Consider the following 56,355-nt stretch of genomic DNA (forward strand, 5'->3'; position numbering starts at 1 on the left):
GCCATCTTTATCTCTGCCGCGCTGATGTTCTTGCGGCCGGCAGGCGGCAGCTCCAGCGCGTCCAGCGTCTTGACCTCGTCGCCCCAGCGCAGCAGGTTCAGCACGAGCGCGGGTCCGGAAGGCACGAGCGCGGCCAGGTGCTGCTTGGTGGCGATGACCACCTTGGCCAGTGCGATCTTGCCGGTGTCGACCAGGGCCTCGCGCAGCAGGGCGTAGACCTTCTCGCTCTTGGCCAGGGGCGCCACGTAGTAGGGCCGCTCCAGGAAGATGAAGGGCATGGCGCCGGCGTCGATGAAGCGCTCGATCGAGATCGTCTGCGTGGTCTTGGGGAACACGGCGGCGATCTCCTCCGGGCTGACGATGACGTACTTGCCATCCTCGTACTGCACGCCCTTGACGATGTTCTCCTTCGCGATCTCCTTGCCGGTGCGCTTGTTGATGCGCTTGTAGCCCACCGGGTCCATGGAGCGCTTGTCCAGCCAATCGAAGTCCACCCCCTGCTCGGACGATGCCGTGTGCAGGCCCACCGGGATGTGGACCAGACCGAAGGTGATGGCACCTTTCCAGAGCGTACGCGACCCAGTTGCCATGTGCGGCCTTCCTTGTGTGAGCGGGCGGAAAGCTGCAGTGTGGGCGCCGATCGCCAACCCGGCGTAGGCCGACGCAGGCAACCGCCGTCAGGCAGGCGGCCGATCGTTGCGGCGGGCCAACCAGAGGCGATACGCTCGGCCCATGCCCGCCTTGCGCCACATCGCCGTTCACGTCGAGGAGCCCCGCAGCGGCCGCTTCGTCTGGGTGCTCACCGAGCGCCATGCCGACGACTGGCAGCCGCTGGAGCGGGCCGCCACGGCCCAGCGCAGCTACCGGCACGCCATGGCCGAGGGGCTGCTGGCGCTGCAGCAGAGGGTGGACGACCTGGACATCGGGCCCCGCGCCGACACCCGAACGCCCGCGGCCCCGCCTGACGAGGCGCGGGTTGCCGAGCCTGCGCGCGCGGCCGCCCCGGACAAGGGGGCCTACTTCGGTTTCGGGCCGGCGCGCTAGCGCCCAAGCGCCGAGATGTCCGCGCACTTTTTGAGCACGAAGACGTGCAGCCTGACCAGTTGGCCGTCGCACACGCGCCGGACACCGCAGTACCCCAAGGCACGACCGGCATCGAAAAATGCCCTCGGCGTACGCTGGTCCGCGCGTGGGCGGCGGCACGGGCGATCGCCGCCGACAGGCCTTGGCCGCACCTGCCTACAGCGGGTGCCACACGCCGGCCGCAAGCTGGCGCACAACCCGATCCGAGAGGAACACCCCATGCGCAAGATGATCCTGATGGCCGTGGCCGGCTTCCTGTGGAAACAGTTCAAGGCCCGCCAGGCCGTGCGGCCAGCGGCGGCCCGTCCCCGCCACTGACCGAAGCCTCGGGGCCTCAGAAGCTGTGAATGAACCGATCGCGTCCACGACGGGGTGCGCCGGGGCACAGGCGTAGGCGCAGTCCGCCGCCCGGGCTCGTGCCCGGGCAAGGACTGCAACGCCCGCATGTGGCTTGGCGCGCCCCGGCCCAAAGGGCGAGGCCCTGGGAGCAGCGGTCGCAACGTGAGAAGTTCGTCATTGGGGGCCTCGCGTGGGCGTGAGCGGTTCGTTCACAGCTTCTCAGAGGGTGTATCTGAATTAAAATACCCTGCGCGCCCTCTCGGTTCTGGGAGCGCAGGAGGTGACGAGTGGACACGGGGACGAGCAAGAAGCAACCCGGCAGGCCAGCACTGCTGCAAGCGCAGGACCTGCGCGCATTGGTGGAGCTGGCGCTGCGCATGCCGCAGTCGTCGATGGATGAGCTCACCCGCGAGTTCGTTCGCCACACGGGCATCGATGTCTGCTCGGCGACGATTCGCAAGGCGCTGAAGAAGGCGGGAGTCAAGCGCGTGCGCCCGCCTCGCGGCGCCAGCACGCGTGCGGCGGTCCAGGGCTCGGCTCCGCAGCGCTACGGCTACACGACAGCGCACCGCCGGCAAGCCAAGCCTGGCGGCATGAACACGGACCTGACCGATGCCGAGTGGGCTCTCGTGCATGACCTGTTTGAGCGCGAAGGTGGGCGCGGCAAGCCGATCACGCACGCGCGCCGCGACATTGCCAACGCCTGCATGTACATCGTGCGCACCGGCTGCGCGTGGCGCTTGCTGCCCGGCAACTTTCCGCCTTGGCGTGCGGTGTACTCGGCCTTTCGCGGCTGGGCACGCGCCGGCACCTTCGAGGCCATGCACGACCGGTTGCGCCAACAGTGGCGCGACCGCGTGGGCAAGGCACCCGAACCCACGGCGGCCATCATCGATTCGCAAAGCACGCGCAGCACCCCGCAGGGCGCAGACACCGGCTTCGATGCCGGCAAAAAGGTCAAGGGCCGCAAGCGCCACTTGGTGGTCGACACGCTGGGGCTGCTGCTGGCTGTGACCGTCACGGCTGCCAGCGTGCAGGATCGCGACGGGGCCGCATCCGTGGTGGCCCAAGCCTGCGCCAAGGTGACGGGCCTCAAGAGGCTGTACGCAGACTCGGCCTACGGCGGTCAGTGCGCCATGGACCTGGAGAAGACGCATGGCATCGCCGTAGAGATCGTCCGCAGACCTTCGAATCGCGTGACGGGCACGTTTGTTGTCGAGCAGCAGCAACTGTGGCCCGAGGCCCCAGCCAAGGGCTTCATCGTGCAAGCCAAGCGCTGGGTGGTCGAGCGCACCCACGCATGGAACGAGCGTGCGCGCAGGCTGATCGCTCACCATGACCGCTCCAACTGGGCGCCTGTGGCCTGGGTCTGGCTCGCAGAAGCGCGTATGCTCGCAACTAGGCTGGCCGGGTAAATCATTTTAGATACACCCTCTCAGCCTGGCCCGCGCACCGGCAGGCCTGGTGGTCACCAGGCGTGCAAGGCGTCGTCCGGAAAGCTGCCGTCCTTCACCGCGCGCACGTAGGCCGCGATGGCGTCCTGGATGCCGCCGCTGCCCTCCATGAAGTTGCGCACGAACCTGGGCGCCTTGGCCAGATGCATGCCCAGCATGTCGTGCAGCACCAGCACCTGGCCGGCGGTGCCGCGTCCCGCGCCGATGCCGATGGTGGCGCAGCGGGTCAGCTCGCGCGTGAGCGTGGCGGCCAGTGCGGCCGGCACCATCTCCAGCACGAGCAAGGCGGCGCCGGCATCCTGCAGCGCCAGGGCCTGTGCGCGCAGCAGCGCTGCGGCGGCGTCCCCCTTGCCCTGGACGCGGTAGCCACCCAGTGCGTGAACGGTTTGCGGCGTCAGGCCCAGGTGGGCGCAGACGGGGATGCCGCGTTCGACCAGGAAGCGCACGGTCTCCGTCGTCCAGCCGCCGCCTTCGAGCTTGACCATCTGTGCGCCGGCCTGCATCAGCACCGTGGCGCTGGCCAGTGCCTGTTCGCGCGATTGCTGGTAACTGCCGAACGGCAGGTCGGCGACCAGGAAGGCTGCGCCCTGCACACGCTGCAGGCCCCGTGCCACGCCCTCGGTGTGGTGGCGCATCGTCTCCAGGCTCACGCCCACCGTGTTGGGCAGGCCCTGGCAGACCATGCCCACGGAATCGCCGACGAGCAGGCAGTCCACACCGGCGGCGTCGGCCACGGCGGCGAAGGTCGCGTCGTAGGCCGTCAGCATCGCGATCTTCTCGCCGCGTGCCTGCATGTCGGCCAGTCGCGGCAGGTTCACGCTCTTGCGCGCGGCGGGGGAATGCGCGGCGGTGGCGCCGTAGGGAGCGGTGGTCTCGGCCATCAGGCAGCGGCCAGCCCGTCGATGGCGCACGAACCCTCGTCGTGCAGTGCGCAGTCGGTCACCGTGGCGCGGTGGGCCTGGGGCGTGGGCAAGGTGTGGAACATGGCGGGAATTCCTTGAAGTGGAGAAGGCGGAAATCGGCGATCTCGTCTGCGCCGAGGCCGGCCAGGCCGCGGCCTGCCGACTCAAAGCAAGATGATGTCGTACTGCTCCGGCCCCATCGCGCTTTCGGCCTGCAGCGAGATCGGCTTGCCGATGAAGTCCGACAGGCCGGCCAGGTGCTGGCTTTCCTCGTCCAGGAACAGCTCCACCACCTTGGGCGAGGCCACGACGCGGAACTCGCGCGGATTGAACTGGCGCGCCTCGCGCAGGATCTCGCGCAGGATGTCGTAGGTCACGCTGCGCGCGGTCTTCACGGCGCCGGTGCCGCGGCAGATCGCGCAGGGCTCGCACAGCATGTGGGCCAGCGACTCGCGCGTGCGCTTGCGCGTCATCTCCACCAGGCCCAGCGGCGAGAAGCCGCTGGCCGTGGTCTTCACGCGGTCGCGGCCCAGCTGCTTGCGCAGTTCCGCCAGCACGGCCGCGCGGTGCTCCTCGCGCACCATGTCGATGAAGTCGGCGATGACGATGCCGCCCAGGTTGCGCAGCCGCAGCTGGCGCGCGATGGCGCCGGCCGCCTCCAGGTTGGTCTTGAAGATGGTGTCGTCGAAATTGCGCGCGCCGACATAGCCACCGGTGTTCACGTCCACCGTGGTCAGGGCCTCGGTCTGGTCGACGATCAGGTAGCCGCCGGACTTGAGGTCCACGCGCCGGCCCAGCGCCTTGGCGACCTCGTCGTCGATGGAGAACAGGTCGAAGATCGGCCGCTCGCCCTTGTAGTGCTGCAGCTTTTGCGTGGCCGCCGGCATGAACTCGCGGCCGAAGGCCTGCAGCTTGTCGAACTGCTCGCGCGAATCGAGCCGGATGCTTTGCGTCTCCTCGGTCACGAGGTCGCGCAGCACGCGCTGCAGCAGGTCCAGGTCCTGGTGCAGCAGCGAGGCCGGCGGCAGCTTCAGCGCGGCGGCCTTGGTGCGCGCCCAGGCCTTGCGCAGGTAGGCGATGTCCTCGGCGAGTTCGGTGTCGCTGGCGTCCTCGGCATTGGTGCGCAGGATGAAGCCGCCACCACCACCGCCGGCGGCGTCGCCGACGAGGGCCTGCAGGCGACGGCGCAGGTCTTCGCGCTGCGCGGCCGGGATCTTTTGCGACACGCCCACGTGCTCGTCCTGCGGCAGGAACACCAGCAGCCGGCCGGCGATGCTGATCTGCGTGGACAGCCGCGCGCCCTTGGTGCCGATCGGGTCCTTGACGACCTGCACCATGAGCGCCTGGCCCTCGAACACCTGGCGCTCGATCGGCACCTGGCTGTTGCCGCCGGGCCTGGGCTGGCTGGGCTCGCCCTCGCCGCGCACGGCGGCGGCGCTGGGCAGCAGATCGGCCACGTGCAGGAAGGCGGCGCGGTCCAGGCCGATGTCGATGAAGGTGGACTGCATGCCGGGCAGCACGCGCACCACCTTGCCCATGTAGACGTTGCCGACCAGGCCGCGCTCCAGCGTGCGCTCCAGGTGCAGCTCCTGCACGGCCCCATGTTCGACGACGGCCACGCGCGTCTCCTGCGGCGACCAGTTGATCAGGATGTCCTGCTGCATGCGTTCCTTGCTGTGGAGCGCGCGCGCAGCAGCCGGGTGTCGGCGACGGTGCGCACAGCGGCTCCTCGTTGTTCGTGTTGTCCGGGTCTGGATCGTACGCGCTCAGCGGCGCGGCCAGGCCTGCGCCAATGCATCCTGATGCATGGGCGCCAGCACGGCCAGCCGCACATGGCCGGCCAGGCCGAAGGAAGCGCAGTCGCGCAGCTGCACGCCCTGCGCGCGCAGTCGGGCCAGGTCCTCGGCCAGGCGCGCCGACTCGGGCGGCCGCGCGCAGAAGAAGTTCGTGTCGCTGGCCAGCACCTGCCAGCCCAGGCCGGTGCACAGTGCCACCTGCAGTGTCTTCCAGGCGCGCAACTGCGCCAGGCTGGCGGCCAGCCAGTCCTGCGCGGCGCGGCCGGTCCAGGCCTGCAGCATGGCCACACCGTGCGATCCGACCGGCCAGGACGGCGCCAGCTGCGTCAGCCGCGCCAGCAGCTGCGGGTCGGCCTGCAACGGCGCGATGGCGTAGGCCGCGCGCACGCCGGTCAGCCCCAGGGCCTTGTTGGGCGACCACAGCTGCCAGACCTGCTGGTGCTGCGCGCTGTCGAGCGAGGCCTGGCCGGCCAGGCGCAGCGGTGCGTAGGCGCAGTCCAGCACCAGCGGCACCCGCGGCGGCAAGGCCTGCAGCTGCGCTGCCAGGTCGGCGTGGGCCTGGCCCAGCGGCGAGGACGGCTCGCAGGCCCAGACCAGCCGGGCCGGGCCATCGGTGCTGTGCACCGCCATCCGCTGCGCCTGCGCGGCCCAGGCGTAGTCGCCGTAGGCGTGGGCGGGCACCCGCACCGCGGCATCCGGCTGGGCCACGGCGGCGCTGATGCGCATGATGAATTCGCTGGCACTGGCCGCCACCTGCACGCGCGCCGGCGCGACGCCGTGGAAGGCAGCCAGCTGCTCGCGCAGCGCACCGTAGCCAGGGTCGGGGTAGCGCGTGGGGTCGGTGGCCTGCAGGGCCTGCAGCGCCGCGGGGCATGGCCCGCAGGCGTTGGCGTTGGTCGAGAAATCGTGCGCGGCCGGGCCCGTGGCATCCGGCCCGCCGTGCACGCGCGCGGCCTGCACCGCGTCAGCGCCGGCCACGGCGCGGCAAGGTCTGCGTCATGCGCCGTCGGGGATCTCGGCTTCGACCAGCTGCGCCAGCAGCGTCAGCGACTCCTGCCAGCCCAGCATGCAGGCGGCGGCCGGGATCACGGCAGGAATGCCCTGCTGCTCCACATGCATCTCGGTGCCGACCACGGTCTGGGTCAGGCGCACCGTGACCTGCATCTCGCCGGGCAGGTTGGGATCGTCGAAGCGGTCGGTGTAGCGCAGCAGTTCGCCGGGCACCAGCTCCAGGTAGGTGCCGCCGAAACTGTGGCTGCTGCCGGTCGTGAAGTTCGTGAACGACATGCGGTGGCTGCCGCCCACGCGCGCGTCCATGGCGTGCACCTTGGCCGTGAAGCCGTGCGGCGGGAGCCACTTGACCATGGCCTCGGGGTCGACGAAAGCGCGGTAGACACGTTCGGGCGGCGCGCGCAGCACGCGGTGCAGGCGAACGGTGTGGGAGGAAGCGAACATGCGGTACTCCTGATCAAGCCGAGGACGACCCTCTGCACCCACGACGCATGGCGTGAGCCGGAATCGACAGCGGGTGGATCAGGACTTGGACTTGGCGGCCTTGGCCTGCTTGGCCATGTCCTCGGCCAGCAGGCGGCGCACTTCCAGCGCATCCAGCGCGTAGGGCAGCAGCGAGATCGCGTGCTCGGGCCGGGCCTTCTCGCCGAACACGGCCTGCGTGGCCGACCACATGAATTCCAGCGTCTCGGTGACTTCGCCCAGCGCGTCGCGCGTCATGTTGGGCAGCAGGGCCTCGACCTGTGCGGGCTTGGCCGCGGCCTTGCGCGCAGGGGCGGCGGCTTTGGCCTTGGCGGTGGTGGACTTGCGGGCAGGCTTGGCGGTGGTCACGGCGGCTCCTTGTTCTGGGTCGGTCTGGTGTGGCGCGAGTGTAGTCGCGCCCACGGCCTCCAAACGCACAAGCCCGGCGTGCGCGGCAGCCTGGTCGAGATCGCGGGCACGAAGGGGAGATCGGCCACCTGATCGGGGAGCACGGCGAGGGCACGGTGGACACCATGCGCCACACCAAGCAGGCGCTGGACACACTCAACGCCCTGAATTTCGGCAAGGTGCTGCGTGCGAGAGCCTGATCTTCCACAGCGCGCCGGCTGCCCAAAAACCAGGCAATCCTGTGGCAGGCCGCATGGATGCTGGCGTTGGTACAGCCCCTCCCATGCCTGTCCCCAACGATATCCACAGGCGGCCGGGACAAGTCCGGCGCGCGGCGCTCAGCAGTCGATGCCGGCCTGGCGCAGCAGTTGCGCGGTCTCGAACAGCGGCAGGCCCATGATGCCCGTGTAGCTGCCGCGCAGCGTGCGGATGAAGGTCTGCGCCCTGCCCTGCACCGCATAGGCGCCAGCCTTGCCGAGCGGCTCGCCGCTGGCCACGTAGGCCGCGATCTGGGCCGGCGTGAGCGCATCGAAACAAACCTCGGACACGCTCAGGGCCAGTAGGCGTTGAGCGCCGTGTTGCACGGCCACGGCCGTCAGCACGCGGTGCGTGTGGCCCGAGAGCGCGGCCAGCATGCGGGCGGCATCGGCTGCGTCTTCAGGCTTGCCGAGGATGGTGGAGCCCAGCGCCACCGTGGTGTCGGCGCAGAGCACGGGCGCGTCAAGCAGGCCGCGCGCGCGATGACGCGCCACGGCGGCATCGAGCTTCAAGCCCGTCACGCGCTGCACGTAGCGCGCCGGTGCCTCGCGGCCGCGCACGGCTTCGAGCGCCTCGGCGTCCTCGCCGGGTTCGGCCAGCAGCAGTGCATGGCGCACGCCGATCTGGTCGAGCAACTGGCGCCGACGCGGGCTCTGCGAGGCGAGGTAGACGAAATCGGGCATGCCGGGAGAGCCTACTCGCGGTGGTAGGGATGGTTGGCGTTGATGGACCAGGCGCGGTAGAGCTGCTCGATCAGCAGCACGCGCGCCATGGCGTGCGGCAGCGTCATGTCCGACAGGCGGATGCGCTCGTGCGCGCCCTGGCGGAAGGCTGGTTCCAGGCCGTCGGGGCCGCCGATCACGAGGGCCACGCCGTCGCCTTCGCGCTGCCAGGTCGTCAGCCGCGTGGCCAGGGCCTGCGTGGTCAGCGTGCTGCCGCGTTCGTCGAGCGCGACCACGCGCGCATTGCGGCCCACGGCCGAGGCGATGGCGGTCTCAATGCGCTCGCGCTCGGCGGCCTGCATCTGGGCCACGGTGCGCGAGCCGCGCGGCTCGGTCTTGACGGCGCGCAGCTCGACGCGCAGTTCGGCAGGAAAACGCTTGGCGTAGTCGTCGTAGGCCGTCTGTGCCCAGTCGGGCACGCGCAGGCCCACGGCCACGATGACGAGCTTCACGCGCGGATCAGCGGCAAATCAGGTGCGACGTGCAGCGGCCTTCTTGGCGGGCGCCGCCTTCTTCGCCACCGGCTTGCCCACGACCACGGTCTTGACCGGGGTCTTCACGGGTGCCTTCTTGGCCGCGGCCTTCTTGGCGGGCGCGGCGGTCTTGGCGGCCGGCGCCGCCTTCTTCGCCGGCGCCTTCTTGCGGGCCGGCGCCTCGATCACGGGGCGTTCGGGTGCGTACTCGGGCTCGGGCTTGCGGGCCTTCTTGGCGGCGGCCTTCTTGCCCGCGGGCGTCTTGGCCGCGGTCTTCGCGGTGACCTTCTTGGCCGGCGCCTTCTCGACCGCCTTGACCGGCGCGGCGGGCTTGGGCGCACCGAGCTTCAGGCGCACGGGCTTGTCGCCCCACAGCTCTTCCAGGTGGTAGTACTGGCGGATGCTGGGCTGCATGATGTGCACCACGGCCGGGCCGCAGTCCACGATGATCCACTCGCCGTTGTCCTCGCCCTCGATGCGCGGTTTACCGAAGCCGGCTTCGCGCACCGCATCGCGCACGCTGGCGGCCAGCGCGCGGGTCTGGCGGTTGGAGGTGCCCGAGGCGACGATCACGCGCTCGAACAGCGGGGACAGGTGCTCTGTGTTGAAGACCTGGATGTCCTGCGCCTTGACGTCTTCGAGGCCATCGATGATGGACCTCTGCAGCTTCTGGGTGTCTTTCTTGGCGGCGGATTCCGTGGAGGGGCCAGTGGTCATCGAGCGGTACGGTAGAGGTGGTGTTGGTCAATATAGCCTGCAACGGCGGGCGGAACCAGATGGGCAATGCCCTGGCCCGCCGCGACGCGCTGGCGTATTTCGGTGGCGCTGGTCGCCACCGGATGGGTGTGGAGGAAGTCGATTGTCGCGCCCGGCAACGCCAGGTCGGGCACCTGGCCTTGCGGCGCGGCGTCGTCCACACGGGCGGCGACGCACAGATTTGCCAGCTTCACGATCTCCTGCCACGCGTGCCAACTGGTCAATGCACGCGCCTGATCGGAGCCGATCAAGAGGTGCAGCCGGGCGCGAGGATAGCCGATTTGCAGTTCCCGCAGGCTGTCCACGGTATAGCTGGGGCCAGTGCGCTCGATTTCGCGCGCGTCCACGACCACGCCGGGGATGCCCTCGAAAGCCAGTTCGGCCATGACGAGGCGGTGCACCGCGTCGGTGGGCTGCCGGGGGCGGTGCCAGGGCTGGCCCGTGGGCAGCACGTGCAACCGGTCGAGCTGCCACTGGGCCATGGCAGCGCGCACCAGGTCCACATGGGTGTTGTGCGGTGGGTCGAAGGCGCCGCCGTAGACGCCGACGCGCAGCAGCGAAGCGTCGCTCAGATCCACGCGCGCGGCACCAGGAAGTGCGCGGTCAGCTGCGCCTCGGCCGAGCCGGGCTCGGGCTGGTGGCGGTAGGACCAGGCCGCCTGCGGCGGCATCGACAGCAAGATGGACTCGGTGCGCCCGCCCGACTGCAGGCCGAAGTGCGTGCCGCGGTCCCACACCAGGTTGAACTCCACGTAGCGGCCGCGCCGATACAGCTGGAAGGCGCGCTCGCGCTCGCCATAGGCCATGCCCTTGCGGCGCTCCAGGATGGGCAGGTAGGCGCCCAGGAAGGCCGCGCCCACGGCCTGGGTCATGGCCTGGCTGCGCGCCATGCCGAGCTCGGAGAAGTCGTCGAAGAACACGCCGCCGATGCCGCGTGCTTCCTGCCGGTGCTTCAAGAAGAAGTATTCGTCGCACCACTGCTTGAAGCGCGGGTACTTGTCGTCGCCATAGGGCGCCAGCGCATCGCGGCAGACCTGGTGGAAATGGCGCGCATCGTCTTCGAAGCCGTAGACGGGCGTGAGGTCCATGCCGCCACCGAACCAGCACACCGGCATCTCGCCCGGATGGCCGGCCGCGATCATGCGCACGTTCATGTGCACGGTGGGGGCGTAGGGGTTGCGCGGGTGGAACACCAGCGAGACGCCCATGGCCTCGAACGGCGCACCCGCCAGTTGCGGGCGGTGTTGCGTGGCCGAGGGCGGCAGCTTCGGGCCGCGCACATGCGAGAAGCCGCAGCCCGCACGTTCGAACACGGCACCGTTCTCCAGGATGCGCGTGACGCCCTCGCCCTGCAGCACCTCGTCGGGGGCCTTGGTCCAGGGGTCGGTCACGAACCGGCCGCCATCCACCGCTGCGACGGCGCTGCAGATTTCCTCCTGCAGGCCGCGCAGCCAGGCTGCGAACTGCACAGCGGCGCCGGCCGTCATTTCGCGGCGCGGTGGCCGATGTCGCGGCGGTACTGCATGCCGTCGAACTGGATGCCACGCACGACCTCGTAGGCGCGCTGCTGGGCCAGCTTGACCTTGTCGGCCAGCACGGTCACGCACAGGACGCGGCCGCCAGTCACGCGCACGGTGCCGTCGGCGTCGCGCTGGGTGCCGGCGTGGAACACCACGGCGTCCGGCTCGGCGGCCGGCAGGCCCGTGATCGCATCGCCCTTGCGCGGCGTCAGCGGGTAGCCGTGGGCGGCCAGCACCACGCCCAGCGCGATGCGGCGGTCCCACTCGAGCTCGACCTGGTCGAGCTTGCCATGCGGGCCGGGTTCGGTTGCGGCCCAGAACACCTCGAACAGGTCGGACTTCAGGCGCATCAGCAACGGCTGGGTCTCGGGGTCGCCCAGGCGGCAGTTGAACTCCAGCGTCTTGGGACGGCCCTGGGCATCGATCATGAGGCCGGCATACAGGAAGCCGGTGTAGGCGATGCCGTCCTTCTCCATGCCGCGGATGGTCGGCAGGATGATCTCGCGCATGGCGCGGGCATGCACGTCGGCCGTGACCACGGGCGCGGGCGAATAGGCGCCCATGCCACCCGTGTTCGGGCCCTGGTCGCCGTCCTGCAGGCGCTTGTGGTCCTGGCTGGTGGCCATGGCGGTCACGTTCTTGCCATCGCACAGCACGATGAAGCTGGCTTCCTCGCCCGCGAGGAACTCCTCGATCACCACGCGTGCGCCGCCTGCGTTGTGCGCCACGCCCAGCGTGTTGTCGACCAGCATGAAGTCGATGGCCTCATGGGCCTCGGCCAGCGTGGTGGCCACGACCACGCCCTTGCCGGCCGCCAGGCCGTCGGCCTTGATGACGATGGGCGCGCCCTTGGCGTCCACATAGGCATGGGCCTCCTTCGGGTCGCTGAAGGTCTGGTACTCGGCCGTCGGAATGCCGTGGCGCTGCATGAAGGCCTTGGAGAAGGCCTTGGAGCTTTCCAGCTGGGCCGCGGCCTTGGTCGGGCCGAAGATGCGCTGGCCATGGGCGCGGAACTCGTCCACCACGCCGGCAGCCAGCGGCCCCTCGGGGCCGACCACGCTCAGTGCGATCTGCTCCTTCTGCGCCCATTCGCGCAGCGCCACCACGTCGGTGATGGGCACGTTGACGAGCCGCTCGTCCAGCGCCGTGCCGCCGTTGCCGGGCGCCACGTAGACACGCGTGACGCGGGACGACTGCGCCAGCTTCCAGGCCAGCGCGTGCTCGCGTCCGCCGCCGCCGATTACCAATACCTTCATCTCAGAGCGCCCCGTTGTGGTACACGTTCTGCACGTCGTCCAGGTCTTCCAGGACGTCCAGCAGCTTTTGCATGCGTTCGGCATCTTCGCCGGTCAGCTCGATGGTGTTCTCGGCCCGCATGGTCACTTCGGCCAGCTCGGGCTGGAAGCCAGCGGCCTCCAGCGCATTCTTGACCTTCTCGAATTCCGGGTACGGCGTCAGCACCTCGATGGCGCCATCGTCGTCGGTCAGCACGTCGTCGGCGCCGGCTTCCAGAGCCACTTCCATGACCTTGTCCTCGTCGGCGCCGGGCGCCAGCACGATCTGGCCGCAGTGCCTGAACTGGAAGGCCACCGAGCCGTTGGTGCCCATGTTGCCACCGTACTTGCTGAAGGCGTGGCGCACCTCGGCCACGGTGCGCACGTGGTTGTCGGTCATGGTGTCGACGATGATGGCCGCGCCCGCGATGCCATAGCCCTCGTAGCGGATCTCCTCGTAGTGCACGCCTTCGGCATTGCCGGTGGCCTTGTCGATGTTGTACTTGACACGGTCGGCCGGCATGTTGGCCGCCTTGGCCTTGTCCACGGCCAGCCGCAGCCGCGGGTTGGCCGACAGATCGCCGCCACCCTGGCGGGCCGCGACCGTGATCTCACGGATGATGCGCGTCCAGATCTTGCCCCGCTTTTCGTCCTGCCTGCCCTTGCGGTGCTGGATGTTCGCCCATTTGCTGTGTCCGGCCACGAAGAATCCTTCTATCGGTCTGATTTAATCTCGGGCGCGGATTTTACTTTTCGATTGAAGGATGGACGCCATGGCCGAGCCGCTCGTGATCGCCAAGAACAGCAATACCCAGTGCGAACTGCTGCCGGGCCTGGCCAACCGGCACGGCCTGATCACCGGCGCCACCGGCACCGGCAAGACGGTTTCGCTGCAGACGCTGGCCGAGAATTTCTCGAAGATCGGCGTGCCGGTGTTCATGGCCGACGTCAAGGGTGACCTGACCGGCATCAGCCAGCCCGGCACGCCCAACGCCAAGATGGCGGCCATCCTGTCCGAGCGCGGCATCGCGGCGCCGACGCCCATGGCCTGCCCCGTGCAACTGTGGGACGTGTTCGGCGCGCAAGGCCACCCGGTGCGCGCCACCGTCTCCGACATGGGGCCGCTGTTGCTGGCGCGCATGCTCAACCTCAACGACACCCAGGCCGGCGTGCTGAACCTGGTGTTCAAGATCGCCGACGACGCCGGCATGCTGCTGCTGGATCTGAAAGACCTGCGTGCCATGCTGCAGCACGTGGGCGAGAACGCCAAGACCTTCACCACCGAGTACGGCAACATCAGCGCCGCCAGCGTGGGCGCCATCCAGCGCGGCCTATTGCAGATCGAGGGCCAGGGCGGCGACCAGTTCTTCGGCGAGCCCATGCTGGACATCGCCGACTTCATGCAGACCGATGGCAACGGCCACGGCATGGTCAACGTGCTGGCGGCCGACAAGCTCATGAATTCGCCGCGGCTGTACGCCACCTTTTTGCTGTGGCTGCTGTCCGAGCTGTTCGAGCAACTGCCCGAGATCGGCGACCCCGACAAGCCCAAGCTGGTGTTCTTCTTCGACGAGGCCCACCTGCTGTTCAACGAGGCGCCCAAGGTGCTCATCGAGCGCATCGAGCTCGTGGTGCGGCTGGTGCGCTCCAAGGGCGTGGGCGTGTACTTCGTGACGCAGAACCCGCTGGACATTCCCGACACCGTGCTGGCGCAGCTGGGCAACCGCGTGCAGCACGCGCTGCGCGCCTTCACGCCGCGCGACCAGAAGGCCGTCAAGGCGACAGCCTCCACCATGCGGCAAAAGCCCGGACTGGACATCGAGGCCGCGATCACCGAACTGGCCGTGGGCGAGGCCCTGGTCAGCCTGCTCGACGCCAAGGGCCGCCCCGGCATCACCGAGCGCGCCTACATGCTGCCACCGGGCAGCCAGGTCGGGCCGATCACGCCGCAGCAGCGCCAGGCGCTGACCGCCGGCTCGCTGGTGGCCGGCGTCTACGAGAAGGTGGTCGACCGCGAGTCGGCCTACGAGAAGCTCAAGGGCCGAGCCGAGGATTCCGCAGCCGGTGCCGCGGACGCCAAGGCCACGGCCGGTGCGCGCCAGGACAGCGGCGGCAACAGCACCATGATGGACGGCTTGAACGACCTGCTGTTCGGCTCGACCGGCCCGCGCGGCGGCAAGCGCGACGGCCTGGTGCAGACCATGGCCAAGTCCACCATGCGCACCATGGGCACCAAGATCGGCAACGAGATCCTGCGCGGCGTGCTGGGCGGGATCTTCGGCGGCCGCAAGCGCTGAACGACGCCCTGCACCGCGCGCTTCGCGCCCCCCTTTTTCCATTCCCGATCAACACCCTATGGATTGCCCGATGCCCCGCCACGCCCCCGGTCTGGAGATGTCCGCATGACGCTCGCGATGTCCTGGGACGAATGGACCGCGCACGATGGCACGGCCCTGGCCGCGCGCGTGCGCGCCGGCGAACTGACGCCGGCCGAACTCGCGGCCCAGGCCGCGGCCGGCATCGCGTTGACCAATGGCCCGACCAGCGCCGTGGTCGAGGTCTTCGACGACGTCGTCGCCGATCCGCTCAAGGACGGCATGAACCCCGACGGCGTCTTCGCCGGCCTGCCCTACCTCATGAAGGACCTGGGGCCCACGCTCAAGGGCCGGCTGCAGGAGATGGGCTCGCAGCTCATGCAGGGCAACCGCGCCAGCGCCGACAGCTTCCTGGCCGGCAAGCTGCGCCAGGCCGGGCTCAACATCATCGGCCGCACGACCACGCCCGAGTTCGGCGTCTGCAGCTCGGTCGAGAACGCACTCTTCGTCACGCGCAACCCCTGGGACCTGGACTACACGACCTGCGGCTCCTCGGCCGGCTCGGCCGCCATGGTGGCGGCCGGTGTGGTGCCGATCGCCCATGCGACCGATGGCGGTGGCTCCATCCGCATCCCGGCCGGTGTCAACGGGGCGATTGGCCTGAAGTGCTCGCGCGGCGTGTTCTCGATCGCACCGAATCTCTCGGACCTGTCAGGCCTGGTCTCCACGCAAGGCGCCATCAGCCGCACGGTGCGCGACATGGCCAGCTTCGTGGACCACTGCCGCGGCGGCGCGCCGGGTGAGTTCATGCCCTACTGGAGCGCGCCCGAACCCTATGCCGATCTCATCCAGCGCGACCCGGGCCGGCTGCGCATCGCGCTCGTGCACCAGTGGGGCGACTTCGCGGCCACCCCGCACATCGCGGCCGAACTGGAGCGCATGGGCCGCTTCCTCGAAGGCCTGGGCCACGAGGTCGCATGGGCCCAACCGGCCGTGGACATCCGCGCCGCCTTCCAGGCCCAGACCTTCTGCTACATCAGCAACTTCGCACAGACCATCGAGACCCTGCTGCGCACGCTGAGTCTGGACCGCCCGCCGGCCGACAAGATCGAGCCCATCAACATCAAGATCTGGGAAGCCGGCCGCGACGCAAGCTTTGCCCAGCGCTTTGCGATGCAGGCCGCGTTCAACAGCACGGCGCGCGGCTTCGGCGCCTTCTTCGAGGACTGGGACATCCTGCTGTCGCCTGTCACCGCGCTGCCGACGCCGCGCGTGGGCACGACCGAGTACCTGACCACCAGCGACAACCCCTCGGTGCACGACTGGTTCGAGAACCTGTGGCGCAACTTCGCCTACACGCCGATCGCCAACCTGTGCGGCATCCCCGGCATCTCGCTGCCGCTGGCCTGGAACGAGCATGGCCTGCCGCTGGGCATGCACGCGCAGACGCGCCAAGCCGGCGACGGCCTGCTGCTGCAGCTGGCAGCGCAGATCGAGCGCGCGATCGGTGGGCGCTGGAACGATGGGCGCAGGCCGGGCGTGCACGTGACGGCCGGCTCGGCTTGAGTTATTGCCCGTTTGCGCCCAAGGCATGGGCTTTTCTCTGCACCCCTTCTCCGATGTGCCGACAGAGCACTGGATGACTCTGCTGAATCATCCAGACGTCGTCCGCCATATGCCCCTGGCAGACGGCAGTTGGAATGAGGAGGCCGTTGCAGCGTGGATTCGAGGGAAGGATTCTCAATGGATCGAAAATGGCTACGGGCCGCTGGCAATCCGGATCGATCACGACTTTGCAGGCTGGGGCGGCTTTCAACAGGAAGATGGAGAGGCCGATTTCGCCTTGGTCCTTTTTCCAGGGTATTGGGGACGAGGTGGCCAGATCTTCCACCACTTCATGGGTCACCGAATGGAGCTCGGCATCGAGACTGTCAGCATCTTGCTGCCGCCCAGTCGGCTGCGGACCAGGGGTCTGCGCAGGCTAGGATTTGAATACGTTGGAGATGTGGACCACGGAGGGCAGCGGTTTCTCAAGTTCCAGACCACTGGACAGAGGCTGAAGACCGTCTCCGCCGGGCTCTCGGGACCCATCCCACCCAGGGCCGGACAGTAGACCCTCACGCCGCCAGCAGCAGACCATCCCGATCGTCCTCAGATCCGTGGCAGGCCTCCCAGGCGGCCGAACTTGGTGAGCACCGGGCCAATCCCCAAGGCGCCGCCGGCTAGCAGGTTTTCAGCGCAGGCTTTGTTGCATCTGTCATCTGGCCGCGCGCGCGGGCTGTCCCTGCGCGCGCGGCCAGCCGCGTTGTGGTTCCAAGCCGGGCACCTGCCCAGCCCACTCGACCGACTCGGAGTTGCCACGAGTCTTGCCCACCGAAAGACCGCACCATGACCCGCACCCAGACCCTGATCGCCGCCGCCGCCCTGGCACTGGCCGCTTCGGCCAGCTTCGCCCAGGCCCCTGCCGCAGCGCCGGCCACGCCGGCCGCAGCCGCTGCGCCTGCCGATGCAGCACCTGCAGCCACCAAGGCCATGCCGGCCAAGAAGACCGTGGCCAAGAAGAAGAGCCACAAGACCAGCCACGCGGGCAAGAAGACCGCAGCCGCGCACAAGGCCTGATGTCGACCCCGCTGTGGCGCGGATGCACACCGCGCCACAGCATCACGTGCATCAACGTCCGGCGAGTCGCTATGCTTGGCAGACACCACCATCCGGTGGGCCAGCAGGCCGGCTGCGTTTCTCCGCGCAGCCGGTCCCTTTCGAGGATCGACCATGTCTGCAGAAGCCGGCGCTGCCACCCCCACACCCTCCCCTGCGGCCGGACCCAAGCCGGCTGCGGGCCACATCCGGCTGACCTCGCATAGCGGCGGCTTCGGCGCCCTGCCGATCCGCTGGGACGCCGCCACAGCGGCCGAGCGCGGCCCCGTGGTCGGCACCACCTCCAAGCGCGCCCACCGCAACGTGATCGGCACGCACAGCGGCTCCTACAGCGTCTACCGCGCGCTGGCCGTCGCGGCCGGTGCGCTGTCGCGCCAGCACAAGGCCGACCTCACCAACACCATGCCGACCGACCTGATCGGGCCCTATCCGCAGTGGAGCGAGCCCGGCAAGATCGTGAGCCTGGACCCCTGGGGAGCCTCGGTGGCCGACGTGTTCTCGACCGAGCTGGCGGCCGGCTACGACATCCGGCCGACCATCGCCGTGACCAAGGCCCATGTGATCCTTCCCGAGGTGCTGGAAGCCTTGCAGAAGGGCCGCCTGAAGGCCGACGGCAAGTTCCTGACCGCGGGCGGCGCGGCCATGGTGACCAAGGCCGCGGTCGAGCCGGTCTGGTACCTGCCCGGTGTCGCCCGGCGCTTCGGCTGCTCGGAGACCGACCTGCGCCGCGTGCTGTTCGAGGAGACCGGCGGCATGTACCCCGAGCTCGTGACGCGCTCGGACCTCGAGGTGTTCCTGCCCCCCATCGGCGGCCAGACCGTCTACATCTTCGGCGACCCGCGCGACCTGGCCGATCCCGCCGTGGAGCTGACCGCGCGCGTGCACGACGAGTGCAATGGTTCGGACGTGTTCGGCTCGGACATCTGCACCTGCCGACCCTACCTCACGCACGCCATCGAGGAATGCATCCAGGGCGCCCAGCGCGGCGGCGTGGGCCTGGTGTCGTACTCGCGCAAGGAGGGCCGGGCCCTCGGCGAGGTCACCAAGTTCCTGGTCTACAACGCGCGCAAGCGCCAGGTCGGCGGCGACACGGCCGACCAGTATTTCGCACGCACCGAGTGCGTGGCCGGCGTGCAGGACATGCGCTTCCAGGAGCTCATGCCCGACGTGCTGCACTGGCTGGGCATCCAAAAGATCCACCGCCTGGTCTCGATGAGCAACATGAAGTACGACGCGATCACGGGCTCGGGCATCGAGGTCGGCGTGCGCGTGAACATTCCGGACGAACTCATCCCGGCCGACGCGCGCGTGGAGATGGACGCCAAGATGGCGGCCGGCTACTTCACGCCGGGCGTGGTGCCCGATGCGGAAGAACTCAAGAAGGCCAAGGGCCGGGGGCTGGACGCATGAGCGCCGCGCCGGGCCGCCCCAAGCAAGCTCGCTCCCGCCTGGCGGGACAGGCCGAAGGCCGAAGGGTGCACAAATGACATTCGACGGCACCTCCCTGGAACTGGACACCGGCCGCCCCGAAGGTGCGGCCACGGCGCTGCGCACCACACTGGCGGTGCGCGCCCGCGCACGCCAGCTGCTCGAGCGTGCGCGCGTCGGCGCTTCGCGCTGGTTCGTGGTGCACGACGACGCACTGCAGACCACGGCGGCCGACGTGGCCGCGCTGACGCGCCAGCGCTACCCCGACCTCAAGATCCCGTTCCACAGCCGCTGGCGCCACTTCGAGGCCGGCGGTGTGGACCGCAAGGCCGAGCTCGACGCCCGGCTCGCGCCGCTGGACCCGCCGGCGCGTGCACGCGCCATGATCGACCTGGCGCTGGTCAGCGTGCTGCTGGACGCTGGCGCCGGCCCTGACTGGAGCTACCTGGAAACCGCCAGCGGCCAGCGATTCGCGCGCTCCGAAGGTCTGGGCGTGGCCAGCTGGCATGCCTTCCTGGGCGGGCTGTTCTCCAGCGACCCCGCGCATCCACTGCAGGTCGACGCGGCCGGCCTGCGCGGCCTCGTGCCTGAGCGGCTCGCGCAAGCCTTCCAGGTCAGCGCCTCCAATCCACTCGTGGGGTTGGAGGGCCGCGTGCTGCTGCTGCGCAAGCTGGGCGAGGCGCTCGCCGCCCAGCCCGAGGTGTTCGGCCCGCAGGGCCGGCCTGGCGGGCTGTTCGACATGCTGATCGCGCCGCTGGGCCCGACCGGCATCGCGCCCACCGCCACCGTGGCGGCGCACGACATCCTGTCGCAGCTGCTGATGTCGCTCTCGGGCATCTGGCCCGCGCAGAACACCATAGCCACCCAGCCGCTGGGCGACTGCTGGCGCCACGAGGCCGTGACCGGGCCCGGTCTCACCGCGGGCTGGATGCCGTTCCACAAGCTCTCGCAGTGGCTGACCTACTCGCTGCTCGAACCGTTCCAGTGGGCCGGCGTGCACGTGGACGGCATCGCCGCGCTGACCGGCCTGCCCGAGTACCGCAACGGCGGCCTGCTGCTCGATGCGGGGGTGCTGGCGTTGCGCGATCCGGCGCTGGCCCAGCGCAGCTGGCAGCCCGGCGACGAACCCGTGGTGGAATGGCGGGCCCTGACCGTCGCGCTGCTCGACGAGCTGGCGCCCATCGTGCGCGCCCAGCTCGGCGTGAGCGCCGCGCAGATGCCGCTGGCCTGCGTGCTGGAAGGAGGCACCTGGGCCATGGGCCGCGTGCTGGCCCAGCGCTTGCGTGGGGGCTTGCCGCCGCTGCAGATCGCCAGCGATGGCACCGTGTTCTAGTCCGACCTCAAACCAATAAAGAAGCCGCCATGTCCAATGTCCATTTGATCGACCACCCCCTGGTGCAGCACAAGCTCACGCTGATGCGCCGCAAGGACGCCAGCACCAACACCTTCCGCCGGCTGCTCAACGAGCTGTCCAGCCTGATGGCCTACGAGGTCACGCGCGACATGGCCATGCAGGAGATCGAGATCGAGACGCCGCTGGAGACCATGCGCTCCAACGTCATCGACGGCAAGAAGCTGGTGTTCGTGTCCATCCTGCGCGCCGGCAACGGCATCCTGGAAGGCATGCTCAACATCGTGCCGGGCGCGCGCGTGGGCCATGTGGGCCTGTACCGCGACCCCAAGACGCTGGTGGCCGTGGAGTACTACTTCAAGATGCCGCACGACATGCACGAGCGCGACATCATCGTCGTCGACCCCATGCTGGCCACCGGAAATTCGGCCAGCGCTGCGGTCGAGCGACTCAAGGAGCTCAACCCCAAGTCGATCAAGTTCGTCTGCCTGCTGACCTGCCCCGAGGGCATCGCCACCATGCAGAAGGAGCACCCCGACGTGCCGATCTACACCGCGGCCATCGACCGGCAGCTCAACGAGCACGGCTACATCCTGCCGGGGCTGGGCGATGCGGGCGACCGCATCTTCGGCACCAAGTAACCGGGGCACCGCGATGCGCGCCGCCTGCCTGCCCCTCGTCGCCGGGCTGGTCCTGTTGCAGGGCTGCGCCACGCCCCCTGCCCCCACGGCCTGTACCAGCGTGGCGCCCAACGCGAGCTACACCGGCCCTTACAAGGGCGAGGAGAACCGGCTTTCGGCGGCAGACATGGCGCACGACCTGCACTGCGCCCAAGCCTTCAAGGCTGGCAAGTACCCGCGCGGCTTCGTCGTGGTCTACGGCAGCTCGCGCCTGGGCGAAGACAAGGCCGGCGCGCCGTCGACCGACAGCGGGCGCCTGTACCAGGGCGTGCGCCGCTTCGCCGCCGACTGGACGCGCGCACACGGGGCCAGCTTCCCCATCCTGACCGGCGCCGGCCCCGGCATGATGGAGGCGGCCGCGCGCGGCGCCACCGAGGCCGGCGGACCCAGCATCGGCTACACCACCTACTACGGCCCGGCGCGCGAGAAAGCCGATGCGCGGCTCGCGTTCCAGACCTGGCAGGGCCAGCCCATCGTCAGCGACGGCCTGGTGTTCACCAGTGTGGCCATGCGCGAATCCATGATGGTGCTGCATGCCGCGGCCGTGGTCGTGACACCCGGCGGTACCGGCACCGAGTGGGAGATCTACCAGACCGTGGAATCGATCAAGAGCCGCCAGCTCGACCCGGTGCCGATCTACCTGGTCGGTCAGCGCGCGGTGTACTGGAAGGGCTTCGAGCAACGCGTGCAGGAGATGGCGCGGCTGGGCACCATCCGCGCGGGCGAAGTGACCGACCTGGTCCGCTTCGTCGAGGATCCGCAGACCCTGCCCGAAGCGCTCGCGCGCGACATGCGGCTCACGCGCTGATCAGCGCTGCGTCACTGGGAAGATGTCCAGCGGCGTGGCGCTGCTGATGGTCCAGCGCACCTGGTTGCGCCCACTGCGCTTGGCCACATAGAGCGCCCGATCGGCCAGCTCCAGCAACTCGTGCGCGCCCGGGTAGCCGTCGCGCGGGTCGTGGCAGGCCACGCCCAGGCTCACCGTCACGCAAGGCGCCACGCTGGAGGCCTGGTGCGGGATCGCCAGCGCCTCCACCGCAGCGCGGATCTTCTCGGCCACCATCTGCGCACCGATCTTGTCGGACGCCGGCAGCACGGCAGCGAACTCCTCGCCGCCGTAGCGGGCCAGCACGTCGGTGGCGCGGTTGATCTGCTCGCGCGCGGCGTGGGCGATGGCCACCAGCACGCGGTCGCCGGCCGGATGGCCGTAGGTGTCGTTGTAGGCCTTGAAGCTGTCCACGTCGAACATCACCAGCGCCACCGGGATCTGGCTGCGCTGCGCGCGCTCGAGCTCGGCACGCAGCTTGTCGTCCAGGTACTTGCGGTTGTAGATGCCGGTCAGACCGTCGACCACGGCCTCGCGCGAGAGCCGGTCCGAGCGCAGCTGCAGCACGCGCTCGCGCGTGGCCAGTGTGCTGGTGTCGGTGACCTGCAGCAGGCACAGGTGGCCGGCGCCGGGCTGCGCCACCGGTGTGATCGTCACCGACTGCGGCAGACGCTGGTCGCCGTGGCGGTGCTCGGGCCGCGCATAGAGCGGCAGCGGCGCGTGGTGCAGCACGTTGGACAGCACGATAGGCAGCCGATGCCGCAAGGCATTGCCCAGCGCCTTGCGGAACGGTGCCGACAAGGCCTCGGGAAACACCTCCTCCAGCGTGTGGCCCTGGGCGTCGGCCAGGGCGATGCCAGCGTGGCGGCTGATCCAGGCGTTCCAGTGCAGCACGCGGCCCTTGCCGTCGAGCAGCACCAGGCCCAGCGCCAATGCGTCGGACAGCATGGGCCAGTTGACCTTCAGGCGCGGGGCAGTCATCGGTGCGGTGGAAAGGCCGAAGCCGCGTACCCGTCGTTCAAATGCGGGCCAGGAACCTGTCGACGGCCGCGATCAGCTCGTGGAACGACGCCGAACTCAGCAGGAACACGAGTGCGCCATGCGTTTCGCGCTTCTCGATGGTGAGATCGATGTGCAGCACCAGCACCACGGGCTGCTGCATGTCCGAGGTGAGCTCGTGCAGCACCGTCTCGGTGCTGTTCACGAGGTACTGCGGCAGCGTGCTGGTCATCTCCACGCCCAGCATCTCCGAGATCGCGGCCATGCAGGCGTTCAGGATGATGTTGCCGAGCTCGCACATCGCTTCCTGCTCGAACTCGGGCAGGTCGTCGACGCTGACCTGCGAGCCGAGCATCTCGTGCACGATCTCCAGCGCCTTGTCCTCGGTGAACAGCAGCGAGGCATTGACCGAGAAAGCGCCGCTGAAATCCTGGCGCACCGCGCCCAGGCGCTCGCTGCGCAGCAAGGCGAGGCTGGAGCCAAGCTCGTCGCGGCGGCAGAACGCGATGCGCGGGATCGAGAGCAGCACTTCGTCGCCGACGATCTCCGACAGGCTGGCCGCTGCATGCCCTGCGCCGACATTGAACATCTCGGCCAGCGCGTCGGTCTGCAGCTCGCTGAGCGTGATCACGCGGCCTCGTCGAAGAAGGCCAGGGCCTGCTGCACGCTGCGCTCGCTGACCGGCTTGGGCACGAAGCAGGCGCCCATGGCGGCGGCCCTCGCCTGATGCGTTGCCTGCACGTTGGCGGAGAACACCACCATGCGCACCTGCGGATAGGCCTGCAGGATGCGTTCGGCTACATCTGTGCCGATGGTGCCGGGCATGTTGATGTCCATGGTCACATAGTCGGGCACGCCGTGCGCCAGCCGGGCCAGCGCCTCGTCGCCGCTCTCGCATTCCTGCAACGTCCAGTGCGGCTTGCGGGCTGCCACCAGGGTGCGAATCATCATGCGTGAAACACGGCTGTCGTCGACGATCAGAAGGGTCTTGGGAGGCGCGCTGGACATGGGGCCAATGGTGCGTGGGCGGTGGGGCCCACACAATAGTCGAATACGTGGAGCAAATTCTAGGCGCTGGCGCTGCACAATCCTGCGCCTGCAACCGTCTGCGCAATCCACACGGCCCGTGCCCTGGCACGGACACTGCACAGCCGCTCTCCCTTGCACTTGCCAGCCGCGCCGCGCGGCGCCGATCCACGCCATGCTCGACCTTCTCGTCACCCACGCCACGCTGCCGAACGGCGCATCCGACATGTCCATCGCCGTGCAGGACGGCCGCATCGTGGAGGTGGCGCCCGGCCTGCAGGCGCCCGCACACAAGACGCTGGACGCAGGCGGCCTGCTGGTCAGCCCGCCCTTCGTCGACCCGCACTTCCATCTGGACGCCACGCTGAGCCGCGGCCTGCCGCGCATCAACCAGAGCGGCACCCTGCTCGAGGGCATCGCGCTGTGGGGGGAGCTCAAGCCGCTGCTCGCGGCCGAGGCGCTGATCGAGCGCGCCCTGGCCTACTGCGACTGGGCCGTGGCGCGCGGCCTGCTGGCCATCCGCAGCCATGTGGACACCAGCGACGCGAGCCTGTTGCCGGTCCAGGCCATGCTGGAGGTGCGTCGGCGCGTGGCGCCCTACCTGGACCTGCAGCTGGTCGCCTTCCCGCAGGACGGCGTGCTGCGCAGCCCCGGCGGCCTGGCCAACCTGCGGCGCGCGCTCGACCTGGGCGTGGACGTGGTCGGCGGCATCCCCCACTTCGAGCGCACCATGGCCGAGGGCGCGGCCAGCGTGAAGCTGCTGTGCGAACTGGCGGCCGAGCGCGGCCTGCCGGTGGACATGCACTGCGACGAATCGGACGACCCGCTGTCACGCCACATCGAGACGCTGGCCTGCGAAACGCAGCGCCTGGGCCTGGCGGGCCGCGTCAACGGCTCGCACTGCACCTCCATGCACAGCATGGACAACTACTACGTCAGCAAGCTGCTGCCGCTGATCGCCGAGAGCGGTGTCAGCGTGGTGGCCAACCCGCTCATCAACATCACGCTGCAGGGCCGCCACGACAGCTACCCCAAGCGCCGCGGCATGACGCGCGTGCCCGAGCTGCTGGCGGCCGGCGTCACCGTGGCCTTCGGCCACGACTGCGTGATGGACCCCTGGTACGGCATGGGCTCGGGCGACATGCTGGAGGTCGCCCACATGGGCCTGCATGTGGCGCAGATGACCGGGGAGGCCGGCATGGCCCAGTGCTTCGAGGCCGTGACCGGCGCGGCGGCGCGCGTGATGGGCCTATCCGGCTACGGGCTGGCGCCGGGCTGCGACGCCAGCTTCGTGCTGCTGCAGGCGCGCGATCCGGTCGAGGCGATCCGGCTGCGCGCCACGCGGCTGCAGGTCGTGCGCAAGGGCCAGGTGCTGGCCCAGAGCCCCGCAGCCACGGCCACCCTGCACCTGCCGGGCCGCCCCGGTGCGACGACCTTCATGCCGGCCCGCCACGGCGGCGGTAACGTAACGAAATAATTCGCAGCGCACGTTTCGCGCGCGAGCCCGCTAGCCTCGTTCCCAGCACAACAGCCGCCGGGCGCGGCGGGAGGCTGGCTTGGACAACGAATTGCGCAAGCAGGTGCAGGCGCGCCGACAGGCCTGGGCGGACGCCGGCACCGATGACGAGCTGGGCAAGCCGCTGGAAGAAGCCGGCCTGTGGGGCCTGGCGCTGTCCGGCGGCGGCATCCGCAGTGCGACCTTCTGCTTCGGCCTGCTGCGTGCGCTGGCGCGCGAGGGCTTGCTGCTGCGCTTCGACCTGCTGTCCACGGTGTCCGGTGGCGGCCACATCGGCGGCCTGCTGGGCCGCCTGTTCTCGCGCGCCCGGACACCGCAGCAGGCCGCCCAGGTGCAGCAAGCCCTGGGCGCGGCGCGCACCAACTGGTTCGTCTGGTGGCTGCGCGCGAACGGCCGCTACCTGATCCCGCGCGGCGCGCGCGACGCCACCTTCGTCGCCGCGCTGTACCTGCGCAACCTGGTGGCCATCCATTTCGAGCTCGGCATGCTGGCGCTGCTGCTGGGGGTGCTGCTCACCGCGGCCAACCTGGCGGGCTGGCAGCTCATGCACCACCTCGGCTTCACGCACGCCACCCCGGTGTTTGCCATGCTGCGCAACCTGCCGGACTGGGTGCCGCTGTGGGTGCCCATGGCCTGGCTGCTGCTGCCCTGCGTGGTGCTGGTGGGCGCCACGCGCGCCATGGCCTACTGGATCGTGCCCTGGCTCACGCTGGCGCGGCGCTGGGCCCTGCCCGGCTGGCTGGCCGTGGCGCTGGCCACGGCCTGGCTGCTGTCCTGGTACTGGCGCCTGGTGGCGGCCAGCATCAGCCCGGTCGGGGAGGTCATGCGCAGCACGCTGTGGGCGGTCACGGCCGCCTTGCTGCTGCTGTGGCTGCTGGCCGTGCCAGTGGGCGCGCTGGCATTGCGCCGCGCGCGGCTGCGCTGCGCCGGCCCGGCCGCCGAAGCCGCGCGCAGCGAGCTCACGGCCGGGCTGGCCAATTCCTTCCGCTGGTTCAGCGCGGTGGCGCTGGCCGGCCTGATCGACCGCGCGGCCTGGTTCCTGGCCTTCGAGCTGGAACCGCTGACCGAGGCCGGCCAGGGCGCGGCCGCGCTGTGGCTGGCGGTCTGGGCCGCGGCCATCCGCACCGTGCTGCCGCTGGCCTCGCAGCTGCTGCCCGGGCGCATCCTCACGCGCGCGCTGCTGGTGGTCGGTCGCGTGCTGGGCTATGGATTGTCGTTCGCGCTGTGCGTGTGGTGGGTGTCGCTGGTGCACAAGGCGGTCATGGGCGCGGTGTTCAGCTACAACGGCGCGCAGTTCGCCCAGGGCTGGCAGATGTGGCTGCTGTTCCTGCTGCCGCTGGCGGCCTTCTTCCTGGCCACGGCGCGCAACGTGGAGTTCCTGAACCTGTCCTCGCTGCACGCCTTCTACCAGGCGCGCATCGTGCGCAGCTACCTGGGCGCGGCCAATGGCGCGCGCCTGGGCGCCGGGCCTGGCGCGCTGTCGGCCCTCGGCGAGGTGCCGCCGGTGCTGCCGGTGCGGCGCCGCCACATTCCGGTGGACGACCTCAATGCCGAAGACGACATCGCGCTGGAGCACTACCGACCGCAGGACTGCGGCGGGCCGGTGCACCTGCTCAACGTCTGCATCAACCAGACGCGCGACCCGCGTGGCGGCCTGTTCAACCAGGACCGGCGCGGCCTGCCGCTGTCGGTGGCCTCCGGCGGGCTGATCAAGGTCTCGCAGGAGAGCTGGGAGCGCCCACCCGCCCAGGGCCTGCCCAGCCTGGGCGGCTGGATGGCGATCTCGGGTGCGGCCATCGCCCCGGGCCTCGGAAACCTCACGCGCGGCGGCATCTCGGCGCTGGCCACCTTCGCCGGCATCCGGCTGGGCTACTGGTGGAACGTGTCCGCGCGCACCGGCGCCGAGCGCCGCTGGCCGCGGCTGTTCGTCAAGTCCTGCGGTGTGCTCAGCGAGACCTTCGGCAGCTTCCTGGGCGGGCGCGGCGACAACTGGTTCCTGACCGACGGCGGCCACTTCGAGAACACCGGCGCCTACGCGCTGCTGGCCGAACGCGCCCAGGTCATCGTGCTGGCCGACTGCGGCGCCGACCCGCGCTACGGCTTCGACAACCTGGAAGACCTGGTGCGCAAGGCGCGCATCGACCTGCAGGCCGACATCCTGTTCCAGCGCCCGCGCAGCGTCGCGCCAGCCACCGGCCCGGTGCCCGCCGCCCTGGCCCGCTTCGGCTCGCTCAACGACCTGGCCTCGCCCGAGAGCACGGCCTGCCTGGCGCTGGCCAAGGTGCAGTACGGTGGCGCCCAGCCGAGCACCGGCATCCTGCTCGTCATCAAGCCCAACCTGTGCGACGGGCTGCCCGTGGACCTGGTCAACTTCAAGCGCCAGAACCCGGACTTTCCGCAGGAGACCACGGCCGACCAGTTCTTCTCGGAAGCGCAGTGGGAGAGCTACTTCCACCTGGGGACCTTCCTCGGCCAGAACCTCAGCCGCGCCTGGATCGCCGAGTTGCTGCGCGACCCCGGCGCCTGGTTCGAGGACGATGACTGCTCGCCCTTCGCCGCCGCGCAGGCCGGCCGCGCCGCCCAGGAGCAGGAGGGCGCGCGCGCGGCCGCCGGTGGCCGGCTGCCAGCGCGCATCAGCGGCACCGCCACGGCCGTGGGCGCCACGCTGAGCCTGGGCGCCGCCGCCACCTTGGGCGTGACCGTGTGGCAGGCGATCGAGACGGCGCGCAGCGTGTTCGCCAAGCAGACGCTGGACGAACGCGCCGCGCTCAAGGAACTGGCCGAACTCTGGGCCAAGGCCACGCCGGGTGGCCAGGCCAGGCCCGACCCGGCAGCCGCCGGCAACCTGGCGGCCGCCTTGCTGCGCACGGCCGACACGCTGTGCCCGACCGACGAGGCACGCTGGTTCACACGCTCGGACCTCGCGCGGCGCATCCACCAGTCGGCCATGCAGCAGTGCGCGGCGCTGACGGAGGCCCTGCCCGCCGCCTGCGCCGCACTGCTGGCCACCGGCGAGCGCCACGCCGACACCCGCGCCAACAGCAGCTGCCTGGTGCCCGCGCCCGAGATCCTGGCCGTGGCGCCGCCGCCGCGCTACTGGGTCTACGACTACACGGGCAAGGGCGCCGCCTCCAGCTCCCACCCCTGCGATCCCGTGGTCGCCGAGCGGGTCTACCTGCAGCAGTCCGCCACCGGCGCGCCGCGCGACGGGCCGCCGGCCAGCTGCCACTACACGGGCCGCTTCGCCGAGGGTGCTTTCGCGCGCCATCCGGCCGCGGCCACGGCACCGCCTTCGCCGGGTGCCGCACTGCCGCCGCAGCCCTCACCCGTGCCCAGCCACGAATGCGCCGGCATCACGGTCTTCATGCAGATCTACGGCCCCAGCCAGCGCCGCGCCGTGTGGCCGCTGCGCCGCACCTGGCGCGCCATGGGTGCCGAGGTGCCGCCGCTGGAGGACGTGGTGGAGACCGCCAATGCACGCGGCTACGCCAGTCCCGTGCCGGTGGACAAGACCACGGTGCGCTTCCACGACAGCGCTTCGCTGGCCTGCGCGCGCGCGCTCGGCCCCAAGGCCGGCTTCACGGATTGGATCGTCGAGCCGCTGTCGGCCCGTTACCGGCCGCGGCCCAACACCGTGGAGGTCTGGGTGGCCCCGGCCGACACCACGCTGCAGGACCATCCGCTGCCGCCGGTCGAGAGCCGGCCACCGCCGTTGCCCAGGTCACGGGCCACACCCTGAACGGGAAGCCCCTTGTCGCACAGGGCCGCGCGCCGCGGCCTATGCTGCGCGCTTTCCCGATTCCTCAACGCACCCAGAGCACCATGTCTGATCTGTCTGCCTTCGCCATCACCAAGAAGTGGCCCGCGCGCCATCCCGATCGCCTGCAGCTGTACTCCTTGCCCACGCCCAACGGCGTCAAGGTCTCCATCGCGCTGGAGGAAACCGGCCTGCCCTACGAGGTGCACCGCGTGGCCTTCGACACCAACGACCAGCTCTCGCCCGAGTTCCTGTCGCTGAATCCGAACAACAAGATCCCGGCCATCCTGGACCCGAACGGGCCCAATGGCCAACCGCTCGCGCTGTTCGAATCCGGCGCCATCCTGGTCTACCTGGCGGCCAAGACCGGCCAGCTCATGCCCACGGACGAGGCCGCGCGCTACGAGACGCTGCAGTGGCTGATGTTCCAGATGGGCGGCATCGGCCCCATGTTCGGCCAGCTCGGCTTCTTCCACAAATTTGCCGGCAAGGACTACGAGGACAAGCGCCCGCGCGACCGCTACGTGGCCGAGTCGCGCCGGCTGCTGCAAGTGCTGGATGGGCGGCTCGCCTCTCGCCAGTGGATCATGGGGGACGAGTACAGCATCGCGGACATCGCGGTGTTCCCCTGGGTGCGCAACCTCGCGGGCTTCTACGGGGCCGGCGAGATCGTGGGTTTCGACGACTTCCGCGAGGTGCGACGCGTGCTCGACGCCTTCGTGGCACGGCCGGCCGTGCAGCGCGGGCTGGCGATCCCGCCAGCCCCCTGAGCCCGGCTCACTGCGACAGCAGCACCTGGGCGATGATGCCGGTCGCGATGGCGATCAGCACGTACTCGGCGCCCACCTGCACCCAGTGGTAGCCACGCGGCGGCCGCTGCAGGCGGTGGCCGCGCCAGTCGTCGACCACGTAGTAGCGGGTCCGGTAGGAGGGTGGCAGGCGGTCGCCCTTCCTCCAGTGGCCCGGAGGGCCGCCATGGGCATGGCCGGGCGGGCCGCCGTGCGGGTGGCGCGAGGGCTTGCCATGGTGGTGGTCGCCATGGCGGTCGGGGCCGCGCCGGTCGTCGCGGTCGCCGCGGCGCCCCCTGTCGTCCCGGTCGCCGTCGCGGTCGCGCGGCTGGGCAAGCGCACCGACGGACGGCACACCCAGGGCCATGGCCAGCAGGGCTGCGGTGAAGGTCGAGCGTTTCATCTGGAGTCCTTTCGAGACCCGGTCTGTCATGCCGGGCTGGGAACAAGCTTAGGCTGAGAATGTAAAGCTGCGGTGGCGCAATGCGGGACTTGTGCAAAGCCGCGTGTCAGCCCGCCAATGCCGCCAGCGCAGGGCCGATGGGCAGTTCGACCTTGAGCGCCAGCAGCGCGTCGGCGCGCGTGCGGCCCAGGTTCAGGGCCGCGATGGGCTTGCGCTGCTCGGCCGCGGCCAGCGCGAAGCGGTAGCCCGAATACACCATGAGCGAGGAGCCGACCACCAGCAGCGCGTCGGCACGCTGCAGCGCGGCCAGGGCCTGCGCGACGCGTTCGCGCGGCACGGACTCGCCGAAGAACACCACGTCGGGCTTGAGCATGCCGCCGCAGCGGCTGCAGGGCGGCACCTCGAAGCGTGAGAAATCCGCGTGCTCCAGGTCGGCATCGCCGTCCGGCGCGGCACCGGCCGACAGGCCGGCGAAGGCCGGGTTGCGCGCCACGAGCTCCTGCTGCAGCAGCGCGCGCGGCGAGCGCGTGCCGCAGGCCAGGCAGACGACGGTGTCGATGCGGCCATGCAGGTCGACCACGCGCCGGCTGCCGGCCGCGCCGTGCAGGCCGTCCACGTTCTGCGTGAGCAGCAGCTCCACCCGGCCGGCCGCCTCCAGCCGGGCCAGCGCCAGGTGCGCCGCGCCGGGCCGCGCGTGGGCCATGGTGGCCCAGCCGAGCAGGCTGCGCGCCCAGTAGCGCTGGCGCGTGGCCTCCTCCCCGGTGAAGGCCTGGTAGGTCACCGGCTGCGGCCGCTTCCAGTCGCCATTGGCGTCACGGTAGTCGGGAATGCCGGACTCGGTGCTGACGCCAGCACCCGTCAGCAGCATGAGGCGCGGATGGCACTGCACGAAGTCGGCCAAGGCCGCCTGCTGCTCCATCTCAGGAAAGGTCTGCGGTGATGTCCTCGACATAGGCGTGCAAGGCTTCGAGGATCTCCACGCCGCGTGCGTCGGCGGTCTGGCCGTGGCGGTCGAGCTCTTCGAGCAACTGGTCCACGTTGCGGGCCCCGCCCTCGCCTTCGATCAGGCGCGCCGCGCGGTGCTGCAGCCAGCGCTCCTGCTCCTCCTCGGACAGCGTGTCCGGAAAGTTGCGCGCACGGTAGCGGAAGAAGATTTCCTCGAGCCGCGCATCGTCGAAGCCGGTGCGGGCCGTGGCCAGCTGCTGCGGCGACTGCTGGCGCAGCTGGTTCAGCCGGCGCCGGTCGGCCGGGCCGATGAAGCCGCCGTACAGGTCTTCGTCCACGTCGGGCGTGGCCTGGGGTTCGCGGCGCAGCAGGCCGTCCCACAGGGCCGACAGGTCGGGCAGCGCCGCGGCATGCGCGGCGTTCTCCAGTTGGGCGGGCAGGTCCAGGCCCCAGCGCGCGGCCATCGCGGGCGCCAGCGTCTTGAGGCTGCCCACCACCATGGGCGACTTGTTCAGGTGCACGCTCTTGAGCGGCAGCCGCGTGGTGCCGGGCGGCAGCTCGGCGGTGCGCGTGTACAGGCGCAGGCGCGCGTCCTCCACCGTGAGGCCGTCGAGCTGGCGCGGGTCGTGCGCGAGGTCCCAGGCCAGCAGCTCGTTCTTGTTGGTGGGGTGCATGGCCAGCGGCCACATCAGCGCCAGGCAGCCGCGCTCGGTGCCGAACATGCCCGACACATGCAGGAAGGGCCTGGCCGTCTGCGGCGTGGTCGGCAGGCCCAGCTCGGCGGCCACGCGGTCCTTCTTGTGCAGGGCCAGTGCGAAATCGAACAGCTTGGGCTGGGCGTTGCGGATCAAGCGCGCCAGCGCGATGGTGGCGCGCACGTCGGACAGCGCATCGTGCGCCGATGCATGCGCCAGGCCGTTCGCCGCACTCAGGTGCTCGAGCTTGAAGCTGGGGCCGCCGCCCTCCTCGGCAGAGCGTTGCGGCCATTGGATGCCGTCCGGCCGCAGCGCGTGCGTGAGCCGCACCACATCGAGCAGGTCCCAGCGGCCACAGCCGTTCTGCCATTCGCGCGCATAGGGATCGATCAGGTTGCGCCAGAACAGGAAGCGCGTGACCTCGTCGTCGAAACGGATGGTGTTGTAGCCCACGCCGATGGTGCCGGGCTGGCTGAAGGCCGCCTCGATCCGCGTGGCAAACTCGGCCTCGGGCACACCGCGCTCCAGGCACAGCTGCGGCGTGATGCCGGTGATCAGGCAGGCGCCCGGGTCGGGCAGGTAGTCTGGCGCGGGCTGGCAGTACAGCATGAGGGGCTCGCCGATCTCGTTGAGCTCGGCATCCGTGCGGATCGCGGCGAACTGCGATGGGCGGTCGCGCCGCGGCACCACGCCGAAGGTCTCGTAGTCGTGCCACAAGAAGGTATGGCTCATATGCGTCCCAGTACCTTGTCCACGCCCTTGTTGGCCAGCGCGTCGGCGCGCTCGTTGCCGGGATTTCCGGCATGGCCGCGCACCCAGCGCCAGTCGATCTTGTGGCCGCCGTTCGTCACCAGCGCATCCAGCTTCTGCCACAGCTCCACATTCTTGACGGGCTGCTTGGTCGAGGTGATCCAACCGCGCGCCTTCCAGCCGCGCATCCATTCGGTGATGCCCTTGCGCACGTACTCGCTGTCCAGGTACAGCGTGACCTCGCAGGGCTTCTTCAAGGCCGCCAGCGCCTCGATGACGGCGGTCATCTCCATGCGGTTGTTGGTGGTGGCCAGTTCGCCCCCGAACAACTCTCTTTCGAGCGTGCCCGACTTCAGCACCACTCCCCAGCCGCCCGGGCCGGGGTTGCCCTTGCAGGCGCCATCGGTGTAGATCTCGACGTGGTTCAACGCAATCCTTTTTCTCTCTGGGAAACGGAAGGTGCCGGCGCAGCGTGCGCCGGCTCGTGGACGGGGCGCCGCGGGCGCCGGTTGGCCAGCGGCACGGGCGCCGTGTTGAGCTTGCGCGCGCCCTTCCAGTTGGCCTCGAGCAGGCGCATGCCGCGCACCCGCTTGACGGCCGTGACGAAGTAGACCGCGCCCAGGATGGGCCAGCAGCGCGCGCCCAGCGCCTCCATCCAGCCGAAGCGGCCCAGCGTGGCTTCGCTGTTCACGGCCGGCCGGTAGCAGCCGAAGCTGCTGGATTCGACCTCGAAGGACAGCAGGCGCAGCCAGTCGCGCAGGCGCAAGTAGCCGATGAAGTCGCCATCGGCCGGCAGGTACAGCTGGCCCAGGCCCAGCTTGCGGACCAGCCGCGCGCGGCGCTGGCGCAGGCCCCACAGGCTGGCGCTGTTGAAGCCACAGATCACGGCCTGGCCCTCGGGCACGAGTACGCGCTCGACCTCGCGCAGCGTGGCGTGCGGGTCGGGGCTCAGTTCCAGCGCATGCGGCAGCAGCACCAGGTCCAGGCTGTTGGATTCGAACGGCAGGGCCGAGAAATCGCAGGCCAGTGCGGCGCGGCCCGGCGCGCCCGGCACCGGTGGCTCGGCCGCAGCCAGCCAGCGGTGCTGGATGCGACAGGCGCGCAGGCCATCGAGTTCGGCCGCGCCCAATTGCAACGCGTGGTAACCGAAGACATCGGCCACCGCCCGATCGAACGCGGCCTGCTCCCAGGCCAGCAGGTAGCGGCCGGGCGGGGTCTGGAACCAATCGTGCAAACCTATAATTTGACCGCTCATGGAACTCATTGCGCTGCCCGCCTTCGCCGACAACTACGTGTGGATGCTGCACGACGGACAGGTGGCGCTGGTGGTCGATCCGGGCGACGCAGCTCCGGTCTTCGAGGCCCTGCAGCGCCACGGTTTGCAACTGCGCTCGATTCTAGTCACGCACCACCATGCCGATCATGTCGGGGGCGTGGCGGCGCTGCGCGAGGCCACCGGCGCCCGCGTGTTCGGCCCCTCGCGCGAGCGCATCCCCGAACCGCTCACGCGCCTGTCCGAAGGCGACCGCCTGCCGGTGGATGCCAGCACGCTGGGCCTGGCCTTCGAGGTCATCGACGTGCCCGGCCACACCGCCGGCCACATCGCCTACTGGTGCCCCGCCGTGGGCGATGCGGATGGCAGCCCCGTGCTGTTCTGCGGCGACACGTTGTTCTCCGGCGGCTGCGGCCGGCTGTTCGAGGGCACGCCGGCGCAGATGCTGGACTCGCTGGACAAGCTCGCCGCCCTGCCCGGCAACACGCGCGTGTGCTGCGCCCACGAGTACACGCTGTCCAATCTCAAATTTGCGCGCGCCGTGGAACCTGGCAGCGCCGATCTGCTCCATTACAGCGCGCAGTGCGAACAACAACGCGCGCTGAACCAGCCCACGCTGCCATCGCGCATCGCGCTGGAGCGGCGCATCAATCCCTTCCTGCGCGTACGCGAACCCCTGGTGGCCCAAGCCGCTCGCGGCGTCGACGCCGGTGCACAGGATGCCGTCGGCGTGCTGGCCGCGCTGCGGCAGTGGAAAAACGAATTCAAATGAATGTTCTGATGAAGTACCTTGGCGTGGCGGCCCTGCTCTGGCTGACCGGCTGCGCCAGCATCGACCAACCCGGCTCCCCGAACTCCGCCCATGCGCCACAGCCCCCCACCACCGTGCAGGTGGACGGCGCCGCCATCCCAGCCGGCCCGCGCCAGGCGATCATCCCCACCGGTCCACTGAGCCCGATCACATCGGCCGAACTGCGCTCGGGCACCGTCACGCTGCAGCTGCCGCCGGCCGACCTGTGGGAACGCATCCGCCGCGGCTTCGCCATGCCCGACCTGGACAGCGATCTGGTGCGCGACCGCGAGCAGTGGTATGTCACACGGCCGGACTACATCCAGCGCATGACCGAGCGCTCGTCCAAGTACCTGTTCCACATCGTCGAGGAGCTCGAGGTGCGCGGCATGCCGACCGAGCTGGCGCTGTTGCCCTACATCGAGAGCGCCTTCAACCCGCAGGCCGTGTCGGTGGCCAAGGCCGCGGGCATGTGGCAGTTCATGCCGGCCACGGGCACCTACTTCGAGCTCAAGCAGAACATCTTCCGCGACGACCGGCGCGACGTGCTGGCTTCGACGCGCGCCGCGCTGGACTACCTGCAAAAGCTCTACGGCATGTTCGGCGACTGGCACCTGGCCCTGGCCGCCTACAACTGGGGCGAAGGCAGCGTGAGCCGCGCGATCCAGCGCAACCAGCGCGCCGGCCTGCCGACGGGCTACATGGACCTGTCCATGCCCAACGAAACGCGCTACTACGTGCCCAAGCTGCAGGCGGTCAAGAACATCGTGGCCCGGCCCGAGCGCTTCAGCACCGAGCTGCCGCTGATCGAGAACCACCCCTACTTCCAGATGGTGGACCTGGCGCACGACATCGACGTGGCACTGGCCGCGCAGCTGGCCGACGTCTCGCCCGAGGACTTCCGCGCGCTGAACCCGGCCATGAACAAGCAGGTGATCCTGGCCGCTGCCACGCCGCAGATCCTGCTGCCCTGGGACAACGCGCTGGTCTTCAAGCGCAACCTGGACGCGCGCGGCAAGGGCCAGCACGCCAGCTGGGGCGCCTGGGCCGTGCCCAGCACCATGACCGTGGCGGCAGCGGCCGACCGCGTGGGCATGAGCGAGGCCGATCTGCGCAGCGTCAACAGCATCCCGCCGCGCATGCTGATCAAGGCCGGCTCGGTGCTGGTGGTGCCGCGCTCGGGCAAGATGGGCGACGTGGCCGGCCACCTGGCCGACAGCGCATCGCTGCAGCTGGCGCCCGAGATCGTGACGCGCAGGACCGTGGTCAAGGCTGCGCGCAAGGACACCGTCGCCAGCCTGGCGCGGCGCTACCGCGTCACGACGGCGCAGGTCGCCGAATGGAACGACATCTCCGCGTCGGCCGCGCTGCGCGCCGGCCAGGCCGTCACGCTGTTCCTGCCGGTCCGCGCTACCGTGGCGCGCAAGTCCGTGGCAGCCAGGTCCGCCACGCGCCAGGTTGCGCCGTCGGCCAGGCAGCCGGTCGCCAGAAAGCGCTCCGCGCGCTGATCAGGCCGTCTCCTCGGCCAGCTCCAGGCGCGCGGAACGCCGCAGCGCCACCGCGTCGACCTCGGCCAGCGACTGCTCGCCGCGCACCAGCCGGAACAGCCGCATCGAGTCGCTGACGCCCTGGGCCCGGCCCTGCAGCGACTGCGCCGCCGCCGCCAGCTGCTCGACCAGCGCCGCGTTCTGCTGGGTGATGCCATCGATCTGGTTCACGCCCTCGTTGATCTGCGCGATGCCCTGCTGCTGCTCGCGCGCGGCGGTGCTGATCTCGTCCAGCGTCGTGCGCACCTTGGCCACCGAGGACAGCGCCTGCTGCATGCGCTCACGCGCTTCGGCCGTGCGGCTCGCGCCCTGCTCCACGCGCGTGGCCGATTCGACGATGAGCGCGCGAATCTCGCGTGCCGCGTCCGAACTGCGCTGCGCCAGCGCACGCACCTCGGAGGCGACGACGGCGAAGCCGCGCCCGCTCTCGCCGGCACGCGCCGCCTCCACCGCGGCATTCAACGCCAGGATGTTGGTCTGGAAAGCCACGCCCTCGATGAGCTGCACGATCTCGCCGATCTGCTTGGACGACTGGGTGATGCGCTCCATGGTCTCGGCAGCGGCCAGCACCGCGGCGTTGCTGCGCTCGGTCACGTCGGCGGTGGCATGGGCAAGCTCGGCACCGCGCGTGGCCGATGCCGCGCTCTGCTGCACCGTGCCGTTGATCTCATCCATCGACGCGGCCGTCTGCTGCAGGCTGCTGGCCTGCGATTCGGTGCGGGCCGAGAGGTCGTGGTTGCCGGCGGCGATCTCGCCCACCGCGTCGCCGAGCTGGCCCACCTCCGAGCGCACATCGGAGACCACCGTGCGCAGGTTGACCGACATCTGCATCAGCGCACGCTGCAGCCGCCCCACCGCACCCGTGGCATCGGTGGATACGCGGTGCGACAAGTCGCCCGAGGCCAGCCGGTTGGCGTCCACCACCAGTCCCTTGAGTGGGGCCAGCATCAACTGGCGCACGCCCCACACCGCTGCGGCGGTGGTCACGGCCGCCACCGCGAGCACCGCCGCATCCGGCAGCCCGGCCCAGCTGGCCAGCACGATGGCGGCCGAAGCCGTCAGCTGCAGCGCCAGCAACTTGCCATTGGCCTGCGGCGTGAGGCCCTGGACCAAGCGGCCCCAGCTGTCGCGGCGGCGCAGTTCGCCGCGCTGCAACACATGGCGCAGGCTGCCGCTGGCGGCTTCCTCGCGCATGCTGGCGTACAGGCGCTCGGCCGCCTGCACGGCGTCGCGCTCCGGATGGGTGCGCACCGACAGGAAGCCGGTGATGCGCTCGCCATCCATCATCGGCGTGGCATTGGCGCGCACCCAGTAGTGGTCGCCGTTCTTGCGCCGGTTCTTGACCAGCGCGCTCCAGGGCTCGCCGCCCTGGATCGTGGCCCACATGTCGCGGAAGGCCTCGGCCGGCATGTCCGGATGCCGCACCAGGTTGTGGGGCTGGCCCAGCAGTTCCTCGCGCGCGAAGCCGCTGACCTCGATGAAGGCCGGATTGCAGTAGGTGATGCGGCCTTTCAGATCTGTGACCGAGACGAGCGTCTGGTCAGCGGGAAATTGGTACTCGTGCCCGCTGACGGGCTGGTTGTTGCGCATGGGGGTCCCCACTCGTTGGTCGGTGCGCACAGTCTAGTTAGATAAACACACAAATAAAATCGAAATCTCGTTCGAACCTTGGACGAATTGACTTGCGTCAAGTTTGCGTCACATCTGTGTCGTGGTGAGGCCGGCTCGGTGGGCATCGGCCAGCGCGGCCATGCCGGCCAGTTGCATGGCCAGCCTCAGCTCGCCCAGCAGGATGGCGATGGCACGGTGGGCGCCGCCCTCGCCGCCGGCGCAGGCGCCGAACAACGCCGCACGGCCGATGGCCACCGCCTGGGCCCCCAGCATGCGGGCCTTCAGCGCGTCCACGCCGCGGCGCACGCCGGAATCGACCAGCAGCGGCAGGCGCCCCGCCAACCGGCGCGCGATCACCGCCAGCGCATCGGCCGAGGCCTGCGCGCCGTCGAGTTGGCGGCCACCGTGGTTGGAGACCCAGATGCCGTCCACGCCCAGGGCCGCAAGGTGTTCGGCGTCGTCGGCATGCTCCACGCCCTTGACCAGCAGCCGGCCTGGCCAGTTGTCACGCAAGGCCGCCAGGTCGTCCCAGCCATAGGAAGCATCGAGGTTCTGGCCGACCTTGGCCGCGATCGTCAGGCCCGCGCTGTTGTCGCCCAACAGGCCGCGCACGTTCTCGAACTCGGGCGTGCCGCCGCGCGCCATGCGCCAGGCCCAGCCCGGGTGCGTGATGCCTTCCCACAGGTGGCGCGGCGTCATGCGCAGCGGGATGGAGACGCCGTTGCGCAGGTCGCGCTCGCGCTTGCCGCCGGCCGGCAAATCCACCGTGACGACCAGCGTGCCATAACCCGCGGCCCAGGCGCGCTGCACCAGCGTGGCGTTGAACGCGCGGTCGCGCAGCACGTAGAGCTGGAACCACAGCGGCCCCTGCACCGCGTCGGCCATGCGCTCGAGCCCGGTGTTCGACATGGTCGACAGCGTGTAGGGGATGCCATGCGCGGCCGCCGCCTTGGCGATGGCGAGGTCGGCGCCAGGCCAGCCCAGCGCGCACGAGCCCATGGGCGCGACGACGAAGGGCGCGGCGGCCGGCGTACCGACGATGTCGGTGGCGAGGTCGGGGGCCGAGACATCGACCAGCACGCGCGGCACGATGCGCACGCGCTCGAACGCGGCGCGGTTGTCGGCCAGCGTGAGCTCGTCCTCGGCACCGCCGTCGATGAACTCGAACACCGAACGCGGCAGGCGACGCCGCGCGATCGCGCGCAGGTCGGCGATGGACAGCGCGCGCTCCAGCGCAGCGGCCCTCACTTGCGGCGCGAGGCCGCGGCCATGTAGCTGTCGAACGGCCCTTCGCAGAACTGCTGCCAGAGCACCTGCTCGTTGCGGAACCTGATCCAGTGGTCGAAGATTTTCTTGAATGCCGGGCTCTTCTCGGAAAGCTCGGCGTACAGGGCCTCGGTGGCCTTGTAGCTGGCGTCCAGCACCGGCCGCGGGAATGCGCGCAGCACGGCGCCGCCGGCCACCAGGCGCCCCAGCGCGCGCGGGTTCTCCACGTCGTACTTGGCGGTACACCATTGGTTGGCCTCGGCCGCCGCGGTGCGCAGCGCGATCTGGTAGTGCGCCGGCAACGCGGCCCAGGCCTTGGGGTTGATGAACAGGCCCAGCGTGGCCGAGCCCTCCCACCAGCCCGGGTAGTAGTAGTACTTGGCGACCTTGTGCAGGCCCAGCTTCTCGTCGTCGTAAGGGCCGACGAACTCGGCCGCGTCCAGCGTGCCCTTCTCCAGCGCCACGTACAGGTCGCCCGCGGCCAGTTGCTGGGCCACGACGCCGAGCTTGGCCAGCGCCATGCCGGCCAGGCCACCGACGCGGAACTTCAGGCCCTTGAAGTCCTCCACGGTCTTGATTTCCTTGCGGTACCAGCCGGCCATCTGCGCACCGGTATTGCCGACCGGCATCGCCATGACGCCCTGGCTGGCATAGAACTCGTCCAGAAGCGCCTGGCCCCCGCCCTCATAGAGCCAGGCATTCTGGCCGCGCGCGTTCAGGCCGAACGGCAGCGCGGTACCGAAGCCGAATGCAGGGTCCTTGCCGATGTAGAAGTAGCTGGCCGAGTGGCCAGCCTCGACCGAGCCGGACTGCGTTGCATCGAGCACCTGCAGTGCCGGCACCAGCTCGCCCGCCGGATGCAGCGAGATGTTGAACCGGCCTTCGGTCAGTTCGCCGACGCGCTTGACGGCCATGTCCATCGCGCCATAGATCGTGCCCAGCGAGCGCGGGTAGCTCGACGCCAGGCGCCAGCGCACCTGCGGGTTGCTGCCCTGGGCCAGTGCGGGGGCGGCCAGGCCGGCCGCCAGCGTGCCGGCGGCGGTGCCGCGGGCCAGGAATCTCCTGCGTTGCATGTTGGCTTGTCTCCTCTTTGTCGTTGTTGCCGGCTCAATCGTGGCGGATGGCAATGGTCTTGAGCACCGTGAACGCGTAGAGCGCCTCGAAGCCCTTCTCGCGCCCGTGGCCGCTGGCCTTGACGCCACCGAACGGCAGCTCGATGCCCCCGCCCGCGCCGTAGTTGTTGATGAAGACCTGGCCCGCGCGCAGCTTGCGCGCCAGCCGCAGTTGGCGGCCGCCGTCGCGGCTCCAGACGCTGGCGACCAGGCCGTAGTCGGTGGCGTTGGCGATACGCACGGCATCCGCCTCGTCGTCGAAGGGCATGGCGGCCAGCACCGGGCCGAAGACTTCTTCCTGCGCCAGCCGGTGCGTCACGGGCACGTCCCGCACCAGCGTGGGCGGCTGGTAGAAACCACCCTGCGGCGCGGCCAAGTCGACGCTGCCCTGCGCCACGATGGCCAGGCCGTCGCGCCGCACCTCGTCCAGGAAGCCGGCCACGCGCTGCTGCTGGGTCTTGCGGATCAGCGGGCCGCAGTCCAGGTCCTGCTGCGCCGAGCCCACGCGCAGGGCCGCGAACATCGGGCCCAGCCGCGCCAGCACAGCCTCGTAGGCACTGCGCTCGATCAGCAGGCGGCTGCCCGCGGAGCAGGTCTGGCCGGCGTTCTGCACGATGGCGTTGACGATGACGGGCAGCGCGGCATCCAGATCGGCATCGGCGAAGACGATCTGCGGGCTCTTGCCGCCCAGTTCCAGCGTGACGGGCGTGTGGTTCTCGCAGGCCGCGCGTGTGACCACCTTGCCGATGTCGGGCGAGCCCGTGAACGACACGTGGTCGATGCCCGGGTGCTTGACCAGCGCATCGCCGGCCTCGTGGCCGTAGCCGGTCACGATGTTGATGGCGCCGGCCGGAAAGCCCACCTCGGCCGCAAGTTCGGCCACGCGCAGCAGCGACAGGCAGGCGTCCTCGGCCGGCTTGACGACACAGGCGTTGCCGGCGGCCAGCGCGCCGCCCACGCTGCGGCCGAAGATCTGCAGCGGGTAGTTCCAGGGCACGATGTGGCCGGTCACGCCATGCGGCTCGCGCACCGTCAGCACGGTGTAGCCGTTCTGGTAGGGAATGGTCTCGCCGTGCAGCTTGTCGCAGGCACCGGCGTAGAACTCGAAGTAGCGCACGATGGCCAGCGCGTCGGCGCGCGCCTGCTTCATGGGCTTGCCGGCGTCGCGCGCCTCGGTCTGCGCCAGTTCCTCGGTGTGCCGGGCCAGGTGCAGCGCGAGCTTGTGCAGGAGGCGGCCGCGCTCGGCGGCGGTCAGCCGGCCCCAGTCGCCCTCGTAGGCAGCCCGTGCGGCCACCACGGCCATGTCGATATCGGCTGCGTTGCCACGTGCGATTTCATCGAAGACCTGGCCGTCGGAGGGATCGACGACGGGAATGCTTTCGCCCGAGGCGGGCACGACGCGGCGGTTGCCGATGAAATGTTGCTGCATGCTTGTCTCCTGGCCAAAGGCGGCGGCGCGGATGTTAGGCGCCCGCCGGACAAGTTGTCAAAGTGTTTTACTACTTTTGTCCGCAATCCCCGTACCATCTCACTCTCTCCTTGAGATGTATTGCCGATACAAGTAAATCAGGATGACAAATTTCGACGAACCGGATGCGGGCGCCGCGCCGCTGGGTCTGGAGCCCGTGCGGCACGAGCGCTTTGCCGAGCGCGTGTACGACAGCCTGTTCCACGCCGTCATGACCGGCCGCCTGGCACCCGGCGCGCGGCTGCCGTCCGAGGTGGAACTGGCCGCGCGCTTCCAGGTGTCGCGGCCGGTGGTGCGGCAGGCGCTGGACCGGCTGCGCAGCGACCGGCTGGTGGAGTCCATCCGCGGTTCGGGCACCTACGTGCGCGCGCAACCCGCCACCATGCCCGTCGTGCCGCTGGCACGCAGCACGGCCGACCTGAGCCACATCGCCCATGGCCTGGAATTGCGCCTGGTGCTCGAGCCCGAGTGCGCCTACTTTGCCGCCATGCGCCGCAAGCCGCGCGACCTGGCGCGCATGGAGGAGATGCTGGAGGGCTTCGAGAACGCCAACCGGCGCGGCGACGTGGCCCACCACTTCGACTATGGCTTCCACGAAGCCATCGCCCAGGCCAGCGCCAACCCGCGCCTGGCGCAGGTGCTCAAGTCGCTGGAGTACGACGTGAGCCATGCCGTCAACCTGTGGCGCCATCTGGCCCGCATGCAGCCATGGCGCCGCACGCAGGACGCGCTGGATGAGCACCGCAACATCTTCGCGCTGATCCGCGCGCAAGACGCCGAGGGCGCACGCCGTGCGATGCGTGCGCATGTGGAAAACGCGCGCGTGCGCATGCTGGAGATCGAGCCGGGAACCTGATTCGGACATCCCCCAGGCCGCTGCGCGGCTCCCCCCTTCCGCTGCGCGAAGGGGGGCACATCCAGCGGTCTGGCAGAGCCAGCCCCGCGGATGTTGCCGGCACGGCCTGCTCCGCGGCCACCAGTGCCGTGGTGCACCGACCGCCGCTGCAGACGCAGCGCGCGGCAACGCTCTCAGAGTTTGAAGCGCTCCTTGGCCTTGCGCGCGAACACGTTGGTGGACAGCTTGGCCGGATCGATACGGGTGCCGTCGATCTCGGGATCGAAGCTGGCCAGCGTGCGCAGCGCCGTGGCGCCGCCGTCGTCCGGCACCAGGCCATCGGGGGAGATCGTGTCGCGCACCTTCTGGAAGGAAGCGAGGTACAGCGCGCGGTCGCCCAGCAGATAGTTCTCGGGCACGGTGCGTACGATGTCGCCCGGGCCGGCGGTCTGCAGCCACTTGAGCGCATGCACGATGGCATGGGCCAGCGCCTGGCAGGTGCGTGGGTGGCTGGCGATGAACGCGGTGGACGCGTACAGGCAGGCGGCCGGCATGTTGCCGCCGAACAGCGCCTGCGAGCCCTTGAGCGTGCGCGTGTCGGCCACGATGCGCACATCGCCATGCTGCTCGAGCATGGTCATCACGGGCTCGGTGTTGCACATGGCGTCGAGTTCGCCGGCGCGCAGCGTGGCCAGCGCCTCGGCACCGGTGCCCACGCCGACGAGGCGCGCTTCCTGCGGCCGGAGTCCGGCCCGTGCGAGCAGCAACTGCGCCACCATCTGTGCGGAGGTGCTCGATGCCGGCACGCCGATGCTGCGCCCGCGCAGGTTGGCCAGCCCCTGGTACTGGGCCAGCGTGCGCGTGGAAACGCCCATGGCGATTTGCGGTGCGCGCCCCTGCAGCACGAAGGCCTGGTAGGACTGGTTGCGGTTGCGCAACACCACCATGGCTTCGAAGGGGCCGGCGCCGATGTCGGCCGCGCCTGCCAGCACGGCCTGCATGGCATGCACGCCGGCGGCGTGGTCCTCCACGACCACGTCCAGGCCTTCGGCTTTGAAGTAGCCGAGCTGCTCGGCGATCGTCAGCGGCAGGTGGTAGAAGGTGGCCTTGCCACCCACGGCCAGGGTCAGCCGTGTCTTCTCGGGCTTTTCCTGGGCCTGCAGGGCCGGCATCGCCACGCATGCTGCGCCAGCGAGCCCTGCGGCCACGATGCAGCGTCGTCGAAGGGCGGGCGTCTGCATGGTTCTGGTTCGGGACAGGAAGCCGACCCAGCATAGTCAGCCGCTGCGGCGCGCGTCATCCGGAACATCCCCTTTGGGGAAAGCACGTAAGCGATGCTGCGGATGGCGTCGGCGTCATCCCCTTGCGCGAGGATGACGCCGCCGTCGCGCGGCCCGAGCATGCATGCCATCGGCCAACAGGAGGACACCGTGCTCAAACTCGCTTTCACCTCGTGCGCTTGCTTGCAGGTGTACCGGCAGCAACCCGTCTGGGACTGGATCGCGCAGGAGCGCCCTGACCACCTTGTCCTGCTGGGCGACTGCGTTTACCTGGACATCGCGACCACGCCCATTCCGCAGGACATGCTGCTGGACGAATTTGCCCAACATCTGTACGCGCGCTACAGCGCGCAGCTGCTGCAGCCGAGCCTGCGCACCCTGTGCCAGCAACTCGGGCCGAACCGCGTGCACGCGATCTGGGACGACCACGACTTCCTGTGGGACGACGCCAACGGCGCAGAGCTTGCAGGCCACCCCGCGCACCGCGAGAAAATCGCGATGAGCAGCGCCTTCTTCACCGTGTTTCGGCGTTGCCTGCAAGGCGCGCCCTGGCCCGCGACGTACCGTGATGCGGTGTTCTGGCAAGCGGACGCCGTGCTCGCGACGCCCAGCATCGCACTGGAGCCTGACATCTGGTTGCACCTCAGCGACGGGCGCAGTGCGCGCACGCACAAGGGATGGCCCCGGCCGGAAGCGCAACGCGCGCTACTGGGCAGCGCCCAACGCAGCTTGCTGGGGCAGCGCATCGAGGCAGCCCCCGAGGCGCTGCACCTGCTGGCCAGCGGATCGACCCTGTCCGCATGGCGGCGGTACCCCGCAGACTGGCAGTGGTTGCTGGACGTATCTGCGAGCCGGCGCGTGCTGGTGCTGAGTGGCGACATTCACCGCAACGAAACCGATGCCTTCTTCACCAACGGGCGCTTCCCGCTGCACGAAGCGACATCTTCCGGCGCAGCCATCAAGGACACGGTGGTCATCGGCAAGCCGCGCCGCAACTTCGGCCTGCTGCAGGTGGACCCGGACCAGGTGCAGTGGCGCCTGTTCAGCCACCGCGACGAGGAAGCCCCCAAGCGCCGCACGCTGTCGCGCGCGACGATGCTGCCGGCCTGAGCCCGTTCGGCCGCAGCGACCTACAACTTCTCCAGGGTCTTGAGTTCGTCGCTGACACTGCGCAGCCGCTCGTCCAGCATCGCGCACGGCGACGGGGGCGCCGACGCCGCAGGGGCCGGTGCCGGCACAGCGCAAACCGTCGCGCGCTCGGCCGTCAGCGCCCGAAAGGTCGCATTGAGCCGCAGCGCCTTCTGCGCATTGCCGGTCTGGATGCCTTCGTCGAGCGCCTTCTGCAATCCAACCATGAACGAGCAACTGCTGTGGAACGACACCCAATCCCGCAAGGCATCGTTCATCCCGTACTCCCGCAGGCTCTTGCCCAGGTTCTGGTGCAAGGCTGTCGCCTTGGCGTCACGCACTTCGAGGATCTTCTTGTCCACCGCGGTGACCAGCATGGTCTTGTAGACCGTTTCGTTGACCAGCGACCGCTCGGAATTGGACAGCAGCGCCAACGCGGAAAAGACCGATTTGGTGTGTGCGTGCGCAATCACCGATGCAGCTCCGGCAAACAGGTTGGTGGCGGTGCCGAGCGCGATGTTGTAACCGGCGTCGTTGCCGTAGATGGACTTGCGATGCGCGACACAGGCGTCTTCCGACCCGATCACCAAGGCCGCGATGACGCTGTTGCGCTGCTGCTTGCAGGCCTCCTGCCTGCCGGCGGCGGGATCGGAAAAGCACTCGGCCGCCACTAGGCCCGGCTCGTCGGAGCTGCCCTTCAACACCTCGACCAGCGAGGTGTACGGCTTCAGCAGATCGCCGGAAATCGGCGCCGCGCTATAGCCCCGGTAGACCGTGTTCGCACAACCCGCCGTCAAGAGCAATGCCGCTGTCGCGGTCACGAGGCCAGTTCGCATGGTTTCCCCCAGATTGCAACCGAATGTGCGGGAAATTTTCCAGGCGGAGGGTCATCGCCACATCCTCAGGACAAGGGATGCCAGCGCAGCGCGACTAGCGCCGGTCCACCAGAGCGTGCGCGATGGTCGAGAGGTCGACGTACTCCAGCTCGCTGCCCGCGGGGACGCCGCGCGCGAGACGCGTGACGGCCAACCCGCGCGACTTCAGCGACGCCGCGATGGCGTGCGCCGTGGCCTCGCCCTCGGCCGTGAAGTTGGTGGCGAGGATCACCTCCTGCACCACGCCGTCGCAGGCGCGGTCGATGAGCTCGTGCAGCCCGATGTCCTTTGGGCCAATGCCGTCCAGCGGGCTGAGCCGCCCCATCAGCACGAAGTAGCGACCCTTGAAAGCGGCCGTGCGTTCCACCGCCGACTGGTCGGCCGGGGTCTCCACCACGCACAGCTTGCTCGCATCGCGGCGCGGGTCGGCGCAGGTGCTGCAGACCTCGTCTTCGGTGAAGGTATGGCACAGCGCGCAATGGCGCACGTGGTCGACCGCCTGCGTGAGCGCACGCGCCAGCGCCTGCGCGCCAGCGCGGTCGTGCTGCAGCAGGTGGAAGGCCATGCGCGAGGCCGACTTGGCGCCCACGCCAGGCAGGCGGCGCAGCCCTTCGACCAGCGCCTGCAGCGAGCCGGAATCGGCCACGATCCTAGCGACCCGTCGCGCAGCGCGCCATCGACACAGTACGACGCCGGCACACAGGCCCCTGCTCCGGCGGCCGCGGAGCAGGCCATGCCAGCAGACGCCGCGGAACTGGCTCTGCCAGGCCGCTGACGGTGCCCCTGGAAGGGGATGGCATGGCTACACGTAGCGAGCCATTCAAACGGGGTGGGTTCATTAAAACGGGAACTTCATGCCACCGGGCAGGCCGGGCATGCCGGCCGTGAGCTTGCCCATCTTTTCCTGGCTTGTCTCTTCGGCCTTGCGCACGGCGGCGTTGAAGGCGGCGGCCACCAGGTCTTCCAGCATGTCCTTGTCGTCGGCCAGCAGGCTGGGGTCGATGGTGATGCGCTTGACGTCGTGCTTGCAGGTCATGACGACCTTGACCAGGCCGGCGCCGGACTCGCCCTCGACCTCGATGAAGGCCAGTTCGTCCTGTGCCTTCTTGAGGTTGTCCTGCATGGCCTGGGCCTGCTTCATGAGGCCGGCCAGTTGTCCCTTGTTGAACATGCGAATACTCCTAGAGGTTTTGAATCACAGTGGCTTGATGCCGCTGGCGACGATTTTCGCGCCAAAGTCGCGCACCAGGCTTTGCACATAGCTGTCGTTGCGTACGGTCTCTTCGGCCACGCGCTGTTTCTCGGCTGCGAACGCGGCATTGCGGCGCGCCGGGCTGTCGCTGACGGCGCCCACCTCCACGCTGAGCCGCGTGCCCAGGCCGGCCTGTTCCAGCGCGGCACGCAGGCGTTCGCGGCTGCCCGGCTGGTTCAGCGATTCGCGCTCCACACGCAGCATCCAGTGCTCGCCATCGCGCGCGACGAGCTGGGCCTGCAGCGCCAGTTCGCGTGCCAGCGCGGTGATGGCTTCGGCCGCGACGAGCTGCTGTACGGTCTGGTGCCAGAGGTCGCCCTCCTCGTTGGGCACGAGCCGCGAGGGGCCGGTGGCGGACTGGGGCTGCTCGCGCGGGCCGGGCTCGGGCTGCTCGCGCACCGCGATGGCCACCACCTCCTGCTGCGCCACATGCGGCGGCACCACGGGCGCGGGAGCCTGCACCTCGACGGGCGGCATCTCGATCACGCGAAGGCGCTCGCCTTCGGGCCGGGCGGGAGCGGCCGGGGGCATCGGCAATGGCGGCGACGGCGGCGTGGCGGCGGAAGCCCGCGGTGCCGGCACCGGCGCGGGGGGAGTCTCAGGTGCCTGAACCGTGCGGCTCAGGCCGGTGCCGCCGTCATGCGGAGTTTTTTTTTCCGCCGCGGCGCCAGCCGGTTTGAATGCCAGCAGCCGCAACAGCACCATCGTGAGGCCCGCGTACTCGTCTGGCGCCAGGCCCAGTTCGGCCCGGCCGTGCAGGCAGATGGAATAGAGCAGCTGCGTCTCGTCGGCCGGCATCGCGGCGGCCAGGCGTGCCGCATCGGCCAGGTCGGCATCGTCGCCGCGCACGCCGTCGGGCACGGCCTGCAGCACCGCCATGCGCTGCAGCATGGCGGCCATGTCCTCCAGCGTGGCCGCAGCCGACAGGCCTTGCAGGCGCAACTCCTCGCAGGTATCGACCACGGTGCGGCCGTCGCCGTCGGCCAGCGCCTGCAGCAGGCGCAGCACATGGCTGCGGTCGGCGCTGCCCAGCATCTGGCGCACGCTGTCTTCCTGCAGCTGACCGGCACCGAAGGCGATGGCCTGGTCGGTCAGCGACAGCGCATCGCGCATGGAGCCGCGCGCGGCGCGCGCCAGCAGGCGCAGCGCGCCCTCGTCGGCCGGCACGTTCTCGGCCTGCAGCACGCGGCCCAGGTGCTCGCGCACGGTCTCGGGCGCCATCGGCCGCAGATTGAACTGCAGACAGCGCGACAGCACCGTCACGGGCACCTTCTGCGGATCGGTGGTGGCGAGCACGAACTTGAGGTACTCGGGCGGCTCCTCCAGCGTCTTGAGCATGGCGTTGAAGGCCGTGTTCGTGAGCATGTGCACTTCGTCGATCATGAAGACCTTGAAGCGGCCCTGCACCGGCTTGTAGACGGCCTGCTCCAGGAGGCCCTGCACCTCGTCCACGCCGCGGTTGGAGGCCGCGTCGAGCTCGGTGTAGTCGATGAAACGGCCGGCATCGATGTCGGTGCAGGCCTGGCAGACGCCGCAGGGCTGGGCCGTGACGCCGCCCTGCCCGTCCGGCCCCTGGCAGTTCAGCGACTTGGCCAGGATGCGCGACACCGTGGTCTTGCCAACGCCGCGCGTGCCCGTGAACAGGTAGGCATGGTGCAGGCGCTGGCTGGTCAGTGCGTTCTCCAGCGCGCGGACCACATGCTCCTGGCCCACCATCTCTCCAAACGTCTTGGGTCGGAATTTGCGCGCGAGAACCAGATAGGACATCCGCGCATTCTACGAACCGGTCCAGAGGGGAATTCGGCCGCGGCTACAATGCGCCTCGACGGGCCTTCCCGCATGGTGAAGCGGCCAACCGGGTCAGGTGGGGAACCAAGCAGCCCTAACTGTGGAGCCAGTGCCGGGGTCAAGGCTCGTCACCTTTCTTCTTCTGCATCGACGCCGGGCCAGCAGTGCTCCGCGCATGGCCGGCCTGCCCCGCATCGGCCCTCCGTCCACGCGGCTAGTGGCCGAGCCCCAGCAGCCAGCCGAGCAAGCGCCCCACCAGCACGAGCAGTTGCCACAGGGCCTTGGCCGCATCCCACAGATCCATCGGGCCCAGCATAGGCCTTGCGTGTCAACGCTCTGTGTCGATGGCGGCATCCACAGCGGCGCGGCGCCATGTCCTCCCCAAACCTCCTGCGGTTTCCCGTCACTCTGGCGCGCAGTAATATGATCTTAATTTGATCAATTAAGTCAAATAAAACGCACGAAAATGGATGCAAATAAGGTCCGACGGGCCCTATGGTCTGCATTGCTGCGCGAATGGCTGCTACTGGTTGGTGTACTTGCCGTGCTGGCCGGACTGATGGTGTACGCCGTCGTGCGGGAGTACCGCCGCGTCGGCGTCTCGGAAAGCGTTCGGCTGCAGACCCAGGCCCAGGTCGTGGAACACCATGTCCGCCGCCAACTGGAAAGCGTCGACCAGGCACTGCGCACCACGCTGCAGGCCGCGACGCACTGGCCCACGCCGGCCGGCAGCATCGGCGAAGCCTCCCTGCATGCGCTGGTGGATGTGATGCCCGGCGTGCGCACACTGACGGTGATGGACGCCAAGGGCACCGTGCTGGCCGCCAACCGGCCCGAGCTGCTGGGCCGCCACTACGGCGAGCGCGACTTCTTCCGCGCAGCCGTGGGCGCGCCGCAGGCGGGCATGGTGGCGCTGTCGGCGCCGTTCCGCTCCTACCTGGGCAGCGTGGCACTCAACGCCGCGCGCGCCAGTTTCGCGCCCGACGGCCGCGTGCAGCACGTGGCCAGCGCGACGCTGGATCCGGAGTACTTCGGCGGCGTGCTCGGCTCGGTCACCCATGCGCCGGACATGTGGGCCACCGTGCTGCACGGCGAAGGCCGGTTGTTCCAGGTGGCCCCTTTGACCGCCAGCGACATGCTGGAGGACCTGCAGGAGCCCGGCTCGTTCTGGCAGCAGCATGCTGCAGGCGGCGCGCTGCACAGCCTGGTCGATGACCATGGCGCCGGCCTGGACCGGCTCGTGGCGGTGCGCACGGTGGTGTCGCCGCAGGTGCGCGTCGACCATCCGCTGGTGGTGGCGGTGGGCCGCTCCAAGGCCGCCATGTACGCGCCGATCTGGCAACAGGCGCAGACCTACGGCCTGCTGTTCGCGGCGGTGGCCCTGGCCAGCGCCCTCGGCCTGGGCCTGCTGCAGCGCCGCCGCCTGCAGGTCGCAGTGCTGCAACAGGCCAGCCGCGCAGCGCGCCAGGACAGCGAGGAACGTGTGGCGCTGGCGCTGCGCGGTGCCGACCTGGGCCTGTGGGAATGGAGCCTGGACAGCGGGCGCATCATGCTCGACGCGCGCGGCTGCTCCATGCTGGGATTGACGCCAGCGCAACTGCAACTGGAGCGCCGGCCCTGGGCGGACCGGCTGCACCCCGACGATGCGGCTGGCGTGCTGGCCCATGCCGCGGACCACGCGCAAGGCCGCGCGCCGCGCTTCGAGGCGCAGTTCCGTGTGCGGCATGCCGATGGCCACTGGGTCTGGATCCTGTCGCGCGGCAACCGCGTCGATGGCACGCCGGTCCGGCTCGCGGGCACCCACATGGATGTCACGGCACGCCAGCAGTCGGCCCAGGCCCTGGCGGCGCGCGAGGCCGAGCTGCGCGACTTCAAGAGCATGCTGGACGAGACGCTGGACTGCGTCTACATCCTGGATGCCCAGACGCTGCAGTTCCTCTACGTCAACGAGGGCGCGATCCGCATGAGCGGCTACGGCGAGGCTGAACTGCTGGCGATGAAGCCGACCGATCTGCTCTGGGACACCACGCCCGCACAGTACCTGGAGCGCACGCGGCCGCTGGTGGAAGGACGCGAGCCGGCGCAACTCGTCGAAGTCGTGCACCGGCACCGCGACGGCCACCCGATTCCCGCGGAAGTGTTCCTGCAGTACCTGCCGGCCACCGCGGAGCGCCGCCCGCGCTTCCTGGCCGTGGTGCGCGACATCACGGCGCGGCGCGCCCAGACCGCGCTGGAGCTGTCCGAGGCGCGCTTTCGCATGCTCATCGAGGGCGCGCCGACGGCCATCGCCATCCTGCGCGGCGAGCGCTTCGAATACACCAACCGACGCTTCCTCGCCATGCACGGCTACGCCAGCGGCGACAACCTGGCCGGCAGCCCCTGGCGCGCGGCGTTCGCGGTCGACGCGCACGCGATCCTCGCCGCCCCCCAGGCGGCGCCGGCCAATGCAGGCAAGGTCCACAGCACCTGCAAGAACGGCGAGCTGCTGCCCGTGCTGGTGGCCTGCAGCGCGGTGGACCTGTCCGATGGGCCGGCCACGGTGGTGTTCCTGCAGGACATCTCGGACCTGGAGCGCGCCGAGGCCGAACTGGTGCAGGCCCGCGACGCGGCCGAACAGGCCAGCCGGGCCAAGGCAGCCTTCGTCGCCAACATGAGCCATGAGGTCCGCACGCCGCTCAACGCCATCCTGGGACTGGCCTACCTGCTCGAACATGGCTCGCTGCAGGGCGAGCCGCTGGACCTGGTGCGCAAGATCCATGCGGCGGGGCGCACCCTGCTGGGGACGATCAACCACGTGCTGGACATCTCCAAGATCGAAGCCGGACGGCTGGAGATCGAGCGCGCGCCGTTCCGGCTCGACGAGGTCATCGACAACGTCGCCACCATCATGGGTGCCAACGTCGGAGACCGACCGCTGGAACTCGTGATCTCGCCGCCGCCGCTGGGCGCCGGCCAGCTGATGGGCGATGCGCTGCGGCTGCAGCAGGTGCTGGTGAACCTCACCGCCAACGCCATCAAGTTCACCGAGCGTGGCCAGGTCGCCCTGCACACGGAACTCGAGCACCGCGACAGCCGCCAGGTGCGGCTGCGCTTCTCGGTGGTCGATTCGGGCATCGGCATTCCCGCCGACAAGGTGGACGAGATCTTCGCGCCGTTCGCGCAGGCCGACAGCTCGACCACGCGGCGCTTCGGCGGCACCGGCCTGGGCCTGGCGATCTGCCGGCAACTGGTGGAACTCATGGGTGGGCAGATCGGGGTGCACAGCACGCCCGGCAAGGGCAGCACCTTCTGGTTCTCGCTGCCGTTCGAGCCGGCTCCCGCCACGCATTTCTCCTCGCCCGCCATGCTGCAGGTGCAGGCCCTGGTGGCCGACGACAACCCGCTCGTGTGCGAGGCCGCCGTCGCCACCGCGCGCGGGCTGGGCTGGCAAATGGAGGCCGTGGCCTCGGGCAGCGATGCACTGGCCTTCATCGAGCGGCGCCTGGCCACGCAGACCCTGCCCGACGTGGTGCTGCTGGACTGGCGCATGCCCGGCATGGACGGGCTGGACGCCGCGCGCGCCATCCGTGCCGCCGTGCCACCGCACGCCTGCCCCATCGTCATCATGGTCACCGCCCATGCGCGCGGCGCGCTGCTCGCCCAGGCCGGATCCGACCTCGTCGACGCGGTGCTGGACAAGCCGCTCACCAGCTCCAAGCTCTACGACGCGGTGGTGCAGGCGCAGCGCCGGCGCAGCGCCGCGCCGCAGGGCCCTGCAGCCGGGCCGGCGGCGCAGGAGCAGCCCCTGGCCGGGCTGTCCATCCTCGTGGTGGACGACAGCGAGATCAACCGCGAAGTGGCGCAGCGCATCCTGCAGCGCGCCGGCGCGGCCGTGGTGCTGGCCAGTGACGGCCAGCAGGCGCTGGAACGGCTGGGCGACAGCACGGCCGACGCCGTGGACATCGTGCTGATGGACGTGCAGATGCCCGTCATGGATGGCATCGAGGCCACCCGCCGACTGCGCCGCGAAGCGCGGCTGGCCCACCTGCCCGTGGTCGCGCTGACGGCCGGGGCCTTCAAGAGCCAGCAGGACGCGGCCTGGGCTGCCGGCATGAACGGCTTCATCGGCAAGCCCTTCGACGTGGCCGAGGCCATCGCCCTGATCCGCCGCCTGACGGGGCGCGACGGCACGCCGGCGGCCGTCGCTGCACCCGGTACGCGGCGCGCGGCCCTGGCGCTGCCTGCGTTGCCCGGCATCGACCTGGCGCAGGGCCTGCAGATCTGGACCGACGAACGCGCCTACCGGCGCTTCCTGGCGCGCTTCCTGGACGAGCATGGCACGAACGCGCAGGAGATCCGCGCGCTGCTGGCGGCCGGTGACGCCGAGCAGGCCGGCGCGCTGGCCCACCGCCTGCGCGGCGGTGCCGCCCACCTGGCCTTGCCGCAGACCACCGAGGCCGCCGCCGAGGTCGAGCTGGCGCTGCAGCACGGCCATGACCCGGCCCCGGGCCTGCAGCGGCTGGAGCAGGCGCTGGCCACGGCCGTGGTCTCTGCGCGGCAGCTGCAGGCCGCGCAGCCCGCCGCCGTCACCGCGGCACCGGCCGCCCCCGCCACGCCGGCGGCGCCGACCGAGCGGCCACGGCTGTTGCAAGCGCTGCTGCGTGCACTCGATGCCGACGACCCCGGCCCGGCCGAGGCCCTGCTGGCCGAGCTGGGCCCGCATCTGCCGCCGGCCGACCTGCAGGCTCTGCAGGACCTGCTGGACAGCTACGACTTCCGTGGTGGCGAACGCCATGTGCGCCGCTTGCTCGACACCCCATGAACGTGCCCCAAGGAGCCCCCTCCATGCAGCGCCGCCGGCCCATCCTGATCGTCGACGACGAACCGGCCAACCTCGCCACCCTGCGCCAGATCCTGGCCGACGAGCATCCGCTGGTGTTCGCACGCAATGGGGCCGAGGCGCTGGCCGCAGCGCACAAGCACCACCCGGCGCTGGTGCTGCTGGACATCCGCATGCCCGACATGGATGGCTACGCACTGTGCCGCCGCCTGAAGGCCGACCCGGCCACGCGCGACACGCCCGTGATCTTCGTGACCGCACTGTCCGAGGTCGGCGACGAGGCCGCGGGCTTCGCCGCCGGCGGCGTGGACTACATCGTCAAGCCGGTGTCGCCGCCCATCGTGCGCGCCCGCGTGCGCACCCACCTGTCGCTGGTGCGCACCACGGCGCTGGAGGCCAGCTACCGCACGGCCATCTTCATGCTGGGCGAGGCCGGGCACTACAACGACAACGACACCGGTGTGCACATCTGGCGCATGGCGGCCTACGCGCGGCTGCTGGCCACGGCCTGGGGCTGGGACCCCGAACAGGCCGCCATGCTGGAGCTGGCCGCGCCCATGCACGACACCGGCAAGATCGGCATTCCCCACACCATCCTGTGCAAGCCCGGCAAGCTCGACGCAGCCGAATGGGAGATCATGCGCACGCACCCGCGCATCGGCCACGACATCCTGGTCAAGAGCCGCGCGCCGGTGTTCCAGCTGGCGGCCGAGGTGGCGCTGGCCCACCACGAGCGTTGGGACGGCTCGGGCTATCCCCAGGGCCTGGCCGGCAAGGACATCCCCGAGTCGGCCCGCATCGTCGCCATCGCCGACGTGTTCGATGCGCTGAGCATGCGGCGGCCCTACAAGGAGCCCTGGCCGCTGGACCGCATCATGCAGGCGCTGCACGAGGGCACGGGATCGCATTTCGACCCGGAGATGGCGCCGGTGTTCGCCTCCATCCTGCCGCAGGTACTGCAGGTCAAGCAGCGCTGGGACCAGCGCGAGGCCGACGAGGGCGAGCCCTTCAGCGCCTCGGTCCTGCTCCCGCCCTGAACCGCCGTTCGGCTTCAGTTGCGCATCAACGCCTCGACCGGATCGAGCCGCGCCGCGTTGCGCGCCGGCAGGTAGCCGAACACCACGCCGATCAGCGTGGAGCACAGGAAGGCCGCGGCCATGGCGGTGCCGGAGAACGCCAGCGTGAAGGTGCTGGAGAACTGCGCGAACAGCGCGCCGATGCCCAGCGCCAGCGCGATGCCCAGCAGCCCGCCGCACAGACAGACCAGCACGGCCTCGATCAGGAACTGCTGCTGGATGTCGCCCTGGCGCGCGCCCACGGCCATGCGCACGCCGATCTCGCCGGTGCGCTCGGTCACGCTGACCAGCATGATGTTCATGACACCGATGCCGCCGACCACCAGCGAGATCACCGCGATGGCAGCGATCAGCAAGGTCAGCGCAGCGGTGGTCGATTCGATGGTCTGGCGGATGCTGTCGGTGTTGAGCACGTAGAAGTCCACGCGGCCATGGCGGCGTTCCAGCAACTGGCCGATGCCCTGCTCGGCCGCGGCCATGGGCATGCCGTCGGCCACGCGCACCGTGATGCTGGACAGGTAGGGCTGGCCCATGAGCCGGCGCATGGCCGTGGTGTAGGGCACGTAGACGTTGAGCCTGTCGCTGCCGGGGCCGAAGCCGCCGCTGGTCTTTTGCGTCACGCCGACCACGGTCACCGGCATGCCGCCCAGCAGCAGCACCTGGCCCAGCGGATCGCTGCCGGCGAACAGGCGCTCGCGCGTGTTGGCGTCGATCACCGCCACCTGGGCCAGCTCGCGCATGGCGTCGGCGTCCAGCCCCGTGCCCTCGGCCAGCGCCATGCCCTTCACGCGGAAGTACTGCTCGCCCACGCCGCTGACGGTCACGGCCGCATCGGCATTGCGCCAGCGCGCCGTCACGGCCGTCGCCACGTTGGGCGTCACGCTGTCCACATAGCCCTGGCCCATCAGCGCGTCGGCATCGCTGGGCAAGAGCGTCTGGATGCGCGCGGCGCGCGGGTCGCCGAAGCCGGTGCCCGAATACACCTCGATGGTGTTGGTGCCGATGGCGCTGATGTCGGCCAGCACCTTGCGCCGTGCGCCCTCGCCCAGCGCGACGACCGAGACCACCGAGGCGATGCCGATCACGATGCCCAGCATGGTGAGCAGCGTGCGCAGCTTGTGCGCGTTCATGGCGAGCAGCGCCATGCGCAGCGCCTCGCGCAGCCGGTCGGCCCAGCCGCCCAGCAGGCCGCGCGACGGGGCCTGCGCTTCGGGGCGCAGCACCGCGGCGGGCCTGGCCGACGCGCGCGGCGTGGGGCCGTCGGCCACCACGCGGCCGTCGCGCAGCTCGACGATGCGCTCGGCATGGCCGGCCACGCCCATGTCGTGCGTGACGATCACCACCGTATGGCCCAGCGCGTGCAGTTCGGCCAGGATGGTCATGACCTCGGCACCCGCGTGCGTGTCCAGCGCGCCCGTGGGTTCGTCGGCCAGGATCACGCTGCCGCCGTTCATGAGCGCGCGCGCGATCGACACGCGCTGCTGCTGGCCGCCCGAGAGCTTGCCGGGCGGGTGCTCGCCGCGCTCGGCCAGGCCCAGGCGTGCCAGCAGCGCCTGCGCGCGTTCGGCCCGCTCGGCGCGCGGCCGGTTGGCGTAGACGGCCGGCACCTCCACGTTGGCCTGGGCCGAAAGGTCGGGCAGC

The 56,355-nt window shown here is 70.0% G+C and carries 50 protein-coding genes and 1 other RNA gene (2 of these 51 running past the window's edge); 20 read left to right on the plus strand and 31 right to left on the minus strand.

The window, feature by feature from the left end; genetic code table 11:
- A protein-coding gene (locus ACSQ4M_RS24060) for a Ku protein (RefSeq protein ID WP_436191929.1) crosses the window boundary here: on the minus strand, positions 1-590 show its 5' portion. 292 nt of this gene lie to the left of the window's left edge; only the first 590 of its 882 coding nucleotides appear in the window; its start codon is at positions 588-590; its stop codon lies beyond the left edge, outside the window.
- 142 nt (positions 591-732) lie between these two features.
- Between ACSQ4M_RS24060 and ACSQ4M_RS24065 the strand changes: the two genes are divergently transcribed.
- Together ACSQ4M_RS24065 and ACSQ4M_RS24070 are read left to right on the plus strand one after the other, a co-directional pair.
- Positions 733-1,044, plus strand: a complete 312-nt coding sequence (locus ACSQ4M_RS24065) for a hypothetical protein (protein ID WP_436191930.1) — start codon at positions 733-735, stop codon at positions 1,042-1,044.
- 665 nt (positions 1,045-1,709) lie between these two features.
- Entirely contained in the window at positions 1,710-2,837 is a 1,128-nt protein-coding gene (locus ACSQ4M_RS24070; RefSeq protein ID WP_436189547.1) for an IS5 family transposase, read from the plus strand.
- A 53-nt stretch (positions 2,838-2,890) separates the two neighbouring features.
- Here the strand turns inward: ACSQ4M_RS24070 and panB are convergent, their stop codons facing one another.
- The 12 genes from panB to ACSQ4M_RS24130 form a co-directional block, all read right to left on the minus strand.
- The gene (panB, locus tag ACSQ4M_RS24075) at positions 2,891-3,757 is read right to left on the minus strand and encodes a 3-methyl-2-oxobutanoate hydroxymethyltransferase (RefSeq protein WP_436191931.1); all 867 of its coding nucleotides are present in this window, start codon (positions 3,755-3,757) and stop codon (positions 2,891-2,893) included.
- A 185-nt stretch (positions 3,758-3,942) separates the two neighbouring features.
- Positions 3,943-5,442, minus strand: coding sequence for a ribonuclease G (gene rng, locus ACSQ4M_RS24080; RefSeq protein ID WP_436191932.1), 1,500 nt, complete (start codon positions 5,440-5,442; stop codon positions 3,943-3,945).
- Between the two features lie 102 nt (positions 5,443-5,544).
- Positions 5,545-6,552 (minus strand): aminotransferase class I/II-fold pyridoxal phosphate-dependent enzyme, encoded by a 1,008-nt coding sequence (locus ACSQ4M_RS24085; RefSeq protein WP_436191933.1) that lies wholly within the window; start codon positions 6,550-6,552, stop codon positions 5,545-5,547.
- Positions 6,553-6,570: 18 nt separating this feature from the next.
- Positions 6,571-7,029 (minus strand): SRPBCC family protein, encoded by a 459-nt coding sequence (locus ACSQ4M_RS24090; RefSeq protein WP_436191934.1) that lies wholly within the window; start codon positions 7,027-7,029, stop codon positions 6,571-6,573.
- Between the two features lie 78 nt (positions 7,030-7,107).
- Positions 7,108-7,416 carry a hypothetical protein gene (locus ACSQ4M_RS24095; protein ID WP_436191935.1) on the minus strand — a complete coding sequence of 103 codons (309 nt, stop codon included), beginning with the start codon at positions 7,414-7,416 and terminating at the stop codon, positions 7,108-7,110.
- A gap of 377 nt (positions 7,417-7,793) precedes the next feature.
- Positions 7,794-8,396, minus strand: coding sequence for a Maf family protein (locus ACSQ4M_RS24100; RefSeq protein WP_436191936.1), 603 nt, complete (start codon positions 8,394-8,396; stop codon positions 7,794-7,796).
- 11 nt (positions 8,397-8,407) lie between these two features.
- Positions 8,408-8,887 carry a 23S rRNA (pseudouridine(1915)-N(3))-methyltransferase RlmH gene (gene rlmH, locus ACSQ4M_RS24105; RefSeq protein WP_436191937.1) on the minus strand — a complete coding sequence of 160 codons (480 nt, stop codon included), beginning with the start codon at positions 8,885-8,887 and terminating at the stop codon, positions 8,408-8,410.
- A gap of 18 nt (positions 8,888-8,905) precedes the next feature.
- A complete protein-coding gene (rsfS, locus tag ACSQ4M_RS24110; RefSeq protein ID WP_436191938.1) occupies positions 8,906-9,625 on the minus strand; it encodes a ribosome silencing factor in 720 nt (239 codons plus the stop codon).
- Entirely contained in the window at positions 9,622-10,242 is a 621-nt protein-coding gene (gene nadD / locus ACSQ4M_RS24115; protein WP_436191939.1) for a nicotinate (nicotinamide) nucleotide adenylyltransferase, read from the minus strand. The genes rsfS and nadD overlap by 4 nt, the downstream gene beginning before the upstream one ends.
- Positions 10,233-11,150 carry an oxygen-dependent coproporphyrinogen oxidase gene (hemF, locus tag ACSQ4M_RS24120; RefSeq protein WP_436191940.1) on the minus strand — a complete coding sequence of 306 codons (918 nt, stop codon included), beginning with the start codon at positions 11,148-11,150 and terminating at the stop codon, positions 10,233-10,235. The genes nadD and hemF overlap by 10 nt, the downstream gene beginning before the upstream one ends.
- Entirely contained in the window at positions 11,147-12,439 is a 1,293-nt protein-coding gene (gene purD, locus ACSQ4M_RS24125) for a phosphoribosylamine--glycine ligase (protein WP_436191941.1), read from the minus strand. The genes hemF and purD overlap by 4 nt, the downstream gene beginning before the upstream one ends.
- A gap of 1 nt (position 12,440) precedes the next feature.
- The gene (locus ACSQ4M_RS24130) at positions 12,441-13,160 is read right to left on the minus strand and encodes a YebC/PmpR family DNA-binding transcriptional regulator (protein WP_436191942.1); all 720 of its coding nucleotides are present in this window, start codon (positions 13,158-13,160) and stop codon (positions 12,441-12,443) included.
- Between the two features lie 70 nt (positions 13,161-13,230).
- Between ACSQ4M_RS24130 and ACSQ4M_RS24135 the strand changes: the two genes are divergently transcribed.
- From ACSQ4M_RS24135 to ACSQ4M_RS24170, 8 genes are all read left to right on the plus strand, one after another.
- A complete protein-coding gene (locus tag ACSQ4M_RS24135; protein WP_436191943.1) occupies positions 13,231-14,754 on the plus strand; it encodes a helicase HerA-like C-terminal domain-containing protein in 1,524 nt (507 codons plus the stop codon).
- Positions 14,755-14,859: 105 nt separating this feature from the next.
- Positions 14,860-16,338 (plus strand): amidase, encoded by a 1,479-nt coding sequence (locus ACSQ4M_RS24140; protein ID WP_436191944.1) that lies wholly within the window; start codon positions 14,860-14,862, stop codon positions 16,336-16,338.
- Between the two features lie 25 nt (positions 16,339-16,363).
- Complete coding sequence (locus ACSQ4M_RS24145; RefSeq protein ID WP_436191945.1) at positions 16,364-16,885, plus strand: GNAT family N-acetyltransferase; 522 nt, start codon at positions 16,364-16,366, stop codon at positions 16,883-16,885.
- A gap of 275 nt (positions 16,886-17,160) precedes the next feature.
- Positions 17,161-17,391: a hypothetical protein gene (locus tag ACSQ4M_RS24150; RefSeq protein ID WP_436191946.1), complete on the plus strand. Its 231-nt coding sequence runs from the start codon at positions 17,161-17,163 to the stop codon at positions 17,389-17,391.
- A gap of 153 nt (positions 17,392-17,544) precedes the next feature.
- Complete coding sequence (locus tag ACSQ4M_RS24155) at positions 17,545-18,840, plus strand: GTP cyclohydrolase II (RefSeq protein WP_436191947.1); 1,296 nt, start codon at positions 17,545-17,547, stop codon at positions 18,838-18,840.
- Between the two features lie 73 nt (positions 18,841-18,913).
- Positions 18,914-20,191: a URC4/urg3 family protein gene (locus ACSQ4M_RS24160; protein WP_436191948.1), complete on the plus strand. Its 1,278-nt coding sequence runs from the start codon at positions 18,914-18,916 to the stop codon at positions 20,189-20,191.
- Between the two features lie 29 nt (positions 20,192-20,220).
- Positions 20,221-20,850, plus strand: a complete 630-nt coding sequence (gene upp / locus ACSQ4M_RS24165) for a uracil phosphoribosyltransferase (protein ID WP_056903037.1) — start codon at positions 20,221-20,223, stop codon at positions 20,848-20,850.
- Positions 20,851-20,863: 13 nt separating this feature from the next.
- The gene (locus tag ACSQ4M_RS24170; protein ID WP_436191949.1) at positions 20,864-21,697 is read left to right on the plus strand and encodes an LOG family protein; all 834 of its coding nucleotides are present in this window, start codon (positions 20,864-20,866) and stop codon (positions 21,695-21,697) included.
- Here the strand turns inward: ACSQ4M_RS24170 and ACSQ4M_RS24175 are convergent, their stop codons facing one another.
- Genes ACSQ4M_RS24175 through ACSQ4M_RS24185 form a run of 3 tightly spaced genes read right to left on the minus strand, consistent with a single transcriptional unit; the run spans position 21,698 to position 23,722 of the window.
- On the minus strand, positions 21,698-22,696 hold the full coding sequence (locus tag ACSQ4M_RS24175; protein WP_436191950.1) for a GGDEF domain-containing protein: 999 nt from the start codon (positions 22,694-22,696) through the stop codon (positions 21,698-21,700).
- A gap of 37 nt (positions 22,697-22,733) precedes the next feature.
- A complete protein-coding gene (locus ACSQ4M_RS24180) occupies positions 22,734-23,345 on the minus strand; it encodes a chemotaxis protein CheX (protein ID WP_436191951.1) in 612 nt (203 codons plus the stop codon).
- Entirely contained in the window at positions 23,342-23,722 is a 381-nt protein-coding gene (locus tag ACSQ4M_RS24185) for a response regulator transcription factor (RefSeq protein ID WP_436191952.1), read from the minus strand. The genes ACSQ4M_RS24180 and ACSQ4M_RS24185 overlap by 4 nt, the downstream gene beginning before the upstream one ends.
- Positions 23,723-23,915: 193 nt before the next feature.
- On the opposite strand from ACSQ4M_RS24185, the gene ACSQ4M_RS24190 reads away from it, so the two are divergent.
- The 3 genes from ACSQ4M_RS24190 to ACSQ4M_RS24200 all read left to right on the plus strand — a co-directional run bounded on the left by ACSQ4M_RS24190 (position 23,916) and on the right by ACSQ4M_RS24200 (position 29,783).
- Positions 23,916-25,217 carry an amidohydrolase family protein gene (locus tag ACSQ4M_RS24190; RefSeq protein ID WP_436191953.1) on the plus strand — a complete coding sequence of 434 codons (1,302 nt, stop codon included), beginning with the start codon at positions 23,916-23,918 and terminating at the stop codon, positions 25,215-25,217.
- A 79-nt stretch (positions 25,218-25,296) separates the two neighbouring features.
- The gene (locus ACSQ4M_RS24195; protein WP_436191954.1) at positions 25,297-28,995 is read left to right on the plus strand and encodes a patatin-like phospholipase family protein; all 3,699 of its coding nucleotides are present in this window, start codon (positions 25,297-25,299) and stop codon (positions 28,993-28,995) included.
- Positions 28,996-29,078: 83 nt separating this feature from the next.
- Positions 29,079-29,783, plus strand: a complete 705-nt coding sequence (locus tag ACSQ4M_RS24200; protein WP_436191955.1) for a glutathione S-transferase N-terminal domain-containing protein — start codon at positions 29,079-29,081, stop codon at positions 29,781-29,783.
- A gap of 7 nt (positions 29,784-29,790) precedes the next feature.
- Here ACSQ4M_RS24200 and ACSQ4M_RS24205 read toward each other — a convergent pair whose 3' ends face one another.
- From ACSQ4M_RS24205 to ACSQ4M_RS24225, 5 genes are all read right to left on the minus strand, one after another.
- Positions 29,791-30,204 (minus strand): RcnB family protein, encoded by a 414-nt coding sequence (locus tag ACSQ4M_RS24205; RefSeq protein ID WP_436191956.1) that lies wholly within the window; start codon positions 30,202-30,204, stop codon positions 29,791-29,793.
- Positions 30,205-30,310: 106 nt separating this feature from the next.
- Positions 30,311-31,156, minus strand: a complete 846-nt coding sequence (locus ACSQ4M_RS24210) for an NAD-dependent protein deacetylase (protein ID WP_436191957.1) — start codon at positions 31,154-31,156, stop codon at positions 30,311-30,313.
- Positions 31,125-32,576, minus strand: a complete 1,452-nt coding sequence (gene sbcB / locus ACSQ4M_RS24215; protein WP_436191958.1) for an exodeoxyribonuclease I — start codon at positions 32,574-32,576, stop codon at positions 31,125-31,127. The genes ACSQ4M_RS24210 and sbcB overlap by 32 nt, the downstream gene beginning before the upstream one ends.
- The gene (rnhA, locus tag ACSQ4M_RS24220) at positions 32,573-33,022 is read right to left on the minus strand and encodes a ribonuclease HI (RefSeq protein ID WP_436191959.1); all 450 of its coding nucleotides are present in this window, start codon (positions 33,020-33,022) and stop codon (positions 32,573-32,575) included. Before rnhA ends, sbcB begins: the two co-directional genes overlap by 4 nt.
- The gene (locus ACSQ4M_RS24225) at positions 33,019-33,849 is read right to left on the minus strand and encodes a class I SAM-dependent methyltransferase (protein ID WP_056673234.1); all 831 of its coding nucleotides are present in this window, start codon (positions 33,847-33,849) and stop codon (positions 33,019-33,021) included. Before ACSQ4M_RS24225 ends, rnhA begins: the two co-directional genes overlap by 4 nt.
- Between ACSQ4M_RS24225 and gloB the strand changes: the two genes are divergently transcribed.
- Positions 33,848-34,639, plus strand: a complete 792-nt coding sequence (gloB, locus tag ACSQ4M_RS24230; RefSeq protein ID WP_436191960.1) for a hydroxyacylglutathione hydrolase — start codon at positions 33,848-33,850, stop codon at positions 34,637-34,639. The two genes, ACSQ4M_RS24225 and gloB, sit on opposite strands and share 2 nt — an antisense overlap.
- An 8-nt stretch (positions 34,640-34,647) precedes the next feature.
- Positions 34,648-36,165 (plus strand): transglycosylase SLT domain-containing protein, encoded by a 1,518-nt coding sequence (locus tag ACSQ4M_RS24235; RefSeq protein ID WP_436191961.1) that lies wholly within the window; start codon positions 34,648-34,650, stop codon positions 36,163-36,165.
- Here the strand turns inward: ACSQ4M_RS24235 and ACSQ4M_RS24240 are convergent, their stop codons facing one another.
- The 4 genes from ACSQ4M_RS24240 to ACSQ4M_RS24255 all read right to left on the minus strand — a co-directional run bounded on the left by ACSQ4M_RS24240 (position 36,166) and on the right by ACSQ4M_RS24255 (position 41,622).
- Positions 36,166-37,794 carry a methyl-accepting chemotaxis protein gene (locus ACSQ4M_RS24240; protein ID WP_436191962.1) on the minus strand — a complete coding sequence of 543 codons (1,629 nt, stop codon included), beginning with the start codon at positions 37,792-37,794 and terminating at the stop codon, positions 36,166-36,168.
- Between the two features lie 108 nt (positions 37,795-37,902).
- A complete protein-coding gene (locus ACSQ4M_RS24245; RefSeq protein ID WP_436191963.1) occupies positions 37,903-39,063 on the minus strand; it encodes an alpha-hydroxy acid oxidase in 1,161 nt (386 codons plus the stop codon).
- Positions 39,060-40,154 carry a TRAP transporter substrate-binding protein gene (locus ACSQ4M_RS24250; protein WP_436191964.1) on the minus strand — a complete coding sequence of 365 codons (1,095 nt, stop codon included), beginning with the start codon at positions 40,152-40,154 and terminating at the stop codon, positions 39,060-39,062. Before ACSQ4M_RS24250 ends, ACSQ4M_RS24245 begins: the two co-directional genes overlap by 4 nt.
- A 34-nt stretch (positions 40,155-40,188) precedes the next feature.
- Positions 40,189-41,622, minus strand: coding sequence for an aldehyde dehydrogenase family protein (locus tag ACSQ4M_RS24255; RefSeq protein WP_436191965.1), 1,434 nt, complete (start codon positions 41,620-41,622; stop codon positions 40,189-40,191).
- Positions 41,623-41,764: 142 nt separating this feature from the next.
- Here ACSQ4M_RS24255 and ACSQ4M_RS24260 point away from each other — a divergent pair, with 142 nt between their 5' ends.
- On the plus strand, positions 41,765-42,517 hold the full coding sequence (locus tag ACSQ4M_RS24260) for a FadR/GntR family transcriptional regulator (protein ID WP_436191966.1): 753 nt from the start codon (positions 41,765-41,767) through the stop codon (positions 42,515-42,517).
- A gap of 173 nt (positions 42,518-42,690) precedes the next feature.
- Here ACSQ4M_RS24260 and ACSQ4M_RS24265 read toward each other — a convergent pair whose 3' ends face one another.
- On the minus strand, positions 42,691-43,737 hold the full coding sequence (locus tag ACSQ4M_RS24265) for an ABC transporter substrate-binding protein (RefSeq protein ID WP_436191967.1): 1,047 nt from the start codon (positions 43,735-43,737) through the stop codon (positions 42,691-42,693).
- Between the two features lie 189 nt (positions 43,738-43,926).
- Here ACSQ4M_RS24265 and ACSQ4M_RS24270 point away from each other — a divergent pair, with 189 nt between their 5' ends.
- Complete coding sequence (locus ACSQ4M_RS24270) at positions 43,927-44,886, plus strand: hypothetical protein (RefSeq protein WP_436191968.1); 960 nt, start codon at positions 43,927-43,929, stop codon at positions 44,884-44,886.
- Between the two features lie 20 nt (positions 44,887-44,906).
- On the opposite strand, the gene ACSQ4M_RS24275 is transcribed toward ACSQ4M_RS24270, so the two are convergent.
- From ACSQ4M_RS24275 to dnaX, 4 genes are all read right to left on the minus strand, one after another.
- A complete protein-coding gene (locus tag ACSQ4M_RS24275) occupies positions 44,907-45,725 on the minus strand; it encodes a hypothetical protein (protein ID WP_436191969.1) in 819 nt (272 codons plus the stop codon).
- Positions 45,726-45,834: 109 nt separating this feature from the next.
- Positions 45,835-46,425, minus strand: a complete 591-nt coding sequence (gene recR, locus ACSQ4M_RS24280) for a recombination mediator RecR (protein WP_436191970.1) — start codon at positions 46,423-46,425, stop codon at positions 45,835-45,837.
- Positions 46,426-46,617: 192 nt separating this feature from the next.
- Positions 46,618-46,950 (minus strand): YbaB/EbfC family nucleoid-associated protein, encoded by a 333-nt coding sequence (locus tag ACSQ4M_RS24285; RefSeq protein WP_056902480.1) that lies wholly within the window; start codon positions 46,948-46,950, stop codon positions 46,618-46,620.
- Positions 46,951-46,974: 24 nt separating this feature from the next.
- The gene (gene dnaX, locus ACSQ4M_RS24290; RefSeq protein WP_436191971.1) at positions 46,975-48,798 is read right to left on the minus strand and encodes a DNA polymerase III subunit gamma/tau; all 1,824 of its coding nucleotides are present in this window, start codon (positions 48,796-48,798) and stop codon (positions 46,975-46,977) included.
- Positions 48,799-48,855: 57 nt separating this feature from the next.
- Between dnaX and ffs the strand changes: the two genes are divergently transcribed.
- The 3 genes from ffs to ACSQ4M_RS24305 all read left to right on the plus strand — a co-directional run bounded on the left by ffs (position 48,856) and on the right by ACSQ4M_RS24305 (position 54,675).
- Positions 48,856-48,952, plus strand: an RNA gene (gene ffs, locus ACSQ4M_RS24295) — signal recognition particle sRNA small type.
- 411 nt (positions 48,953-49,363) lie between these two features.
- Complete coding sequence (locus ACSQ4M_RS24300; RefSeq protein ID WP_436191972.1) at positions 49,364-53,620, plus strand: response regulator; 4,257 nt, start codon at positions 49,364-49,366, stop codon at positions 53,618-53,620.
- A 23-nt stretch (positions 53,621-53,643) separates the two neighbouring features.
- Positions 53,644-54,675, plus strand: coding sequence for a response regulator (locus tag ACSQ4M_RS24305; RefSeq protein ID WP_436191973.1), 1,032 nt, complete (start codon positions 53,644-53,646; stop codon positions 54,673-54,675).
- Between the two features lie 14 nt (positions 54,676-54,689).
- Here the strand turns inward: ACSQ4M_RS24305 and ACSQ4M_RS24310 are convergent, their stop codons facing one another.
- Positions 54,690-56,355, minus strand: the 3' portion of a protein-coding gene (locus tag ACSQ4M_RS24310) for a MacB family efflux pump subunit (RefSeq protein WP_436194063.1). Its footprint extends 233 nt past the window's final position; 1,666 of the gene's 1,899 nt are visible here — the last part of the coding sequence; the start codon falls outside the window, past its right edge; it ends in the stop codon at positions 54,690-54,692.

Source organism: Pseudorhodoferax sp. LjRoot39 (assembly GCF_964253035.1).
Lineage (GTDB): Bacteria > Pseudomonadota > Gammaproteobacteria > Burkholderiales > Burkholderiaceae_C > Pseudorhodoferax.

What these genes read in the sequence shown, in the direction of transcription:
- ACSQ4M_RS24135 (WP_436191943.1), top strand. Translation starts at nt 13,231, where the DNA reads ATGGCCGAGCCGCTCGTGATCGCCAAGAACAGCAATACCCAGTGCGAA.
- upp (WP_056903037.1), top strand. Translation starts at nt 20,221, where the DNA reads ATGTCCAATGTCCATTTGATCGACCACCCCCTGGTGCAGCACAAGCTC.
- dnaX (WP_436191971.1), bottom strand. Translation starts at nt 48,798, where the DNA reads ATGTCCTATCTGGTTCTCGCGCGCAAATTCCGACCCAAGACGTTTGGA.
- ACSQ4M_RS24255 (WP_436191965.1), bottom strand. Translation starts at nt 41,622, where the DNA reads ATGCAGCAACATTTCATCGGCAACCGCCGCGTCGTGCCCGCCTCGGGC.
- ACSQ4M_RS24145 (WP_436191945.1), top strand. Translation starts at nt 16,364, where the DNA reads ATGGGCTTTTCTCTGCACCCCTTCTCCGATGTGCCGACAGAGCACTGG.
- gloB (WP_436191960.1), top strand. Translation starts at nt 33,848, where the DNA reads ATGGAACTCATTGCGCTGCCCGCCTTCGCCGACAACTACGTGTGGATG.
- ACSQ4M_RS24065 (WP_436191930.1), top strand. Translation starts at nt 733, where the DNA reads ATGCCCGCCTTGCGCCACATCGCCGTTCACGTCGAGGAGCCCCGCAGC.
- ACSQ4M_RS24190 (WP_436191953.1), top strand. Translation starts at nt 23,916, where the DNA reads ATGCTCGACCTTCTCGTCACCCACGCCACGCTGCCGAACGGCGCATCC.
- ACSQ4M_RS24285 (WP_056902480.1), bottom strand. Translation starts at nt 46,950, where the DNA reads ATGTTCAACAAGGGACAACTGGCCGGCCTCATGAAGCAGGCCCAGGCC.
- ACSQ4M_RS24250 (WP_436191964.1), bottom strand. Translation starts at nt 40,154, where the DNA reads ATGCAACGCAGGAGATTCCTGGCCCGCGGCACCGCCGCCGGCACGCTG.
- ACSQ4M_RS24235 (WP_436191961.1), top strand. Translation starts at nt 34,648, where the DNA reads ATGAAGTACCTTGGCGTGGCGGCCCTGCTCTGGCTGACCGGCTGCGCC.
- ACSQ4M_RS24090 (WP_436191934.1), bottom strand. Translation starts at nt 7,029, where the DNA reads ATGTTCGCTTCCTCCCACACCGTTCGCCTGCACCGCGTGCTGCGCGCG.
- ACSQ4M_RS24205 (WP_436191956.1), bottom strand. Translation starts at nt 30,204, where the DNA reads ATGAAACGCTCGACCTTCACCGCAGCCCTGCTGGCCATGGCCCTGGGT.
- ACSQ4M_RS24185 (WP_436191952.1), bottom strand. Translation starts at nt 23,722, where the DNA reads ATGTCCAGCGCGCCTCCCAAGACCCTTCTGATCGTCGACGACAGCCGT.
- ACSQ4M_RS24210 (WP_436191957.1), bottom strand. Translation starts at nt 31,156, where the DNA reads ATGTCGAGGACATCACCGCAGACCTTTCCTGAGATGGAGCAGCAGGCG.
- ACSQ4M_RS24150 (WP_436191946.1), top strand. Translation starts at nt 17,161, where the DNA reads ATGACCCGCACCCAGACCCTGATCGCCGCCGCCGCCCTGGCACTGGCC.
- sbcB (WP_436191958.1), bottom strand. Translation starts at nt 32,576, where the DNA reads ATGAGCCATACCTTCTTGTGGCACGACTACGAGACCTTCGGCGTGGTG.
- ACSQ4M_RS24225 (WP_056673234.1), bottom strand. Translation starts at nt 33,849, where the DNA reads ATGAGCGGTCAAATTATAGGTTTGCACGATTGGTTCCAGACCCCGCCC.
- ACSQ4M_RS24305 (WP_436191973.1), top strand. Translation starts at nt 53,644, where the DNA reads ATGCAGCGCCGCCGGCCCATCCTGATCGTCGACGACGAACCGGCCAAC.
- ACSQ4M_RS24265 (WP_436191967.1), bottom strand. Translation starts at nt 43,737, where the DNA reads ATGCAGACGCCCGCCCTTCGACGACGCTGCATCGTGGCCGCAGGGCTC.
- purD (WP_436191941.1), bottom strand. Translation starts at nt 12,439, where the DNA reads ATGAAGGTATTGGTAATCGGCGGCGGCGGACGCGAGCACGCGCTGGCC.
- ACSQ4M_RS24175 (WP_436191950.1), bottom strand. Translation starts at nt 22,696, where the DNA reads ATGACTGCCCCGCGCCTGAAGGTCAACTGGCCCATGCTGTCCGACGCA.
- rng (WP_436191932.1), bottom strand. Translation starts at nt 5,442, where the DNA reads ATGCAGCAGGACATCCTGATCAACTGGTCGCCGCAGGAGACGCGCGTG.
- ACSQ4M_RS24240 (WP_436191962.1), bottom strand. Translation starts at nt 37,794, where the DNA reads ATGCGCAACAACCAGCCCGTCAGCGGGCACGAGTACCAATTTCCCGCT.
- ACSQ4M_RS24160 (WP_436191948.1), top strand. Translation starts at nt 18,914, where the DNA reads ATGACATTCGACGGCACCTCCCTGGAACTGGACACCGGCCGCCCCGAA.
- rsfS (WP_436191938.1), bottom strand. Translation starts at nt 9,625, where the DNA reads ATGACCACTGGCCCCTCCACGGAATCCGCCGCCAAGAAAGACACCCAG.
- ACSQ4M_RS24140 (WP_436191944.1), top strand. Translation starts at nt 14,860, where the DNA reads ATGACGCTCGCGATGTCCTGGGACGAATGGACCGCGCACGATGGCACG.
- ACSQ4M_RS24100 (WP_436191936.1), bottom strand. Translation starts at nt 8,396, where the DNA reads ATGCCCGATTTCGTCTACCTCGCCTCGCAGAGCCCGCGTCGGCGCCAG.
- ACSQ4M_RS24200 (WP_436191955.1), top strand. Translation starts at nt 29,079, where the DNA reads ATGTCTGATCTGTCTGCCTTCGCCATCACCAAGAAGTGGCCCGCGCGC.
- ACSQ4M_RS24155 (WP_436191947.1), top strand. Translation starts at nt 17,545, where the DNA reads ATGTCTGCAGAAGCCGGCGCTGCCACCCCCACACCCTCCCCTGCGGCC.
- panB (WP_436191931.1), bottom strand. Translation starts at nt 3,757, where the DNA reads ATGGCCGAGACCACCGCTCCCTACGGCGCCACCGCCGCGCATTCCCCC.
- ACSQ4M_RS24260 (WP_436191966.1), top strand. Translation starts at nt 41,765, where the DNA reads ATGACAAATTTCGACGAACCGGATGCGGGCGCCGCGCCGCTGGGTCTG.
- ACSQ4M_RS24170 (WP_436191949.1), top strand. Translation starts at nt 20,864, where the DNA reads ATGCGCGCCGCCTGCCTGCCCCTCGTCGCCGGGCTGGTCCTGTTGCAG.
- hemF (WP_436191940.1), bottom strand. Translation starts at nt 11,150, where the DNA reads ATGACGGCCGGCGCCGCTGTGCAGTTCGCAGCCTGGCTGCGCGGCCTG.